Source organism: Flavobacterium gelidicaeli (assembly GCF_013294005.1).
Lineage (GTDB): Bacteria > Bacteroidota > Bacteroidia > Flavobacteriales > Flavobacteriaceae > Flavobacterium.
The window spans coordinates 1-57671 of the sequence record NZ_JABSNK010000009.1 but is presented as its reverse complement, the minus strand read 5'-3'; the positions used below and the strand labels follow the sequence as shown (position 1 = coordinate 57671).

The following is a 57671-nucleotide window of genomic DNA, read 5'->3' as shown; positions in this document are numbered from 1 at the left end:
AACATTCTAATAGCAGTTTCTGTTGCAGTACCTATAAGTCCCGCAAAATCATCTCTAGGAATGCTTATTCCAGTATGATTTTCATCCTTAATCATTCCCTTTTTGTCTAATTCTAAAAGCACTTTAGCAGTACGTTGTCGTACAGTTGCAAAAGCCATATCGACCAATTGCTCTTGGAGTTCGATAATATTATTAGAAATCATACCAAAAAATTTATTAGATACTTCTTTATTGCCATAGAGCAGTTGTGTAAAATCATGTTTCGGAATTGCCAGAACCTCCGCGTCTTCTAAAACACTAGCAGTTTCGGCGTAAGTACCTGCACTAGCAAGAAGAGATAGTTGCCCTATAAAATCTCCAGGGCCATACAATGCAATAACAAATTCCTTTCCTGATTCAGTTGTTCTATAGGTTTTTACATTACCACTTTGAATAAAGTACAATTGATGCGCAGCACTTCCTTCGGTAAAAATATTTTCTTTGTTTTTATATTTTTTAATGCTTCGATTTTTAGATAAATCTTCAAGATTTAAATATGTTGAAGCCTCATTAAGAAACTCATTAAAACCGTGAATACTTTTAGAATATTCTTTTTCTAAAAATTTCTTTTTCTTGATGCGACATGCTATTGCTCCTAATAAATCTTCCTCTTCAAATGGTTTGATTAGATAATCGTCTACACCTAAATTCATCCCTTTTCTGATGTCTGCTTGTCCAGATTTAGCGGTGAGAAATATAAACGGAATACTAGCGGTTATCGTATTGTTCGTTAAAGCATCATATACACCATACCCATCTATTTCAGGCATCATAATATCACATATAATAATATCAGGAATATGCTCTAGGGCTTTTTGAATACCAATTTTACCGTTTTCGGCGGTAATAACAACGTAGTTTTCTAGCTCAAGAATTTCAGCAGTATTTTCTCGTACGTCCTGATTGTCTTCAATTATAAGTATTTTACTCATTTTTTTTAGTATCTAATGGAAATTCAATATAAAAAGTAGCGCCTTCTTTTAATTCACTTTTAAAAGTAATAGTACCACCCATTAATTCAGTATACTGTTTCACAATATTGAGACCTAAACCAGTTCCTTGAATATTTGATGCGTTATTAGCGCGATAAAACCTTTGAAACATATTGTTTTGATCTTCGATAGGAATACCTATTCCTTCATCAATTATTTCAATGTTTACATGCTCATTATTACTTTTTATTTTGATAATTATTTCTTTATTTTCTTCTGAATATTTTATAGCATTAGAAACAAGATTATAAATGATATGCTTGATTAATTTTAAATCTAAAAAAGCTTCAATTATTGAATTTTCAGACTGTAGCCTTATAATTTGTCCCTTTTTTTTGATGTCCTCTAATTCTTCGAGTAATGATTTTGTGAATGCAACCAAATCGAATAATACAGGCTGAGCAATTATTTTTCCTTCTTGTAGTTTGCTCAGGGATAGAAAATCATTTAGAATTACGACCAAATTCTTTACATTCGATCTTATTTTAGACACATAATTTATTCTTTTAGCTTCTTTTCCAACACCATTTTGTTTTTCGATTAAAATAGCCGAAGATAAAATGGCGCTCAACGGAGTCCTAAATTCGTGGGAAGCCATAGAAATAAAACGCGATTTTAACTCGCTCAATTCTTGTTCTTTTTTTAAGGTATTAAACATTTCAAATTCAGCCTTCTTTTGTAAAGTGATATTATTATAAACTAATAAAACTTGTTCTATAGTATTATTATCATTGTACAATGGGGTGGTATTAACTAGGTAGTGATTGTCTCTAAATTCGATTTCATAGGAGAGATGTTCCCCTTCAAGCGTTTTTACTATTTTTTCTCTGGAGATTTTCTTTATTTCATCTGAGACACCAACAACATCGCCAAGTACGGTTTTGTTCTCTACCAAATTTTCAAAACCCAATGCTATAACCTCTTCCCCTTCGACAAATACAATCCTCAATTTAGAATCAACAACGGCAATAAATCCTTTAGGGAAATTATGAGAAACATTATCTAGCAATTGCTTGCTGTTTAAGGCTTTTCTTTCGGCCTCTTTGGTGACATGAATTTGGTTATTGAGATTTACATTTAATTTGGTCAATTTTTGAACTATCGCATTCAGCTCAGTAGTGCGTTCTGTTACTTTTTCTTTTAATTCTATGGTGTAATTCCGTAAATTTTCTTCACTATCTTTTAGCTGTTCTTCGGCTTTTTTTTGCTTAGTAATATCTTGAATAGTACCATACATTTCTTTTGTATTACTATTCGCATCAGATACAATTTTCCCTTTGGTTAAAACATTTCTTAAAGAACCATCGGGTCTAATAATTGTTTTCTCGTATTGATAATCTGTTTGATTTTCAATAGCAAGAGCTACTATTTTTAAAGTATTTTCTCTGTCATCTGGATGAATAAAATTACTTAAAGTGTCTTTGTTGAGTCGTACATCACCAGGTTCAAGACCGTAAATTCTATAGAACTCGTTTGACCAGCTTCGTTCATTTGTTTGTAAGTTCCAGTACCAGTTACCTACATGTGCAATTTGCTGTGCTTCAGCCATTCGGCTTTCACTAACGATTAAGGCATGTTTTGCAGCCATACGCTCTGTAACATCAATAATAAAAGCAATTACTACTTTTTTATTATCTATTTCTGTAGGGCTCAAGCTTATTTCTAATTGAAATTGAGAACCATCTTTTTTTAATCCCCATAAATCCAAATCATGTCCCATACGTCTTGCCTTGGGTTTTGAATTATAGTTAGCTCTATGAGAATGGTGGTTGTTTTTAAAGCGAGAAGGAATGAGATTCTCTACATCTTGATGAATTAATTCTTGTGAACTGTAACCAAACATTTGCTCACCAGCTGGATTTGCTTTAATTATTAATCCCTTGTCATCAATGACTAAAATTCCTTCCACAGAGGAGTGAAAAATATTTTTAAAAAGTAGGTTGTCTTTGGCACTATCACTCATTTTTACTTTTTTTAAATTCGTCTACTTGTCTTAATTTTGGTAAAGAATCAGGATAATTTTCTTGTATAAAACCTATGAGTTGTTCTCTCATTTGACAGCGTAAGGTCCAAACATCTGAGGCGTTTTTAGCACTAAACGTACAACGCAATTCCATTGCTCGATCATCGCTTTTAGTAACTAATAGTTCCCCAACTTTTTTATCCCATAGCAGGTTGTCATTTAAAAGTGCTATTAGTTTTGTTCTCAGTTTAGCAACAGGAAAAGTATAATCTACAGAAATAAAAACACTACCAATTAATTCTCTAGAACTAAAAGTCCAATTTACAAATGAGTTGTCACTAAAAAAATTAAGAGGAACAACGAGTCGCCTCCAATCCCAAGTTTTGATCACAACATAGGTAAGTGTGATATCTTCGACAGTACCAAACTCCCCTTGAATAACAACTTCATCATCAATTTTTATAGGCTGAGTAAAGGCTATTTGAAAACCCGTAATAAGATTGGCAATTGATTTTTGGGCGGCAACACCCGCAATGATACCAATTACACCTGCCGAAGTTAGTATGGTTGTACCTAATTTTCTTGCTGCAGGAATATTCCATAAAACAACAGCAATGGCAATAGTGATAATAATGATAATTGAAAAACTCTTCATGAAGCGCAGTTGCGTCAAGACTTTTCTTTCTTTGGCTTGATGGAAGCCATCAACAGTAAATTTTTGTTGTACAATTTCTTCGGCTGCATTCAATAATGCAATCAATATCCATGAGAAGTTGATAATGATTAAACTTTCAACGATTGTTTGCCAGTAAGATGCTAATCCAATAATACTAAAAGAGCTGTAGATAAATAGAAATGGTAACAGGAATTTAGCTGGTTTTTTTAAATGCTTGAGTAATTGTGCTTTTAAAACGGTTGGTTTCTTAGTGTTAGAAAATGTAAGAAGCCAAAATAACCCCCACCTTAGTAATAACCCCAATAAAATACAGCCTAAAATTACTATGCTATAAGTAATAATGGGCTTAAGAGAAAAAGAATTTATAATTTGGTTTAAATTCATAAAGCATAACAAAAATAAAGTAATGTTTAAACCTAAAAAATGACATTGGTCATCTTTTCTATTTATTTCAAAAAACCTCCAAAATCAATTGAGATTGGAGGTTTTTGTTTTTTTAATACTATTTTAAACTAGTATTTCTCTATTTTTTAAAATGATTTCTCACAAAAGCATCTTTTTCATTATCAGTCATTTTATCGGCTGGTTCTACATCGATTTGAATACCCTTAAAATGTAAATCTTTGTTCAAGAAATTATGTAGTTCTGTTTTTGCATTGGTAGGACCAAATAACAGGACCTGATTGTAATTTAAAATCGCTTTGGCAATTTCTTTGTAATAGGCCTCGTGCATTTGCTGACGCTTGTTGTGCATTCCTTTTTCGCTGTCACTTAAAGCTGCTTCTTTAGTCTCAAAAGTAAAGTTAGAAACGATCGTATGGGTGTTTTCTTTATCATGTAAATCAATTAAATATGCTTTTTCATGATCCATCCAAATGCCTAAGTTTTTATATAGTTCCATTTTATTTTTTATTAATTAATAATAGGGTAGTGGTACAGTTTGTTTTTTTATACTGTTATCAGGTTGATTGCTTGCTAAATGCTGATTTCATAAACAACTGTTTTTGGCTGTTGCCAAAGCATTTTTCTTAAAATTGAAAATTCAAGAATTACATTAGAGTATAAAACAAAGATTCTGTTTTGTACTGCTATGATGCATCCTCGATTATCAAGCTACAATGATGCTAAGGTCTACTAATGCTTTATTAAAGAACTGCACCTTCAAGAATGGGTTCGTTTTTCAGGATTTCTTTTTTTAACTCCTTTTTGACTTTCTTGACTTTTTTAGCACTCTTTTTTTTAATCTTGGTAATGGTTCCTTTAGTCTCCTTATTGATTTTTTTTGCTAATTTTTTAGCTGCCGAATCAATTTTCTTTATTATTTTCTTAGTGCCAGCCTTTGCTAGAATTGCATTAGTAAGAGCGGCAGAAATTTCGCCCGTCATTTTTTTAGATTTTGCTTTCATGATATTATTTTTAGTTTGTAATTATCAGGATTATTTTGAGATAAGACTTAATTGATAATAAAAGCTAATTTCCAACTTTATAACGAACAACGAAATGACCTAGATCAGTTATAAAATTGATTTAAAACAGCTTAGCTAGAAAATTGAAAACTATTGCTTAGCAGGTACATCAGGTAAGTTCATCTCGTTTATGTGGATATCTACCTTTTTCCATGTTGATTTATCTAAGGTAGTTGTATCTACAGCGGTTGTCCAATCTATAAGTGGTACGACTTTAAAGCGTTCTACTACGCGTTCTCTATACCCAAAAGCAAACCTACTGGCTTTCAGTTGAAATTCAATTGTTTTGTTTCCGTTTTGAATATTTTTATAAATAACTGTCTGTGTTTTCCAATCTCCTTCCCAAGTAAAAAAAGCCTTTCCTAAAGTGATGCCTCCAATAATTAAAAAAGTGATTAATATTGATTTATCAGTTCGTAATTTACCAAACAAGTGGCCTATAATTATTACAATTGTTGCTCCAGCTATAAAAAGCACAATAAAGTGTAAAATGGAACTATTAATATAGAGCGATGTATAACGGTTAAGCAATACTAATGCTGCTGTTACAATAAAAAGAATGTAAATTAGGATGTGTTTCATGTTGTTTTATTTTTAATAAAGAAGTTTTATTTATTTGATTTTGCGTCCTCAATTTTCTTTTTTTCTTTTTCTTGTTTTCTAAAAAAGCCTCTTAAAAGAAAATTATGCTTCGCTGCTTCTTCTAATTCGTTTAATTTTTTGGTACCAGTTTGTAAGTTAGTCATGGTAGAATCTAATGATTTTGCTAATTTTGTATCGGTTAATAATTTAGAAACAATTCCATTTCCGTTATTAAGTGTAGCAGTGAAAGTATTAATATCAGCGGTGCTTTTTTCTAAACCAGACAAGGATTTCTTGATGCTATTGGTATAGTACGGGTCGGTCATGAGCTTAGAAAATGTTCCGTTCTTGTCGTTCATTTTTTTTGTAAAAAGAACAAATTGATCTGATCCTTCTTCGAGATTGGTTACGGATTTTTCGACACTTTTTGCTAGTTGTGGATCTGTCAAAATCTTTGATAACATGCCTTCGCCATTATTGATTTTATAACTAAATTCAGATAACTCTTTTGTAATAACCTCAGCGTTATCAATACTTTTTTTAAGTCCTGACATCAAATCCTGTAGTTCAACTTCTTCTACTGACGCAATATAGCTATCGTTTTCAACCACTCTGTCTGACTTATTTCCTGGAGAAATAGTAACCACTTTGTCTCCCATCAACCCATCAGAACCAATACTCGCTAATGCATCCGTTTTAATATATTGTTGCACTTCATTTTTGATAACCATAACGACCACAACAGAAGAGTCAGATATAAATTCGATTTCCTTAATAGAACCTATATTTATACCTGAGAGTAGCACGTTGTTATCTACCTTAAGACCGCTTACATTTTTAAATTTTGTTTTCAAGTGAAATGTAGAACCAAAAAGGTTTTGGCTGCTGCCAATAAAATATAAAGTCGCAAAAAAGACTAGGAGTCCTATAATGACGAACATTCCTAATTTCCAGATATAGTTTGAATTTCTTTTCTTCATAGTGGTAATTTTATTACTGTTTTTTAATTAAAAAAGGAACGTACCCAGTCATCAGCACTGTTTTCTAATTCTTCATAGGAACCTTCAGTATGAATTACGCCATCTTTCAAAATCATAATGCGATTCCCTGTCATTTTTGCGCAAGCAATATCATGCGTAATGATGATGGAAGTAGTCTTGTATTTTTTTTGTACAGATAAGATTAATTCGTCAATTTCTCTTGCTGTTATTGTATCCAGTCCCGCAGTAGGCTCATCATATAAAATGATTTCAGGCTTTATAATGAGGGTTCTTGCTAGACCTATTCGTTTCACCATTCCGCCAGATAATTCAGATGGCATGCTATCAATAGCTTCTTCTAAGCCTACGTTTTCAAGTACTTCTAAAATTTGTGCATCTACTTCTTCATTTTTAAGATGAGGAGTGTGGTGTTTTAATGTAAAAGCCAAGTTATCTCTCACCGACATGGAGTCATATAAGGCGCCACTTTGAAAGAGGAATCCAATGCGTAACCGAATTGCATTTAGTTCTTTATAGTTCATTTTAGCAATATCATTCCCAAAAATGTTTAACTCTCCCTCATCAGCATCAATGAGTCCAACTAGGCATTTAATGGTAACTGATTTCCCAGAACCGGAGCGACCGAGTATCACTAGATCTTCTCCCTTATTTACGGTAAGATTAATGCCTCTCAAGACTTTGTTTTTACCAAATGACTTGTGGAGGTTTTTAATTACTATGACAGGTTCTTTTTGCATCTCTTAGAAAAATAAATCAGTTATTTGAACGGCAAGCATATCGATAATAAAAATGATAAGCGATGATAAAACCACGGCCGAATTTGCTGCCATACCTACGCTAGCAGTTCCTTTTTTAGCATTGAAACCTTTATAGCAACCTATTAGTCCAATAAAGAATCCAAAAAAGAATGTTTTTATCGTAGCCGGTAATAAATCCAAAAAATCAAGGTGTTCAATAACTTCAGAAAAGTAGCGGAACAGTCCCAAACTCCCGTGTACATTGTAACCAATGTAACCACCAAAAATCCCAATAAAATCAGCATAGAATACTAAAATTGGGATCATAATAGTTGTTGCAAGTATGCGTGTGTTGACTAAATATTTATAAGGGTTTATAGCCGAAACTTCCATAGCATCTATTTGTTCAGATACTTTCATAGAACCAAGTTCAGCACCAATTCCTGAAGCTATTTTCCCAGCACAAATAAGCGCTGTAATTACGGGTGCAATTTCTCTAATTAACGATAACGAAACCATACTGGGTAACCAAGATTCGGCTCCAAATTTGGTCATAGTAGGTCTAGACTGAATAGTAAGCACTAATCCCATTATAAATCCTGTAATGGAAACTAAAGGCAATGACTTAAAACCAATTGCATAGCACTGACGAATAAATTCATTACTATAAAACGGTCGTGTAAATATTTCCCGAAAGAACCTTCCAGCAAACATAGAGAGTTTGCCCGCTTCATAGAAATTTTTTTTGAGGTAGGCTATCATTATTTTAAGTATTGATTTTTATAAAATACAAAGCGGCTTTTTTTTTAGAATACTACGTTTTTTTATAAAAATGCATTCCAGTTAGGACCTTTAAAGCAGACTTAAAAGGTAAAATTTCTTCTCTTGACCGGATGCATTTATTTGTTATTTAGTATCAAGCTATTGCAGTATTATGTAGTAAAAGTACTTTACTGGTAGACGCTATAAAATGACTTAGGTCATGTCATTTTGTGATGGCAGTCACGTTTTAAAATCATATAATTTTGATTTTTACAATTAGATTTTAATACCGCTTTAATATTACTGTAAGTAATGTTATTTTACAGAAGAGGATGTGAATAACGGTGATAAATTAAATAGCGATTTTAGAATAAAAGTAAAAGAAACCTTTTAAAAAATTAGCTATTGAATTTTGCTACAAACCAATTTATAGGCAGTAGTAAGTATTATATTTTTTTGGTTTTGTTATTTATGCATTTCATTTACAGCACGCATGAAATCAGCAGTTGCTTTATCAGCAGTGGTTCCGTAACCATCTACTAAGGTTCCTTTTTCATTATCATCAGTTTCAATTGCATACATAATAGCACTATCGTCTTGACTTGACGCTCCTTCAAAGCGATAAAAATGTACTATTTTTATTTGCTTAGGCATATACTTTTTATTTGTTTTAAGCGAAGTTAATATTTCTCCATTTACTTCAAATTGAGATGTAAATCCTAACTTTTCTACATCGGCTAATACTGTTATTAAACTATCCATTTTTATTTTTCCCATGATTAATTAATTTTGCTAAGTGTGAAAAAGAGATCACAATTCTTGATTATTTTTTCAAAGTTGAGAAAATACTTTGAAATTGAAAATGACCTTCGTCATTTAATAACATGCTTTGGCATTAAACTGAAAGAAAGAAAGTATCCCTATTAAATTGTCCTAATTCAAATTGCCCATTCATATTCATGGCATTCTTAATGATTTTATTTAATTTAATAATATCGTTTGATTTTTTAATATAAATATTGGCTCCAGCCATAAAAATGTCTTCATCACAAAATGCTGCTGTTGAATCATAAACAACAATAGAAAGGTCTTTGTTTTTTAAATCTTTCCTTATCGTTATGATTTCGTTAATGCACTTACGGACATTTTCATTCAAGTAGAAAAATAGAATAGGAGTAACCATATTAGGAACCTCCTTTAAATGCTGAAGGCATAATTCTATATTTTGGTATAACGATATGGGGTTTTGTGACCCAAGATTACTTAAAGCTGACTGAAAAACATTTATTACTTTAGCATCGTCCTTTATAAGAAGCATGCATAATGGTAGAGACTTATATGACATCGAAATATATTTTGAATTATAGTAACAAAGAAGCAACAAAAGAAAGTAATTGTAAATGATGGTAAGCACTATAAAGTATGATTTACATCACTTTGTTATAGTTAAAAGCCGTATTTTAATTAATTTAAATGTTTCAAGTAAAGAATCCTTCATTGAATTGAAAGAAATTACTGCAATTATTTCTTTTTGTGTTAAAATAATGGCTATGTGTGAATTGTGTAACGGTAACGAGTTGCAAATTGATTTACTGTTTTTAAATAGTCGTTCTTTATCCAGATCATCCTAATTTGATCGATTTATTAGATGAATAACGCCGCACTTTTATATGCTCTTGTACAAAATGCTTTGGATGGGATCATCACTATTGACGAAAAAGGGATTATTGAATCGATTAATCCGGCTGGTTGTATTTTATTTAATTACCTCGAAGAAGAAGTTATAGGTCAGAATATCTCGATGCTAATGCCATCTGATGATAGTAAAAGACACGATAATTATTTAGAAACGTATAAAAACACTAGAAAACCAAGTATAATAGGCACAGGTAGGGAATTAATTGGGTTGCGTAAAGGCGGAGAACGATTTCCTATGAAGCTGGGAGTTAGTGAGGTACAATTTTCTGGAAAAACGATGTATGCTGGATTTATTCATGATCTCTCTAAACAGAAAATGGATGAAGAACGTTTTAAAAACTATGCCGCTGAACTTGAAGAATTGGTTGAAGTAAGAACAAAGTCACTTAATGATACGATTGATGCCTTAGAAAAGGCCAAAGAGAACGTGAGTATTTCTTTAGTAAAGGAAAAAGAACTTAGTAGATTGAAAAATAGATTTCTCTCGATGGCTTCTCATGAGTTTAGGACACCACTTAGTACGGTACAGTTATCTGCCTCATTAATTGAAAAATATGCCGAATCATTTCAAAGTGAGCCTATTAATAAACACGTGAATAAAATTAAAAATTCTGTGATGAATTTAACCGCTATATTGAATGACTTTCTTTATGTTGAAAAATTAGAGGTAGGGAAGATGGTGGTCAGTGTCACTAGTTTTGACTTAGTGAAGTTTAGTAAAGAATTAACCGAAGAAATGCAACTTTTGGCGAAAGCCAGTCAAAATATTAATTATAAGCATATAGGAGATCAAACGATGGTATCTCTAGATGCAAATTTATTAAAGAACTGTGCTATTAATTTGATTACAAATGCTATAAAATATTCGGGTGATATATGCTGTATTGATTTTACAACTGAGATTAATAATTCGGAATGTATTCTATCAGTACATGATAACGGAATAGGTATTCCCATAGAAGAACAAAAATATTTATTTCAAGCCTTTTTTAGAGCACACAATACGGGCAGTATTCCAGGAACTGGTCTTGGATTAAATATTGTTAGTAGGTATGTATCTTTGATGAATGGTAAAGCAGAGTTTACAAGCAATAAACAGGACGGAACATTATTCACATTAAAATTTCCTATATCATGAGCAAAGTATTAATTATAGAAGATCATAATGACATTAGGGAAAACATCGTAGAGATTCTTACCTTGAGTGGCTACACAGTTTTTCAAGCCAATAATGGTAAAGTAGGTGTGGAGGCTGCTATTTTAAACTTGCCTGATATTATTTTATGTGATATTATGATGCCCGAGCTTGATGGTTATGGTGTTTTGTACTTGCTTAACAAAAATCCTGAAACAAGCACAATTCCTTTTATTTTCATTACAGCTAAATCAGAACGACCAGATTTAAGAAAAGCCATGGAAATGGGGGCTGATGATTACTTGACAAAGCCATTTGACGATATGGAACTTTTACAAGCGATAGAAAGCAGATTAAACAAAAAAAAATCAGAACAAGATTTTTATAAAGATGCTCTAGCAAGCAATGAAAAGGTAAATGGTCCTAAACAAGGCATAGGGGAACTGAAAAAATTAATAGAAGAGCATGTTCACAGACCTTTTAAGAAAAACCAAACCATTCATTACGAAGGTGATCGTGCAGTAGGGATTTATTTAGTAATCTCAGGAAAGGTAAAAACAGTAAAGATGGCTGAAGATGGCCGGGAACTTATGACTGGAATTTATCATAGTAATGATTTTTTAGGAATAAATACCATCCTTTGCCATGAAACATTTACTGATACTGCAACAGCTCTAGAAGATAGTGAACTGTGTTTTTTTCCAAAAGAAGAACTTGAAGAGCTATTAAAACGCTATCCAGACGTAGCTGAAAAATTTATTAAAATTCTATCTAATGAAATTCGTTCTAAGGATACCCATTTGCTATTATTAGCCTATCAATCTGTTCGAAAAAGAATAGCAGAATCATTAATTAAACTTTTTGAGTTAGAAGATGAGGTTCAGGGCAATAGTATTAAGGTAACAAGAGATGATCTTGCAGCTATGTCAGGAACAGCATCAGAAACGGTAAGTAGAACCTTAACAGAGTTTAGAAACGAAGGTTTGATTGAAAAAAAAGGAAGCCTCATCAAAATTTTAGATTATAATAAAATATGTAAAATGAAAAATTGATAATGCAATTATTAACCATTGAGTTTTTTATAAAACTGAATAAATTAGAGTTGCAACCAGGGTAATAATAAGGAGAACTCCAAAAAAAGGAATATAATAACCAGTAAAATCTATTTGTAATTTTCGATGCTGTTCCAACTGGCAATTTGCACTAATTAATAAGTGGGATTTGAATTTTGCTTTTATAAATTAAGGTTCCTAGTTAGCTATCTTAAAGAATAAATTTCATGTTTGGGTTTTATGATGCCAAATAAAATAATGAAAGATTGTGTTGAAACCGCATAAAAAGCCAATCGAAAACTTAATAATTTACGATTTGGAATCGTGCAAAGTTTTACAATAATAACAATAACTATAGACCAATATAGTCCATAGTTATCGATTACTGTTTATTCAATTATAAATTTTGTAACCAGTCTGGATTAAATAAAAGGTAGACTAGTAAAATATTACTTCATGTCTTTTAAATTTTCAATAAAAGATTTAAAATTATGAAGGTCTTTTTTAACTAAACTTTTGAAGTACGGATTTAAAAATTGTGCAGCCTTTTCGCCTGCGCTGCCTAGTGGTGCATGATAGGAAATAATGATATCCACATCAGTAGTATTTCCTTTTGGTGTAAAGGAAACTTTACCAGTATTCTCTACCGTAGCATTTTCAATAGATTGCCAACTAATTACAGTATCAGTTACCTCTCTTACAATTTCAGCTTTCCAAGTTAATGAACCTAATCCAGCTGGGCCTTTAGCAGTCCATTCAGATAAATTATGATCGATAATCTTTACACTCTCCAAGTGATTCATAAATTTAGGGAGATTTTCAATATTTCTCCAGAAAGCATATACTTCACCCACAGGCTTATTAATAGTTTCTTTTAATCGAATAGTAATATTTGAAGAGGAATCTTCTTTAATATGCTCAATCGCACTGTAAACAGGGCAGTAGCCTGTTAGTCCTCTTAACAACATTCCGCTTGCCGCAGTTGTTTTAGTAATGTTCTTTTTCTTGTTAGATAAGGCTTTATATAATAGGTAACTTCCTGCAGCGACCATTAATATACGCTCTAATTTAGGAACGTTTGCTTTTATAAGAGATTCATTTTTGTCTAACTTGTTTTTACTTATTGCTTTACTCATGATGTTTGTTTTTGTTGAAGTTTTCTTTTATTAGATTAAATTTAATCAGCCAACACCTCTTTTTTACGAGAGATTTCAGTCATTTTATAGTACAAACCAATAGACAATACAGGAACTGAAAGTGCTTCTACAAACGAAGCCGCTTTAGCTTTTCCAGCATGTTTTAATCCGCTGGACAGTAACCATGCTACTGCACCTGCACCTAATAAATAATTTGCAGGAACTTCAGAAAGTGCCTTATCGAGATTTTCCTTTAAGTTTTCTAAACTTTCCATGTTGATTAAATTTTCCATTTTTTATAATTTATGTTTGTAATAGTATCATTTTTAGGATCAATTTTTTATTTGGCGTAGTAAAAGCCAATTAATTATTGATAACCCAAAAATACAACTGTCTTACTATAGAATATTTATACAATTATAGTTCTGTTTTATAAAATTATATCCTTAGTATGATAATCTTTGAGAATAAAGTGATTGAATTTTGAGAGACATTAACGTAACATTATTGACTTATTATACTATTTTTTTAAACAAATAAATAGGTTTAAAACTTATTTTAGGTTCTTTAATTTGATGTTTTATGTAGCTTATGTCTGTAAAATAATTAGTAACAAACAGCTAGCATTCCTTACGAAATATCAAATTCAAAAGTACAATTTTTTAAAGAGGGATACTATTGTAATATAATACGGTAAGTATTGACAGTCATAAGGTTAAATATTATAATAAATACCAAAAATAGTATAAATATAAGTGTCGATTTTAGGCTTAAATTTGGATTAAACAAACAAATATAAATCGACAAACAAATAATAGGGATGAAAACTTTAACAACTAAATCAAAAATAGTATTTCTTTCGACTTATCCACCTACACAATGTGGCATTGCAACTTTTACGGAAGATACAGTTAACGCAATTAATAAAGCGTATGGAAAAAGCATCAATTGCGAAATTTGCGAAGTAACTTTTAAAGGAGAAGCCGCTCCTGATTCTGCTTACCATTTACCATCAAAAGACAAAGCTGCATATACTACTGTAGCTAAAGAAATTAATAAAGACCCTGCCGTTAAACTCGTGCACATTCAGCACGAATTTGGATTATTTGGTGGTCAATATGGAGATTATCTTTTAGACTTTTTAGATACAATTAAAAAGCCAATTGCTTATACTTTTCACAGTGTGATTCCCAATCCTGATGAAAAACTAAAAGCAATTGTACAATTGTTATGCAGTTATTCTCAAGCTATTTTTGTCATGACTAACAAGTCTAAAAAAATCTTGATGGAAGATTATGGAATTCCGCTAGAGCATATCGCCTTTGTCCCACACGGCACCCACTTAGTTAGTTACGAAAATACGGATAAAGCAAAGAAGAAGCTAGATTTACAAGACAGATTAATTCTTTCCACTTTTGGATTATTAGGAGAAGGGAAAAGTATAGAAACAGGATTAAAAGCCTTGCCTAAAATTGTCGAGAAATTTCCGAATGTATTGTATTTAGTACTAGGAAAAACACATCCCAATACCATTGTTGATAATTTAGACGTTTATAGAAACTCATTAGAAGCAATTGTTACGGAGCTAAATTTAGAAAATAATGTGCGCTTTGTAAATGAATATTTAGAGGTAGACCAACTCCTAGATTACTTAAAGGCCACGGATGTATATTTATTTACTTCTAAAGACCCCAATCAAGCGGTCAGTGGTACTTTCTCCTATGCAATGAGTTGTTCTTGTCCTATTGTTGCGAGTAAGATTCCGCATACTTTAGAGAGCTTAACAGCTGACATAGGCATTTTAGCAGATATTCAAAACGAAGATCAATTTGCAATAGCAACATTAAAATTATTAGGTGATGCTAATTTAAGAGCGCACATGGCATTGAATGCTTACGCAAAAACGACGCAAACTTCTTGGGAAAATACGGCTATAAAACACATAAAAACCTATCAAAAGATTGCTAAAGATTTGGTAAAAACTAAAATCACCTATCCTGAAATTAAAATGGATCATCTAAAAGCGATGACTACAAATAGAGGTATGATTCAATTTTGTAAAATATCTGAACCAGACTTGGATTCAGGTTATACGCTAGATGATAACGCTAGAGCATTAATTACAATGTGTAAACATTACCAATTAACTGAAGATCAATCAGACATTAGCTATATGAAAACGTATGTTGATTTTATCCAAAGATGCCAACTTTCGGATGGAAATTTCATTAACTATGTAGACCAACACAATCAAATCGAAGCAAGAAACAAAAATGAAAATTTAGAGGATTCTAACGGAAGAGCCATTTGGTCCTTAGGATATTTATTATCATTGAATGAAACAATACTTCCAGCTTCACTTAGGGATAAAGCAAATGGATGTATCGATAAAGCATTGTCTTGTGCAAAAAATCTTCATTCGCCTCGAGCTATTGGCTTTACAATAAAAGGATTGTCTTATCTTTATAGTGTGATGCCTTCCTCTATAGTTGCTCAAATAATTGATGATTTGGCACAAAAAATTAAAGTAATTTATACAGGCTCATATTCTAAAAATTGGAATTGGTTTGAGGATAAACTTACCTATGCTAACAGTATTTTGCCTGAAGCATTATTACTATCTTATTTGGTAACAGGAAAAGAGACTACTAAAACAATTGCATTAGATTCTATGAATTTTTTAATTTCTAAAATGTTTGTTGATGGACAATTTAAAATAATCAGCAATAAAGGCTGGCATAAAAAAGGAGTTGTACCACATCAATATGGAGAACAACCTATTGAGGCATGTTACATGATGCACGCTTTGGATTTATTCTACAAGACTTTTGGTGATGAAGTCTATAAAAAAAACATGAAAATGGCATTTGACTGGTTTTTAGGAAACAATCATTTAAATCACATTATGTACAACCCAATTACAGGAGGTTGTTATGATGGTCTTGAAGAAGAAAATGTCAATTTAAATCAAGGTGCTGAGTCTACGGTTTGTTACTTATCTGCACGTCTTTTAATAGAAACTTATACGTCAAGAGGCAAGATCATACAGCTTCCAAAAATTAAGGAACATACAACTGAAAAATCTTCTTATCTATTATTAAGTGACCATACAGTTACAGCAAATAGGGCAGAGGAACATTCGATAAAAAGCAAAAGTTATATTTTGAACACTAATAAAATGATGCGCTCTAATAAAGTAAAGAAAGCTTAAATCAATTGGTTTTTTTGGTTTAAAAAAATAGATTCGTTTTAATTATACTAAATAGCAAGTAAAATGATTACAGTTAAAAAAGAAGGCGTTATTCTCAAGGAAACCAAATTAGAGTTTGAAAATGATGGTGTACTGAATCCTGCAATTTTACAGGATGGAAATACGGTTCATATTTTTTATCGCGCGGTAAGACGAGGCAATTATTCCACTATTGGTTATGCCAAACTAGAGGGGCCACTTAATGTTATTGATCGAAAGCAAGAACCCTTAATTATACCTTCTACCGAAGATGAAGTTCACGGTATTGAAGATCCAAGAATTGTTGAGATAGAAAATACGTTTTACATGACCTACACGGCTTATGATGGCGTAAATGCGCTAGGTTGTTATGCTACTTCTATTGATTTAATTAAATTTGAAAAACACGGAATTATGGTACCGCAATTAAATTACCATGAATTTAACCGATTAACACAATGCAATGGCCATCTAAACGATAAATACAACCGATTTAATGTTCACGATGATGATAAAAATGAACGCGATAGAAAAACGTTTCTTTCAGATAAAAACGTTGTTTTTTTTCCAAGATTAATCAATGGTAAATTCACTTTTTTACACCGTATTAGACCCGATATTCAAATAGCTTCCGTAGCAAATTTAAAAGACTTGAATAAAGATTTCTGGACACAATATTTGCTACACTTCAAAGAGCATATTTTAATGACATCTGTATACGATCATGAAATAAGTTATATTGGTGGTGGTTGCCCACCAATAGAAACAAAAGCAGGTTGGCTTTTAATTTATCACGGTGTACATGATTCGGCGCAAGGTTATGTCTATGCTGCATGTGCCGCTTTACTTGATCTTAATGATCCTACAAAAGAAATTGCTAGACTGCCTTATCCTTTATTTAAACCTGATTTAAAATGGGAATTATCAGGATATGTGAGCAATGTAGTTTTTCCAACAGGTACTTCATTGTTTGATGGTAGATTGTACATTTATTACGGAGCCGCTGATAAGCGTATAGCAGTTGCTTCAGTAGATTTTGAAGAATTAATTACAGAGTTATTACAATATAAAATTTAATGCACCTATTTTAACCGCAAAACTACTTTTAAAAAATAGTTTTGCGTTTTTTTAATTTTGTAATCAACATATTTTAATGTTTTCTATTCACTATTATGAATCCAATAGTGTTTTTATTGGTGGGGCTTCTACATCTTTAATATGGTCGATTACTGATAAACTACCATCTGTTTCTAGAACAATTGCAGCAGTCTCTTCTAATGCGCTATATCCTTTTTTTCTAATAATTGCCCATATTTCATCTTCATCAATTCTCTCGTCGAGCATATTTGTTTTTAGTAATTGCCCTTTATAAGCCATTAATGTAGGAGAAGATTTTACAAGCTTGCTTATTTTTTTATTCCGTGAAGAGAAATAGGTAATTAAATATTGAAAAAAAACCAACATTGCAAAAGCAAGTATTCCCTCTGAAAGGCTTACATCTTTACTTAGAATTACAGTGGCAAATATGGAACCTATGGCTATTGTAATAATCAAGTCAAAAGCATTCATTTTAGATAAAGTACGTTTTCCTGATATTCTTAATATTAAAATTAATGCTGGGTAAGCAATAATGGTAATAATTATAACACGGATAATGCTATACCAATTGCTGAAAAATATTTTATCCATTTCGTTACGTTTTAGTAGTATTTATAAAATAGTGTACGACTCTTTTAAAAAATTATTACTCTTATAAATTTATTTTATTAGCGCATATCGCAATGCTAATTTAATAAAAGGAATAATACTATACAATTAAGGAGCTGTAGGTTTGTGAATTTTGCTAAAATTCAGCTATTGTAGAGCACTAGTTATTGGGAATTTCTTTATGGTTTAAATTTTAATTAACAACATTATTTTGTTTTAATACTAATGAGAATTCTATAATAAGTAGTGAGAATAATGTAAAATGAATAATACTTTCTGTATTAATTTTAATATCAATAAAACACAGATAGATAAGGAGTTAAAAACGACTCTTTTGGTGTTTTTAAATTATTGAATGCTATATTTAACTAGAAAATTACTCATATATGTTTAAAATAGGACAAAATGTACGACAAGAGTTTGGTGTTCAAATTATGGTGATCATTGGTTTTGAACCGGAACTCATTGAAAATGTAATTACACAATGGATAGACAATTTAGGAACCGTTATTACGGGTAAATTTAGTGAAAGCCAACTTATATTATCAGAAAGCAATACCGTACAAAAGCCTTGAAATAATTTAATTGAATAGTAATAAAATTAGACTGATTCAAAAAATCAAAAAGATAAAATAAAAAAATTCCGTGATGAATAAAACAGTAATAGTTTCAAATAGGTTACCAGTAGATTTAAAATATGTTGATGATAATTTGGTTGCAAAATCAAGTTCGGGTGGTTTAGCTACCGGAATGAAATCAGTGCATTCAGAGGGCAACGGAATATGGATTGGTTGGTCTGGATTAGCTAACGAGGACATGAGCGATATTCAAAAGCTTGAAGTTGATGCGGCTTTAGCCAATGAAAAATGTGTGGCAGTTCCTTTAAGTCATATTGATATTGATAACTACTATTATGGTTTTAGTAATACAGCGTTATGGCCTTTATTTCATTATTTTCAAGCATATACTGAATTTGAATTAAGTCACTGGGAATCCTATGTTGAGGTAAATCAAAAATTTGCTGACGTGGTTTTAGAAAATGTGAATGATGGCGACACCGTTTGGGTACATGATTATCAATTGTTGCTACTCCCAGAATTACTTAGAAAAAAGAACCCTACATTGACAATAGGTTTTTTTCTACACATACCCTATCCATCTTACGAACTTTTTAGAACTTGTCCTTGGAGAAATGAATTATTACAAGGAATGCTTGGTGCTGATTTAATAGGTTTTCATACTTATGACTATGCACGCCACTTTATAAGCTCAGTAGGACGTATAAAAGATGTAGAGATAAACTTTAACGAAATTTCATACGGTAACCGAATCATAAAAGTAGATTCTTTCCCTATGGGAATTGATTATAATCGCTATCATAATGCAGCACTGGAACACGATAAATATCCCGAAGATTCAAAGTCGGAATTAATGAAAAGCATCGATTTTCATAATAGATCGAATGATGAAAGTAAGTTGATTTTGTCTATTGATAGAATGGATTATACCAAGGGAATACCTAATAGAATAAAATCATTTGAATATTTTTTAAACAAATATCCTGAATACAAAGGCAAGGTTAGGTTAGTTATGCTAGCCGTACCTTCGAGAGAAAATGTTGCCCAATACCAATTGCTAAAACGAGAAACCGATGAATTAGTAGGACGAATTAACGGAGATTTATCTACGATTAGCTGGACACCTATTTGGTATTTTTATAGATCATTGCCTTTTGATGAGTTGATTGATTTATATGTCTCTTCTGATGTGGCAATGGTTACACCAGTCAGGGACGGAATGAATTTAGTTGCAAAGGAATATGTAGCTACTCGTACAAAAGAAAACGGTGTATTGATATTGAGCGAAATGGCGGGAGCAGCTAAGGAGATGCATGAGGCTATAATTGTAAACCCAAATAATTTTGATCAAATTGCGGATAGCATCAAAATGGCTTTAGAAATGCCAGCTGAAGAACAAAAAACGCGATTAGAAGCATTACAGAAAAGAATTTCTAGATATGATGTAGAACGATGGGCTGGAGAATTCTTGAAAGCACTCAAAGTAGCCAAAGAAGCGGTTCCTGTTCAAGTTGCCAAAAAGCTTACGCCAAATAAGATTGAAGAAATTGCACAACATTATAAAACAGCTACTAAAAAGTTGCTTTTACTAGACTATGACGGAACTTTAGTCGGTTTTAAAAACAACCCTAGCGAAGCGCGACCTACACAAGAACTATATGATTTACTCGATAAGATCAATAGTGATGAAAATACAGAAGTAGCCATAATTAGCGGAAGAGACCGTAAAACACTCGAGAGTTGGTTTGGACATAAAAACTACACATTGGTTACTGATCATGGTGCTTGGTTGCGAAAAATAGGGGAGGAGTGGGTTGCTCTTGATCATTTAAAATCAAGCTGGAAAGAAAACATTAGACCAGTATTAGAAGCTTTTACAGATAGTACACCTGGAGCGTTAATAGAAGAAAAAGAATATTCCTTAGCGTGGCATTATCGAAAAGCAGATGCTGAGATGGCTGCTTTGAGAACAATGGAGTTAAAACATGTTCTTAAAAGTTTGCTGTTCAACAACAGTCTTTCAGTGCTTGATGGGAATAAAGTATTAGAAGTAAAAAATAGTAATATTAATAAAGGTCGTGCCGCGACTGGAATTATTTCGAATACGAAATATGATTTTATATTTGCAATAGGCGATGATTGGACTGATGAATTTATGTTCGAAGAACTTCCTGAAACTGCTTATACAGTAAAAGTAGGGAATGCAAAAACGGTAGCAAATTATTTTATAAAAGACAATACAGAGGTTCTAGGTCTTTTACAACGTATCACTACGTTGTAATGTTTTTTGGCATTAGCTTATAACAAGCTGCTATAATAATTTATACGATTAAATTATGAGAAGCGTTTTTTAAATCACTTTAATTAGGGAATTTAAAGACGCTTTTTAGATTAAAATAATTACTTAAAAACATAGTAGTTTATTATAATGCTATAATTCCTAAATGAAATTGTATAAGGATTTTTACAATTAACGGAGCTAAATTTACTCTTATTGTTTAAAGTCACTCAACATGCACAGATTAGAAAGTAAACTATCAAAAATTGATAAAAATCCGCAACTTACTGCTAAATTAGTAGGACTACGTTATTTTACAAATTCCTCAAGAGGTTTTTACCGATTTAGAAAAGGAAAAGGATTTTCATATAAAGATGAAAATGACGACTTGATTACCGATCGAGAATTATTAACCCGATTTAAAACATTAGTGCTTCCGCCAGCTTGGGAAAAAGTATGGATTTCTCCTTATGAAAATTCACACCTACAAGCAACTGGTATCGACACAAAAGGGAGAAAACAATACCGATATCACGGCAACTGGAATAAAATTAGAAATCAATCTAAATTTTATCGCTTACGCCAATTTGCGAAGGCGTTACCTAAAATTAGAGCTCAAGTAGAAAAGGATTTGAATAAAAAAGGAATGCCTTATGAAAAGGTAATTGCTTTAGTAATTAAATTAATCGAAGTAACCAACATCCGAATAGGAAATGAAGCGTATAAAAAATTATACGGTTCCTTTGGACTGACTACTTTAATGGATAAACATGCAAAAATTAGTAAAGGATTAATTTCCTTTGAATTTAAAGGTAAAAAAGGAGTAAAACATAAAATTACTTTAAAAGACAAACGATTAATGCGCTTGGTAAAAAGATGTAGAGATATTCCAGGTCAAGAACTTTTTCAATATTATGATGACGATGGCAGCCACCATACCGTAGGTTCGGGTGATATTAATAATTATTTAAAAGAATGTACATCATTAGATTTTACAGCTAAAGATTTTAGATGTTGGTCTGGTAGTTTGAATGCGTTAAGCAGTTTTTTACAACAAGAAAAACCATTATCAGTAACAGATTGTAAGAAAAAAATTGTTGCAGTTCTTGATTTGGTTTCAGCCAAATTAGGAAATACTCGTACAGTTTGTAAAAAATATTATGTGCACCCCACAGTAATAGCGTCTTTTGAAAACGGGAAAATTTGGAACTACCAACCCCGTAAAACTACTTCAAACGGAAAATTAAATGCCGAAGAAAAAGCCTTAATAAAATTATTAGCGACAGAGAAAATTGCTGAGGTTTTAGTATAATGCTAAAAACTGGTAGAATCCGAGCTAATTTTTATCAGTTAAAGCGCAGCCGAAAGGCAATAATGGTTTTCGACTACGCTCAAACTAGCAATTAGACTGTTTTATAAATTGGTGTAATACGCAAGTTTTCTTTTTTTTATAAATCACAAGCTAGTTGATTTATTTTAAAATATAAAAAAACCGCAATTAGAGATTAATTGCGGTTGAGTCTATTTTTTAATTTGAAATATTAATTCTTTATCGCTTCTAAAACTTCTTCATCATCAGTGATTTTAGAAAGATTAATGGCCGTTTCAATAAGAGCTAGATGGGAATAAGCTTGGGGGAAATTCCCTAATAAACGTTTGGTTTCAAAATCAATGTCTTCGCTAAACAATCCTAAATGATTGCTATATGAAAGCAGTTTCTTAAATAGTTTTTCGGCTTTTTTAGTTTCTCCAATTTTGTACAGACTATTGATAAACCAAAAAGTACATATTGTAAAGGAAGAAGAGGGAAGTCCAAAATCATCTTTGTTTTTATAGCGGTATAAAAGACCGTCATTACTCAAATCACGTCCAATTGCATTTACCGTTGCAACATATTTAGGATCTTTAGCAGCAATAAACCCATAATTCTCCATTAAAAGTACAGATGCATCTAAATCAGTAGAGCCATAGGATTGTGTAAACGCTTGCACAGATTCGTTCCAAGCGTGTTCTAAGATATCATTCTTTATCGATTTGGCTAAAGGTTCCCATTTTACAGCATTCGATTTTTTACCTAAAATTTTCGCTACCTTAATTGCTCTATCAATCGCGGTCCAACATAGTATTTTAGAAAAGGTAAAATGCCTTTCTTCTGTTCGAAACTCCCATATTCCTTTATCAGGTTCTTGCCAATGTTTTTCAACCACCCAAACAATTCCTTTAGTGATATTCCATAATTCTTCACCATTTTCAGTGTCGTTACTAAAGGTGCTCAGTTGTTGATGAATCACATCCATCAAAATTCCGTAGATGTCGTTTTGACGTTGTGAGTAAGCGGCATTTCCAATTCTTACGGGTTTACTATCCATATAACCACTTAAGTGATCAAGTGTTTCTTCAGTTAATTTTTTCTCTTTATTAATCCCGTACATAATTTGTAATTTTTCATCCTTATCTGGAATTAAATCAACAATAAATTGCAAGTAGTTTTTGGCCATTTTTTTATGCCCTAATTCGGACACTACTTTAACAACCATAGAAGCATCTCTAATCCAACAGAAACGGTAATCCCAATTTCTAACTTCACCAATTGTCTCCGGTAGGGAAGTGGTGGCAGCGGCAAGCACAGCTCCCGTTTTTTCATAACTAAGCAATTTCAAAGTAATTGCACTTCTAATAATTTCCTTGTTGAACTTTTTATATTCGGTTGTTTTATCTGCCCATCCCAACCAATAGGATTTTGTTCTCTCGAACTCTAAATTTATTTTGGTTAACGTAGGTTTTAATATTTTTTCATTGTACGCTAGTAAAACATAACCATCCTCTTCAAGTTGAATTGTTTTACCTTCCTTAATTGCAGTTAGGTTAAAGTTACTGTATAGAAATAAGGAATCAAACTTTGTCGATTCACTCAAACTTATAATATGATCTTCTTTAACAAAATTGTTCGTTTGTCCTAATCCGTATTCTAATCTCGGGTTGTATTCAATTGTGAATTTTGGGGCACCGTTTATTTTTCTAAAATAACGAATAATTTCTGGAGGAATCATGTAGCCCGTTTTTTCTTTGCGATAGCGAGGCATAAAATCATTAATTTCAAAAGCATCAGTGCCGTTATCAAATGTAGTGACGAGTATACTGGTACTTTCAAGGTATTTTTGGCTAATTGAATAATCATCGGTACAGTGAATTTCAAAACTTCCACCAATTGCTGTATCTAAAATTTTTGCGAAAATAGAAGAGGAGTCAAATTCAGGTAGACAGCACCATTCTATAGCTCCTTTATCAGAAATTAATGCAGCACTTCGACAATTACCTATTATACCATAGTTCAAGTTTTTCATAAATAGTCTTTTTTTCGTAGCTGATTATTAGTGATTTAAAATTAATAAAAGAATCTTAACTAACCTAGGCAGTTTTAGTCAAATAAATATTAATTATAACATTTTACGTTATAAAAATAGATTTGAGTTTAGCGATTGATGTAAGGATATATTAAATTAATAAGACGTAAAAGTAACCTCAACGTTGGTATTGTCTATCAGTTACTATATTCAATTTTAATAAATAGTTTTTGATTTTTTTAGTAATTATAAAAGACAAGATTTTATATAAAACGGACACTATACTACTTGTTTAATTTCATTCTAAAATTTGTATCAATTAAATAAGTTAAATAATATAATTGATATTTTTCCAACTGAATATTTATGATATAAATTTTTTGTTGAAACTTTTAGTCCTTTATTGATTTTACCTAAACCCAGTAAACTTATTTAATAGTTAAATTTTTTTATAGCATAAATTTCCTCTCTTTTTTTTGATGTTATTATTTATTATCGTTTGTTAAAAAAAGATAACATTATCAGTTTAAATATTTTTTATTTTAGTTAAAAAAAACAGAAATAACTTATAAAAAAGAAATGTAAAAGGAATTAAAATATGGGTTTTAATTTACAAATTAAGAATTTTTTTATGAGATTAACTTGAATTGTAAAGCAAATTTTAGTTAGGGAAAAAATTGCAACTTTTTATTATTTTTTTACTTGGTAAAAAGTCTAATAAAAGGGCTTTTTAATTTAAAGTAAATTAATGTTAGTGTTTTTTTTCAGACTCTTATTATGGAATAGTTACTTATTCATATTATCACTAAGACTAAGCTTTCCAGTGTTATCATTTGAAATTTCATTTCTTAAATTTCCTTCTATTTCTTTAAAAAAAAATGTTTAAAGAATATTTTTTTAAGTTAAAATTTTAATCAAATTAATAAAAATTGACTAAACACTGTTTTATGAATTATTTGTAAGAATTAATTTCTTTTTATTGTTAAAATGGTCATTTAATCGATTTTATTACCGTTTAAACTTCAGTATATGAAACTTAATTTATCTTTGTTAAAGTTTTATTGTAAGCTGTTTCTTGTTATGTTTTACTTTTAATGTTTATTTTTTTTATAAAAAACATCGACAAATGTTAAATTACTAACGATTTTTTTTAATGTTTATAAGAGTTATTTTACTAGCTAATAGTCCATGAAACGCCCACTGGTTAACCAATTGTTGGTTTTTTTAACCAATTTTATAGTTCATTTTTTTTGATTTTTATAAAGAATTTTCAAGATAAAAAGGATTGAAAAATAAAATTTATAAACTGATTTTGAAGTTGGATTTTAACTGTAAAATATAGTACTAATATTACTTAATTTAAACAAAAAATATGAATGTTTTAAATGTGAATTTTAGAATAAAAAGATAAACCCTTTACTATTACGGGTTATTTATATAAAAAGTAAATTATTTTTTTTAAGCAATATGAAAAATACGTTTTTACTAATAAGTTTTGATAATAATTTTACTCAAAAACAGCTACAAAGTCATTTAAATAAAAAAGAATTTTCGCTTGTTTTTTTATTGAAGTGCGTTTTAAGAATTTTTATTAATCTCTTTTTTCGTAATAAGAATTTTTTAAGTTTTTCTAAAAAAAGGAATTCTCTCCTTCTTGAAAATTTAAATAAAAACAAAGCTAAAATTAGAATTAGAGGTAGTCCCAAATAAATGAATTTGGATTTTTTTTATCCAAGTAAAAAAAAGGGAACATACAATACCAAAATATCACAAAATAACAAACAAAGTATGAAAACAATTAGAAAATTAAAATTAGCATTGCTATTTCTTATAATTATTGGGAATTTTAATAGTAAAGCTTATTCTCAGGATAATTATAATTATTCCGAAGCCCTACAAAAATCTTTATTCTTTTATGAAGCACAACAATCCGGTAAACTATCAAGCACAAATAGAGTATCCTGGAGAGCAGCATCTGGAATGACAGACGGAAGTGATGTAGGCAAAGATTTGACAGGGGGCTGGTATGATGCCGGTGATCATGTAAAATTTGGTTTCCCTATGGCTTATACAGCAACAATGCTGGGTTGGGGAGCTATTGACTTTAAAGCTGGTTATGAAAAATCAGGACAATTAACAGCTGTAAAAAACAATTTAAGATATGTTTATGATTATCTTATAAAGTGTCATACAGCACCTAATGAACTTTACGGTCAGGTAGGTAATGGATCTGCAGATCATTCTTTTTGGGGAGCACCAGAAATTATGAAAATGGCAAGACCATCTTACAAAATTGATGCTGCTCATCCTGGAACTGATTTAGCAATGGAAACTGCTGCTGCACTTGCTGCAGGAAGTATTATATTTGCTACAGAGGATCCTGCTTACAGTGCTATTTTATTATCACATGCTAAACAATTGTATACTTTTGGTAATACTTACAGAGGAAAATATTCTGAATCTATCACTGATGCTACAGCATTTTACAATTCATGGAGTGGGTATAATGACGAACTAGTTTGGGGAGCGATATGGTTATACCGCGCAACAAATGATGCAACATATTTAACAAATGCAGAAACGGCTTACAATTCTTTATCTAATGAAGGCCAATCATCAACTATTAAGTCGTACAAATGGACAATTAACTGGGATGATAAAGCTTATGGATGTTATGCCTTGTTAGCTAAATTGACTGGTAATTCAAAATACTATCAAGACATTGAAAGAAATCTTGACTTTTGGACAACAGGATACAATGGTGATAGAATAACTTATACACCTGGTGGATTAGCTTATTTGCAACAATGGGGATCACTTAGATACTCGTCTAATGCTTCATTTTTAGCACTTTATTACGGAGATTTACCTCTTGCAAACACTACAAAGAAAACTACTTATAAAGATTTTGCCAAAACACAGATTAATTATGCTCTAGGATCTAATCCTAATAACAGAAGCTATGTTTGTGGTTTTGGTACAAATCCTCCAGTAAACCCTCACCATCGTGGTGCGCATGGAACTTGGACAAACAATCTTTCAGGACCACCAACAACTAGTAGACATACTTTATATGGTGCTCTAGTGGGTGGACCAGATGCAGCGGATGATTATACTGATAGCAGATCAGATTATATTAAAAATGAAGTTGCTACTGATTATAATTCAGGATTTAGTGGTGCGTTAGCTCGTATTATTGCTGATGGATCAGCAGTTACTTTACCTCCTGTTCCGACAGAAGCTGTAGGCGAAGAATATTTAACTTCTATTAAGTCTAACAGTACTGGTTCTAGCTTTTTTGAGCCTGCAATAAAAATTCAAAATCATACAGCTTGGCCTGCAAGACAGCCAGCAAAACTATCATTTAGATATTTTATTGATATTACTGAGGGAGTTACTGCTGGATATACTATTAGTGATTACTCAGTTGTATTAGGTGGTTATGCACCAAACGCAACTTTACTTCCTGGTTTTAAGTTATGGACTGGAAACATCTATTATGCTGAAGTAGAGTATAATAATGCTGCAATATATCCAGGGGGACAAAGTGAAAGTTACAGAGAATGTCAATTTAGAATGACTGGACCTGCAAATACATGGAGTTCTGCTAATGACTTTTCTTATACTGGAGTTACCGCTGCAGAAGCACAAACTTTGTACGTTCCAGTTTATGAAAATGGAGTACTTGTTTATGGTAAAGAGCCATCTAGAACAACTGTAAATTATACCATTACGGCATCAGCTGGTACAAATGGATCTGTTGCTCCAACAGGAGTTTCAACAGTATCTGGTGGATCTAGTAAAATTTATACTATAACTCCTAGTACAGGATACCAAGTTGACACAGTAACTGTAAATGGTGTTTCAGTTGGTGCAGTGACTGCTTATACGTTTACTAACGTGTCTGCAAATCAAACAATTGCAGCAACTTTTAAAGTAACTCCATCGTATACCATTACTGCAAGTGCTGGTACTAACGGAACTATTTCTCCCGTAGGAGCTGCAACAGTTAGCAGTGGATCTAGTAAGGTATATACAATTACCCCTAATACAGGTTATCAAATTGATGCTGTAACCGTAAACGGAGTTTCAGTAGGGGCAGTAGGTACTTATACGTTTGCTAATGTTACTGCAAATCAAACTATTGCTGCTACTTTTAAATTGATAGTTGTAAATCCAACTTACACTATTACAGCTACAACGGGAGCTAACGGAACAATTTCTCCATTAGGAGCTTCATCTATCACTAGTGGTTCAGGTAAAACGTATACTATTACACCTAATGCGGGCTATCAAATTGATGCAGTTACCGTAAACGGAGTTTCTGTAGGTGCTGTAGCTAGTTACGCTTTTGCAAATGTTACTGCAAATCAAACTATTGCTGCTACTTTTAAATTAATTGTGGTAAGTACTAATTATAGTATTACAGCTACATCAGGAGCAAATGGAGCTATTGCGCCATCAGGGATTACAACTGTTACTAGTGGATCTAGTAAAACATATACTATTACACCAAGTGCAGGATATCAGGTTGATGCTGTAACTGTAAATGGAGTTTCGGTAGGAGCTGTTACTAATTATGCTTTTACAAATGTTACTGCAAATCAAACAATTTCGGCTACTTTCAAAGTATTACCAACTGGTTCAAGTTGCTTGTTAACTACTTTTGGTGTTCCTAGAAGTTCTGCTTTACCAACTAAAAATGGTACTTTCAAAAACATTTATGTTTTAGGAACAAACGGACCTAATTTAACATCTGCTACAATGGGAACTTTCAATTGGAACCTAGAGAACAATGGTCTTTATGACTTCTCATTCAATTTTAATGCAAGTCCATGGTATTCAGGTTTTACAACAACAACAACAATTAAAAGTTTGAATGCTGCAGCACCATCAGTAACGATTAAAGGTTCTGGTATAACAAATTTTGATAACAATCAATACTATGTTAATCTAATAGGTGATGATGTTGTTTTTGTAGAAGTAAGTGGTTCTCATGCTATATACTTTTCTAATTCAGCTACTTCTCCTGTTGATTGTAATGCTACTACAGTTAATGCCATTGCAGCTACAACTCAAAAAGTAACTAATAACATGGTTGCATATCCAATACCAGTTACTGATATCTTGAATGTTAATGTTTCAGGTACTGCAAAATCAAAAACGATTGCGCTATATGATTTATCTGGAAATGTAATGTTTCAGAAAAATGTCAATAGAAATACTGAATTAGAACAAATCGATATGAATAAATTTCCAGCAGGAGTTTATGTATTTGTATTTAAATCAGATAATAAAGTGATTACTAAAAATATTATTAAAAAGTAACACGATAAAATAAGCATTGTAATTATGACTGTCCAAAATATTTTTTTTAGACAGTCATTTTTACTTGAAAAATTATAACAAGTTTTAAAAAATATAAAATGATACATAAATTAAAAATTTATATTTTATTTTTCGTTTTAGTCTTAGGTAATAATCTAAATGCTCAAACTACAAATAAAAATTTCTTGAGTACCTCAGGAAATACATTAATTGATGCCTCTGGAAAAGAAGTTAGATTAACAGGTATTAACTGGTTTGGTTTTGAAACTGCAATGTACAAACCTCACGGTTTATGGACTAGAGATATGAAGAGTGTCTTGCAACAAATCAAAGATTTAAAATTTAACTGTGTTAGAATTCCATGGACAGATGCTATGCTAGAGCCGGGTGTTACCATTCAAATCGATTCTTATGGAACTGATTCCTATTCTGGAGTTTCACCAATGAATGCTGATATTAAGAATGTTACTACACCAATACAATTACTAGATCAATTAGTTAAATATTGCCAAGAACTTAACTTAAAAGTTATTTTAGACAATCATGCTAGAATTGCTGATGGGTATTTATCTGAAACAATTTGGTATTCTGCAAAAGTTCCAGAAACTAAATGGATCGAAAACTGGGTATTAATGGCTAATCGTTACAAAGACTATGATGCCGTTGTTGGTTTTGATTTAGATAATGAACCACACGGAAAAGTTATAGGTTCTCCTGAAACAGCTACTTGGGGAAATTCTAACCCAGCAACTGATTGGAACAAAGCTGTAGAAAGATGTGGAAACGCTATCTTAGCTGTAAACCCTAATGTATTAATTATTGCGGAAGGAATTGAATCTTACGGTGGTGATAATTACTGGTGGGGAGGAAATTTAATTGGAGCAAAAACATATCCTATTGTACTTTCTAAAGCAAATAAATTACTTTATTCACCACATGAATACGGCCCTACAGTTTTTGAACAATCTTGGTTTAGTGACAGTACATTCCCAGATAATATGTCAGCAATTTGGGATAAAAACTTTGGTTATTTATACAATAATAACACTTCACCATTACTTGTAGGTGAGTTTGGTATCAAAACTGCTGGAGGTAAAGATGAAATTTGGATGAAAAGCTTTCTTAAATACATGGGATCTAAATACTCATGGACTTTTTGGTGTTTCAATCCTAATTCAGGTGATACTGGAGGAATTGTTGGTGACGACTGGTCAACACTGGTTCAATGGAAGTATGACTTATTAAAACCTTACTTGGCTCCAGAAATTTTAAATGGTTCAGTAACAGCCACAACTTCATCTACTATTGCAGCTACTGCAGGAGCAAATGGGGTCATTTCGCCAGTTGGATCTGTTACTGTGGTAAATGGAACAAGTAAAACATTTACAATTACTCCAAACACTGGTTATGTAGTAGATGCTGTGCTTGTTAATGGTGTTTCTGTTGGAGCAGTTACTTCGTATACTTTCACAAATGTTGTTGCAAATCAAACTATAGCAGCTACATTCAAAACTACTGCTACAACATCATACACAATTACTGCTTCTGCAGCTAGCAATGGTACTATTTCACCTAGCGGAGCTTCAACGGTAACTAGTGGATCTAATAAAACATTTACAATAACAGCCAATGCTGGTTATGTGGTAGATGCTGTAACCGTAAACGGAGTTTCAGTGGGTGCAGTTACAACTTATGCATTTACTAATGTTACTGCAAACCAAACTATAGCGGCAACTTTTAAAACAAATGTTATTTCAAGTTACACTATTTCCGCAACTGCTAGTGCTAATGGATCTATTACACCATCAGGTACTACTACAGTTACAAGTGGAGCTAGTAAAACTTATGCGATAACACCAAGTGCAGGCTACCAAGTTGATGGTGTTACTGTGAATGGGGTTTCAGTAGGTGCTGTGACAAGTTATGTGTTTGCAAATGTTACTGCAAATCAAACAATAGCAGCAATATTCAAAGCATTAGCGACAGGATCAACTTGTTTACTAACAACTTTTAGTGTTCCTAGAAGCACCGCTTTACCAACTAAAAATGGTACGTTTAAAAATATCTATGTATTAGGAACAAATGGACCTAATCTTGCTACAGTTTCTATGGGAACTTTTAATTGGAATCTTGAAAATAATGGTCTATATGATTTCTCATTTAATTATAATGCAAGTCCATGGTATTCAGGTTTTTCATCTACTACAGTTAAAAATTTAAACGCAGCTGCTCCAACTGTAACAATTAAAGGATCTGGAATAACAAATTTTGATAACAATCAATATTATGTTAATCTAATAGGGAATGATGTTGTTTTTGTTGAGGTAAGTGGATCTCATGCTATTTATTTTTCAAATACTGCTACTTCACCTGTAGATTGTAATGCAACAGTGAATACAGTTGCAACTACAACTCAAAAGGTAACTAACAATATGCTTGTATATCCAAATCCAGTTACTGATATATTGAAAGTAAATGTTTCAGGAGATGCTAAAACAAAAAAGATCACATTGCATGATTTATTTGGTGTAGTTATTTATCAAAAAGTAATTAAAACAGGTGTACAAGAAGAACAAATTGATATGAATAGACTTCCATCAGGAGTGTATTTATTGATTTTTGAGGCGGATAATAAAGTAGTTTCAAAAAAAATAATGAAAGAGTAATTCATTAAATTAATTTCAATATTAATTATGGCTGTCAAGAGTGTAACACTTATTTGACAGCCATTTTTTATTGTTTTAGAAGTAGCGTTATCTAAGTTTGGATCTTATTATACTAATACAAATAAATATAGCTTAATTCGTTTTTTTATCATATCGAGCGGAGTAAAGATGTAATAGTAGTTTTAGATTGGATGGTTTATGATTTATTCCATTCATATAAAATGGAGATACTTTTACTAGTCATTTCTCAATAATAGAAAGCTGTTATTATCTAATTCTAAATTGAAAATAAGAACTCAATTCTGATAATTAAGGATAGCAAAAAAAAAAAAGATCTAACAGACTATATTCTTGAAGAAATAACCAAATTTGTTTAATATTTTATAGTTGTTGTTTACAAAGTAAATTTTTATAAAATATAAAAATATATTTGTTGACTTAAAATTGCATATAATATGATGAAGGAGTTTCAATACAATCTTGCAATTATTCACATATAATTTGAATAATTTCCCGATCACTTCTAATACATTTACTTGAACAATAATTCTTTTATAAAAAAATGAAACATGGCAAATGAAAATAAATTGAAAGAAGTAGCTAAACTTTTTTTTAAACTGGGAAGTATTTCTTTTGGTGGTCCTGCTGCTCATATTGCAATGATGGAAGATGAAGTTGTAAAAAAAAGAGGATGGATGACTCAGGAACATTTTCTTGATATAGTAGGCGCAACAAACTTAATTCCGGGTCCTAATTCTACTGAAATGACCATGCATTGTGGTTACCATAAAGCCGGGTGGAAAGGATTGATTATAGCAGGGGTAAGCTTTGTATTACCGGCTGTTGTCATCACGATGATTTTTGCTTGGCTTTACGAACAGTACGGGCAGTTACCAAACGTTACACCTTTTCTTTATGGTATTAAATCAGCTGTAATTGCCATTATTATTGGAGCTGTTTATCGTCTTGGAAAAAAAGCTTTAAAAAACGTAACTCTTGGTGTTTTAGGTTTGTTGACACTTATAGCGTGTCTACTTGGTTTAAACCAAATTATCGCTTTATTTGCTTGTGGTTTTTTAGGATTGATATGGTCTTTTATCCAGAATCCAACAAAGAATATAATGAGTTTCACTCCACTTGTATTACTCCAACTTACTTCGGTTAGTAGCCTAAAAATTTTCTGGACTTTCGTAAAAGTTGGAGCTATCCTTTACGGTAGCGGTTATGTTTTGTTTGCCTTTTTGGATGTAGAGTTAGTTACTGCAGGTTTGCTTACAAGGCAACAATTAATAGATGCTGTTGCCGTTGGGCAGTTTACTCCTGGACCTGTTTTATCAACTGCAACGTTTGTAGGTTGGCAATTAGGGGGATTTTGGGGTGCAATAGCAGCCACTATTGGGATATTTCTTCCTTCTTTTATTTTTGTGTCAATATTAATTCCGTTTATTCCAAAAATGCGGAAATCTAAAACTATTGCAGCATTTCTAGATGCTGTAAACATTGCTGCAGTTGCATTAATTGCAGTAGTTTGTATAGAGATGGGTAAAGATACTTTAACCGATTGGCGAACAATTTTAATTTCTATATTAAGTATTATAATTGTTTTTATATTTGAGAAAATGAATAGTGCTTTTATAGTTATTGGCGGAGCATTAATAGGATATATATTGACTTTGGTATAAAATCAATTCATCTCAAAAGTTATTTCAAGAAAAGTCAGATGTAAGCTGATGGTTTTTTAAAATGAGCTTTACTTACCTAATAAAACTAAAATTATATTCCATAAATAATTTATAATACCTAATTAAAAGTTTCTTTAATTCTTTTAAAAAGAGTAATCTAAGAATTAGTCTCTACTACGTATGACTTGAATATGTTTTCTTATTTTCGAAAATTAAATTTAGACTAATAAAAACTACTTAATTCTAGCGGTAGACTGCCTTTGTATTAAACTCGTTTTTATAATTTTAGTCGAAAATTCCAATTCTGTTTTGCTTTCGAGTCTGTCCACAAGCATGTTAGTAGCCGTTTCTCCTATAAACTTTCCGTGTTGGCTGATTGTGGTTATGGTAGGAGTAACATGCTGAGGTAGTTTTCCATTAGTAAAGCAAATCATTGCCATTTCTTCTGGTATTTTATATTGCATCTTCTTTATTAGGTCTAAGGATAGCATGGCAGAACTTTCCTCAAGACAAAGCAAACCATCGATTGTTTTATCAGCAAGGACAATTTTCATGGCTGTTTCTAAGTCTTCGTTTCTCGCCAGACGAACAATTATTTTATCATTAATAGGAAAATTGTTATCGGTCAATGCTTGCTTATAGCCTTCGACTCTCAATTTCCCCACACTCAAATTATCAATTACCGAGACCACTGCAATTTTTTTACAGCCCGTTTCGATTAAATGATTTGTAGCATGACGCGCGCCTTCAAAATCATTTACTATTACTTTGTCACATATAATCTCATCGGCCACACGGTCAAAAAGTACAATGGGAACTCCTTGATTTATAGCGTCTATTAAATGTTTGAAATCCTGATTGATTTGTGTTTCTTCTGCAATCGAAATGATGAAACCATCTATAGTTCCACTTTTTAATAATTCTACGGTATTAACCTCCTTTTCGTAAGATTCATTGGAGATACACGAAATCAGGCTGTAACCAAGTGCAGATGCTTTTTCTTCGATACCTACAAATACTTCGGTAAAAAAGCTATTCATAATATTAGGAATAATAACGCCTAATGTTTTTGTTTTTTTATTTAAAAGGCTCAACGCTACTTTATTGGGTTTGTAGTGATGGGCTTTTGCAAATTCTTGTATTTTTTCCTTTGTTTTTAAACTGATGTCATGACTATCATTTAAAGCTTTAGAAACTGTTGCAATGGATACATTAAATTCAGCTGCGATTTGTTTTAATGTAATTTTTGGTATCATTTCGGTTGATTGTGGGTTTTAAAAGCTGTGCTAATTTAAGGTAAATAATACTCATTTTCAATTTTAATAAAATGTATTTAATGCTAGTATTCTTGGTTTCTTTAATTAAAATAAAAAAGTTACTTAAACCTTTACGTAAGCTTTTTTAACGCATTTTTTCAGTGGTAAATAGCTTGTATTTGTAATGAAATCAACGGTTTACAGATTTATAGTTCGTAATTTGATTTTATCATACAAAAAGCCTTTAAATTGATGATATACTATTTTTAAGCTTAAATAATAGTGAATAACATATTTTTGATAACCTAAAAGATCTAATTAAATAATCTAACAACAAATAATATGTATTACATAGGATTTGACATAGGAAGCTCGTCAGTAAAAGCAGCCATTGTAGAAATAGCCACCGGAAAAAGCATTGGCGTTGTCCAAGAACCAGAAACAGAAATGGAAATGCTTGCTTTAAAAAACGGTTGGGCAGAGCAGAAACCAGAAGAATGGTGGATGCATTGTTGTAATGCTGTAGCCAAATTAAAAAAGAAATACGCTATTTCGAGAACCCAAATCAAAGGAATTGGGATTTCGTACCAAATGCACGGTTTGGTTTTGGTGGATAAAAATGGTGCGCCTTTGCGTAAATCGATTATTTGGTGCGACAGTAGAGCGGTTGAAATTGGAAATGAAGCTTTCAACACCATTGGTGAAGATAAATGTGTGGCTCACCTACTAAATTCTCCAGCAAATTTTACTGCTTCAAAATTGAAATGGGTAAAAGAAAATGAGCCAGATATTTACAGTCAGGTTTATAAATTCATGCTTCCAGGAGATTATATAGCATACAAATTTTCGAATGTAATCAATACGACGATCTCAGGATTGTCTGAAGGGATTATGTGGGATTTTAAGAAGGATACTGTTGCTGATTTCTTATTAGAGTATTACGGTATTGATCCGTCATTGGTGCCAGATATTGTAGACACTTTTGGTTTGCAATCTACTGTGGATGATAAAGGAGAATTAGAAAGTGGTTTAGCTGCGGGAACACCTATTTTTTACAGAGCAGGCGACCAACCTAATAATGCTCTATCGTTAAATGTATTTAATCCAGGTGAAGTAGCAGCTACGGGTGGAACTTCGGGGGTTGTTTATGCTGTTACTGATAATTTATCTGGGAAAGAAAGCACTCGTGTTAATAATTTTGCACACGTAAATTATACCAAAAATAACCCTAGAATTGGGAAACTACTGAACATCAATGGTGCGGGAATACAATACCGCTGGTTGTTAAACAATTTGGCTGTTAGTTCTTATGAAGAGATGAATACGTTAGCTTCAGAAGTCGCAGTGGGGTCAGATGGGGTTTGTATGTTGCCTTTTGGGAATGGTGCCGAAAGAATGTTGAATAACAAAGATATAGGAACTAGGCTAGTAAATATCAACTTAAATAATCATAACAAAGCACATGTGTGTAGAGCAGCCTTAGAAGGAATTGCATTCTCATTTGTGTACGGAATGGATATTTTAAAGGCAGATGGTAGCGAAGTAAATGTAATGCGAGCAGGGAATGATAATTTATTCCGTTCTGAGATTTTCTCGAATACTGTAGCGACTTTAATCGGACACGAAATTGAAATATATAATACTACCGGAGCGATTGGAGCAGCAAGAGCTTCAGGACTTCACGAAGGTAATTTTGAGAAATATGGTAAGTTGATCATGGAGAATGACCATGTAATGACTTACATGCCGTTTAAGGACAAAGCACCTTACTTAACTGCATACGAACTTTGGAAAAAAGAATTAGAATTAATAATCAATAAATAAAATATAAAAATGGCAACTTTAGGAAATAAAGAATACTTCAAAGGAATTGGAGATATTAAATTTGAAGGAAAAGAATCTGACAACCCGTTAGCATTCAAATACTACAACCCAGACCAAGTGGTAGCTGGAAAAACAATGCGTGATCACTTTAAGTTTTCTATCGCATATTGGCATACCTTCTGTGGGCAAGGTTCAGATCCTTTTGGACCTGGAACACAAAATTTCCCTTGGGACCAACCTACAGATGCGCTTACAGCTGCAAAAGAAAAAGCAGATGCTGCATTTGAATTTACTACAAAAATGGGATTTGGTTACTACTGTTTCCATGATTATGATTTGATTCAAGAGGGTGCTACTTTCAAAGAATCAGAAAGTAGATTGGCAGCAATCACAGAGTATTTGAAAGAGAAACAAGCAGCTTCAGGAGTAAAATTACTTTGGGGTACTGCAAATGCTTTTTCTAATCCTCGTTACATGAATGGTGCAGCAACTAATCCTGACTTTAATGTATTGGCTAGAGCTGGTGGTCAAATTAAATTGGCTATGGATGCAACAATTGCTTTAGGTGGTGAGAACTACGTATTCTGGGGTGGACGTGAAGGTTATATGTCTTTACTAAATACAGATATGGGTAGAGAATTAGACCACATGGGACAATTCTTGAGAACGGCTCGTGATTATGGTCGTGCTCAAGGTTTCAAAGGGAATTTCTTAATTGAACCAAAGCCTATGGAGCCAACAAAACATCAATATGATTTTGATACTGCAACTGCAATTGGGTTCTTACGCGCACAAGGATTAGAGAAAGATTTCAAAATCAATATCGAAGTAAATCATGCCACATTAGCACAACATACTTTCCAACACGAAATTGATGTTGCTGCTCAAGCAGGAATGTTAGGAAGCTTAGATGCTAACCGTGGTGATTACCAAAACGGATGGGATACTGACCAGTTTCCAAATAACATTCAAGAGACTACCGAAGCTATGTTGGTTTTCTTAAAAGCAGGTGGTCTTCAAGGTGGTGGGGTTAATTTTGATGCAAAAATCAGAAGAAACTCAACTGATATGGATGATGCTTTCCATGCACACATTGGTGGAGCAGATACGTTTGCAAGAGCATTATTGACTGCAGATAAAATTATCACATCATCGGCTTATGATAAGTTAAGAGCAGACCGCTACAGTTCATTCGATACTGGAAACGGAAAAGCATTTGAAGATGGAAAACTATCAATGCAAGATTTATACAAAATTGCACATGAAAATGGCGAGCTTAACTTGCAAAGTGGTAAGCAAGAATTATTTGAAAATATAATTAACCAATATATTTAATCAACCATTTTATTTTTTTGATTTGTGTTTAGCAGTAGAGAGAAGTAGTTTGTTGACTACTTCTCGTTGCTGTTTTAATACTTTTCGAATATAAATTTTACTACTACTACTACTACTACTATTAGTACACTTATATTCAACTACAATAAATTTTATAGCTAACCATTAATTAAAATAAATATATGTCAACAGCATCAAATTCTGCCTATCTATGGAGACTTACTTTAGTGGCAACACTTGGAGGACTTCTTTTTGGATATGATACAGCAGTTATTTCAGGAACAGTAAGTTCTTTAGAGAAATTCTTTGTACTCCCTTTCGGACTTTCAGAGGTGGCGTCTAATGCTCGACTTGGATTTTTAGTCTCTAGTGCATTAATAGGTTGTATCATAGGTGGTGTTTTTGGAGGAGTGATAAGCAAGAAATATGGCCGTAAAAACGGACTAATATTGGCTGCAGTTTTATTTCTAATTTCAGCTTTAGGTTCTGCAATGCCTGAGATGTTTGTAAAACCTATAGGTCAAGGTGACCATACTTTTTACAGTCTTTTCATAGTCTATAGAATCATTGGTGGAATAGGAGTGGGCTTAGCGTCGATGTTATCGCCTCTTTACATATCTGAAATTGCACCTGCACGTAATCGCGGGAAGTTAGTTTCAATGAATCAATTTGCTATTGTTTTTGGTATGCTAGTAGTTTATTTTGTTAACTATTTTATAGCACGTCAAGGTGATGCTACTTGGTTAAATGCAATTGGGTGGAGATGGATGTTTGCTTCAGAGGTGGTGCCAGCTGTTCTCTTTTTAGTATTCTTATTTTCGGTTCCAGATACGCCTAGATCTTTAGTACTACAATCTAAACCTGAAAAAGCTTTGGATGTACTTATTAAAGTAAACGGTCCTGAAGAGGCTAACATGATATTAAATGACATTCAAAATACAGTCACTAAGCATTCAGGTAAGTTGTTTTCTTATGGATTATCGGTGATTGTTATTGGTATTTTTCTTTCCGTTTTTCAACAATTTGTGGGCATCAATGTAGTATTATACTATGCGCCAGAAATTTTTAAAAGCATGGGGTCAGGAACAGATACGGCTTTGCTACAAACTATAATAGTAGGAGCAATAAATCTAATATTCACTGTTCTAGCAATTCAAACAGTTGATAAAATTGGTCGTAAGCCTTTAATGATTATTGGAGCACTAGGAATGGCCTTAGCAATGTTTGCGCTAGGTACAGCATTTTTTACACACTCTATGGGTGTCTTTGCATTGATTTGTATGCTTGTTTATGTTGCAGGATTTGCCATGAGTTGGGGTCCAGTAACTTGGGTTTTACTAGCAGAAATTTTCCCGAATAATATTAGAGGTAAAGCATTAGCCGTGGCCGTAGCAGTGCAATGGGTAGCAAACTATCTTGTGTCTTGGTCTTTTCCTATAATGGATAAAAATAGCGAATTGATCGCATTGTTTAATCATGGTTTTGCCTACTGGGTTTATGGAGTTATGGGAATCTTAGCGATGCTGTTTGTTTGGAAATTTGTACCAGAGACTAAGGGGAAAACTCTAGAGGAAATGAACCAATTATGGGATAATAAATAAAAAAAAATTAAACTAAAAACTAACTAAAATAACTAAAAATGAAATTTTTTATAGATACAGCAAATTTAGCTGAAATTGCAGAAGCACAAGCCTTAGGAGTATTAGATGGAGTAACTACAAATCCATCGTTAATGGCTAAAGAAGGTATCACAGGTGCAGATAATATCTTGAAGCATTATGTGAAAATTTGCGAAATAGTGGACGGTGACGTATCTGCAGAAGTTATTGCAACAGACTATGAAGGAATGATTAGCCAAGGAGAAGAATTAGCTGCTTTGCACCCACAAATCGTGGTAAAATTACCAATGATTGCTGCAGGAATTAAAGCATGTAAATATTTCTCTGATAAAGGAATTAGAACGAATGTAACTCTTGTGTTTTCAGTAGGTCAAGCATTATTAGCGGCTAAAGCAGGTGCTACTTATGTATCGCCTTTCTTAGGAAGATTAGATGATATTTGTACCGATGGAATGGCTTTAATTGCCGAAATCAGACAAGTATATGATAATTACGATTTTGGAACGCAAATTCTTTCTGCTTCTGTTCGTAACACAATGCATGTAATCAATTGCGCTAAAGTTGGTTCAGATGTTATGACAGGTCCATTATCTTCAATCACAGGATTATTAAAACACCCATTGACAGATAGCGGATTAGCACAATTTTTAGCAGATTACCAAAAAGGAAACTAATTATGGAAATTTCACAATTACAAGATAATGTATCTCAAACAAGAAGAGATATTTTAAGAATGGTACACAAAGTAAACTCGGGACATCCTGGGGCTTCTTTGGGTTGTACGGAGTTTTTAGTAGCATTGTATAATGAACTAATGGTATTGAAGCCAGAATTTGAAATGGTAGGTCAAGATGAAGACTTATTCTTTCTTTCTAATGGTCATATCTCACCAGTTTTTTATAGTGTTCTAGCACGACGTGGTTATTTTCCTGTTTCGGAATTAAGTACTTTTAGATTATTAAATTCAAGATTGCAAGGGCACCCAACAACGCACGATGGTTTACCTGGCGTACGTATTGCTTCAGGATCTTTGGGTCAAGGATTGTCTGTGGGGATTGGTGCAGCACAAGCAAAAAAACTAAATAAAGACACTAATTTAGTCTATACACTTCACGGTGACGGAGAATTGCAAGAAGGCCAAAACTGGGAAGCAATCATGTATGCTTCTGCAAAGAAAGTGGATAATCTTATTGCTACAATCGACTTTAACGGGCAACAAATCGATGGTTCTACAGACACTGTTTTGTGCATGGGAAGTTTGAAAGATAAATTTCTAGCTTTTGATTGGGATGTGATCGAAATCAAAGAAGGAAATAATATTGAAGCAGTTATCGCTGGAATGAAAGAAGCCAAATCAAGAACTGGAAAAGGAAAACCAGTTTGTGTTTTGTTGCATACAATGATGGGGAATGGTGTTGATTTTATGATGCATACACATGCATGGCACGGAAAAGCACCTAGTGATGAGCAATTAGCAAACGCATTAGGACAAAATCCAGAAACTTTGGGGGATTATTAGAAAGTTTTCAGTCTCAGTATTCAGTCTCAATAGTAGTTTTCAGTTTCTTTGATTGCTGGTTAAACACTGGGATTAGTGATCAGTTTTCAGATTGTCGCTAAAATCTTTCTATTATTCTTTTTTTAATCTTTGAATTTACAACAATGAAAAAATATACATTTACCGAACAAAAAGACACACGCTCTGGTTTTGGAGCAGGTCTTGCCGAATTAGGAAGAACAAATCCTAATGTTGTTGCACTTTGTGCGGATCTTATTGGTTCGCTTAAAATGGAAAAATTTATTGAAGAAAACCCAGAACGTTTTTTTCAAATTGGTATTGCCGAAGCAAATATGATTTGTATTGCAGCAGGACTTTCTATCGGTGGCAAGATTCCGTTTACAGGAACATTCGCCAACTTTTCAACAGGAAGAGTGTACGATCAAATTCGTCAATCTGTTGCGTATTCTGATAAAAATGTAAAAATTTGTGCTTCTCACGCAGGATTAACTTTGGGTGAAGATGGAGCAACGCATCAGATATTAGAAGATATCGGAATGATGAAAATGTTGCCGGGGATGACCGTTATTAATACCTGTGATTACAACCAAACAGAAGCAGCTACTATTGCAATTGCTGAACACCACGGCCCAGTATATTTACGTTTTGGACGTCCAGTGGTGCCAATATTTATGCCTAAATATACCGATGTTGCAAACGAAAATAAATTTGTAATTGGAAAAGCTATTCAATTAACTGAAGGTACAGATGTAACTATTGTTGCTACAGGACATTTGGTTTGGGAAGCTTTACAAGCATCTGAGCAATTAGAAGCTATGGGTATTAGTGCCGAAGTAATTAACATTCACACGATAAAACCATTAGATGATGCAGCAATTTTAAAATCGGTTGCAAAAACAGGCTGTATTGTAACTTGTGAAGAGCACAATTATTTAGGAGGTTTAGGTGAAAGTGTCGCGGGATTATTATCCTTAAATACGCCTACACCACAAGAGTATGTGGCTACCAAAGATACTTTTGGCGAAAGCGGAACTCCAGCACAATTAATGGCAAAATATGGTTTGAATAGTGAAGCTATTTTAAAAGCCGTTGAAAAAGTAATGAGTCGTAAATAAATTACCGTTGACTATCATCAGTGATTCTGGTGAAGTCTGGCATCAATAGACGTTGACTTTAATCAACGGTTCTTATTAAATTGCAATAGGGCTTTAGCCAAAACATTTATGTTCCTTTGGCTAAATCCTTACACATTTCAACTTTTAAAAATTATCAAGATGAGCGAAAATAAAATCAAATGGGGAATTATAGGTTTGGGGAATATCGCTGAGCAATTTGCACGTGATTTAGCTTTGGTTGAAAATGCACAGTTGTATGCTGTAGCGTCTCGATCACTAGAAAAAGCAACCGAATTTGGCACTACGTTTAGTGCTGTAAAAAGCTACGGAGATTACGATTCGCTCATTAACGATGATCAAGTTGATATCATTTATATTGCTACGCCACATGATTCGCATGCTAGTTTGAGCATACAGGCACTAAATGCTAAAAAGCATGTGCTTTGCGAAAAACCAATTGCGATCAACTTTGTACAAGCTTCGAAGATGATTGCAGCTTCTAGAAAAAACAATCGTTTTTTTATGGAGGCTTTCTGGACCCGATTCAATCCTACTTTTACAGCTGTTTTATCAAAAATAAGAACGGGTGAATTAGGGAAAATACAATACATAAATGCTGATTTTGGTTTTATAATGAACAATGGTCAAAACCGCCTAGAAGATGTGAATCTGGGCGGTGGATCATTATTAGACATGGGTGTTTATCCCTTGTTTTTATCCTATATGATTTTGGGAAAACCCGAAAACATTGCGGCATCTTCACTCTTTTACGAAGGCGGAGCCGACAAACAAACCACCATGCTTTTGAATTATCCAAATGCACAAGCGGTTTTACATAGTAGTTTTATCGCTAGAACCAATATGCATGCTACGATAAGCGGTGAAAAAGGGCGTATTGTAATTGATCCTATGTGGCATGAAGCTCAGAGTTTTTCTATATTTAATGATGATGAGGAAACAAAAATTCTTCTACCTACAAAAGGAAAAGGTTTTACCTATGAAATTGAAGAATGTCATAAATGCATCGCTGCAAATAAAATTGAAAGCAAAATGTGGTCACATCAAAATAGTATAGACCTCATTACGATTGCAGACCAAGTACGAAAAGAGGCAGGAATTGTTTACCCTGCTGATACTATTTAATTTATTAAAGCATTCACAGCAACGATGTAATTTTTGAAATTAGGATTACTATTTCTATCAAAATAACTTACTATTAAAACACATTAAATGAACACTCTGGCATTATATACTCTAAAGAATAAAAACGGAATGGAACTTGAAGTTTCTAATTTTGGCGTGACAATTATTAGTTTAAAAGTTCCTAATAATTCAGGCACTGTAACTAATGTAGTCGTAGGTTTAGAAGATGCTCAAGAGTATATCAAAGCACCTTATACTGATGTTACTCTGTTTTTAGGAAGTACAGTAGGTCGTTATGCTGGAAGAATATCTAAAGGGAAATTTGAAGTTGACGGCAAAGTATATCCATTAGAACATAATGATGGTGTTCACTTGCACGGAGGGGAAGGATTTGATAAAAAGTATTGGAGCTTAAAATCACAAACTGATACTACAGTTGTTTTGACGTATGTGAGTCCGCATTTAGAGAATGGATATCCTGGAGAATTAAAAGTAGAAGCTTCATTTGAAATTACGGATTCTAATAGTTTAAAGATTAGTTATTCGGCGAGTACTGATCAGGCTACACCAGTTAATTTAACGATTCATCCTTATATAAATGTTAACGGTTCAGGTACTGTTTTAGATCAAGAATTGTATATTAATAGCACGCAACATCTAGAAGTTGATGCGCAATTAATTCCGTCAGGACGTATTTTGGAATCAGTAAATACGGCTTTTGATTATACTATTTCTTCAAAAATTAACAAACCTACATTTAAAGGATTTGATGATACGTTTGTGATGGGCGAGGGTCACTTGAAGGCAAGTTTGTATTCGTCTCAATCTGGAATTAAAATGAATGTCTACCATAATCAACCAGCAATGGTTATTTATACTCCCAAACAATTTCCTAATTTGCAATTCAAAAATAATTTGGGTGAAGGTCCTTTTCCAGCAATTTGTTTTGAACCTCAAAACTTTCCTGATGCACCTAATAATAGCCATTTTCCAAATTCAATTTTGAAACCAAATGAAACCTATCATAACGACATCGTATTAGAGTTTCAAGTAATACAATAAAAAGAGGAGCACTATCCCTAGGTTGCTTGACCAGTTTATCATTGGAAACGAGATTATGGAGATGAAATTTCTTATTTGATCAAAATTAAGGACTTAACTTTCGATAAAAAAAAATTAAAGAGGAGCTACAAGCTTTTTTAAAATGTTAAAATTAACTTAAAATAAGATTGCACTATTGTTGCTTATTCGAATCAGTTATTTGATATTTACCATCTCATGCATTTTCTCTAGAACATATTTATTTAATTAAAATCGATACTATAATTTTTAACCATCACTTATTTTGAAAATGATTAAAACGTTCCCATTTTTTAAGATAGTCATCTTGTTTATCATGTTGAGTGTAGTTACTAATGTGGCACATTCACAAAAATTGTATGAAGGTTATCAATTTATAAATATAAATGAGGGAATTTCTAAAAGAGGAGTTTCTTGTATTACTCAGGATCAATATGGGTATATGTGGATTGGTACTTTTGGTGCTGGTTTGTATAAATATGATGGAATAAGTTATACTGTTTTCGAAAATGATTGGCAAAAAGATAGTTCTATTATAAGCAACATAATCTACTGTACTTATGTTGATTCAAACAATAAATTATGGGTTGGTACTGATCAGGGATTGTGTTTTTACAATCGAGAACTCAATAAATTTGAAACTATTGATCTTAAAATAAAGCAATTAAAGGGCGGTAAAAGTGATGTTCCTGTAAAAAGTATCATTCAAGACAATTCAGGCAATTTGATTATTGGGACTTTCGGGAGAGGTATTTTGAAATTCAATTTAAAAACATCAATTATATCCTTTATAGATTCAGAAGTGGTCACTTATACTAATTATCAGGTAAATTGCTTTACTAAGGCTGCAGATGGTACAATTTACGTGGGAACTAGTTTTGGATTAAAGTCTTTGCAAGCTGGTTCTAAAATCATGAAAAATGTCCGCAATGCAACCGGAGAAACCTTGGTCAATGAACATATAGAATCCATTGTTTTAGATCGAAAGCAAAATATATGGTTAGGAACTTTTTATAATGGATTAGTTAAAGTATCCAAAGATGCGGCTGGATTTTCTCAAAAATCATTTCCAATAACCAAGAAAAGAGTCATGGCACTACTGCAAGGAGAAGGCAATTCCATCTTGTGCGCAACAGAAAATGATGGCTTATTTCTGGTAGATGAGCAAGGAGTGATTCTTAAAAAGTACATCAACAACAAAGCGGAGAACAATAGTTTAAAATCAAATTCGGTTTGGTCCCTATTTGCCGATAAAGAAAATAGAGTTTGGTTGGGCTACTACAATCAAGGAGTTGATGTTTTTGATAAATTATACAGTAAGTTTAATGCTATAGGTAGCACTACTTACAATAAAGAAAATGCGCTTCAAGCGAAGTCAGTAACAAGTATTGCAAAGGACAAATCGGGTAAATTATGGATCAGTCTTGAAGGTGGAGGCGTTGATTATTATGATCCAATTACGAATAATAATAAACATATTAACAGTAAAAACGCATCTTTTTTATCGGGTTTAAAAAGTGATGATATCCAAACCGTTTTTATAGATAGTAAAGAAAATGTTTGGTTAGGTAGCTGGAATGATGGGATTTATTTTTTAAAAAAAGGGACAAATAGTTTTGTGAATTTCAATACTAATAATACTTCAGGTATAATCTCAAACAGAATGCTAAGCTTCTCTGAAGATTCTAATGGAGTCATCTGGATTGGTACGTATTTACGAGGTTTACACTATTATGTTCCTTCTGAGAATAAATTTTATCATTGTGATACAGCTCCATTTTCATTAAATGGACTAACAAATGGAGATGTTCGAAAAATTTTAGTGGATTCGAATGATAGGATTTGGGTAGGATCGACCTTGGGATTATTTCGGGTTTCGCATGATGAAAATTTTAATTTTTCGGTAGTGGCCTTGAAAAATCAAATGATGACGGACATAAAAATGCAAAAAAACCAGTCAGTTTTATCCTTGTATGAGTCTCAAAACAAACATATTTGGATTGGTACTGATGGTGCAGGATTATTTAGTTACAATCCTGCAGCTAATAAGTTTGATTACTATTATAATTTTAAGGGCTTAGTCGAGAAGTCAGTTGCTGCAATCGTTGAGGATCAAGAGGGTGCTATCTGGATTAGTGGAAAAGCGGGAATCACCAAAGTGGATTTAAAGAAAAAAAACGCGATAAACTTTACAAAAGATGATGGACTTTTAGACAATGATTTCAATAATAATTCAGTTTTAAAAGACAAAAATGGTGATTTGTACTTTGGTAGTTACGAAGGAATCAATTATTTCAACCCAAAACAAATAGTAAAAAGTACCAAGCAACCTTTGTTATATTTTAGTGATTTAAAATTATTCAATAAGTCAGTGGGTCCTAATGATGCTGATTCACCACTTACAAAGGTAATATCAGAGACTGAATACCTAGTTTTGACAAATGATCAATCGGTTTTTACTATCGAATATGTAGGTTTGAATTATGCGCATCCTGGTAAAAATGAGTATGCTTATTATTTAGAAGGATTTGAAAAAGAATGGAATTTTGTAGGTGGTAAACGTGCAGCTACTTATACTAATTTACCTGCAGGAAAATATATTTTTAATGTAAAATCAGCCAAAAGAGGCGGAGTCTGGAGTGCAAAACCATTGCAATTGCACATTGAGGTGCTACCACCATTCTGGCGTACAAATTTTGCTTATTTTTTATATGTATTGGCTTTTATCTTGGTATCTATTTACATGAAGAAATTTTTACAAAGGAGATTTGAGGAAAAACAAGCTATTCAATTTGAAAGAGATAAAGCCGTTCAAATCGAAAAATTAAATGCTAAGAAATTACAGTTTTTCACAAATATTTCTCATGAGTTTAGAACGCCACTTACTTTGATTATTAATCCATTAGAAGATATTTTAAAAAATAAAAGTTTTGGTTTACCTCCTGAAGTCCTAAATAAACTGTTTGTTATTCATAAAAGTTCAGATCGTTTATCACGCTTGATTAATGAATTAATGGACTTCAATAAATTACAGTTTAATAAAATGGCGTTGCATGTGCAACTAATAGAAGTGGTGAGTTTTACTCAAAATATTGTTAGTTATTTTGAAGAGGAAGCCGCTAGTAGATCCATCAATTTACAGTTTGAATCTACCGTTGATTCTCTTCAAGATTGGTTAGATCCTAAGATGTTTGAAAAAATTATTTTCAATATTATTTCTAATGCATTCAAAGTAACTGCTGACAATGGGAAAATAAAAGTGAGTATCAACGCATCACAAAAAATGATTTTTTTACCATTGGCTAATACTCAAAACAAAGTAGAAACATTTGAAATAGCCATTGAAGATACGGGTGCGGGATTGAACAAGAAAGAAATTAAACGCATTTTTGATCGTTTTTACCAAGTTAACAATCTTAATAAAACCTACTATGGTAGCACAGGAATAGGGCTTGAGGTAGTGCGTGGTTTTGTCGAATTGCACAAAGGTAAGATTGAAGTAAATAGTACATTGGGGGTGGGAACCACGTTTACTGTGGTATTTCCGTTAGGTAATGAATATTTTACCGAAGCTGAAATTCTAGATGAGGAACATCAAGTAGTATTGAGAGAGTCAATTAAAAAAGTAGTGGTCGATGAAAAAGCAGCAAGCAATACAGTAGCCATTACAAACGAAATTACGCATACTATATTAATCGTCGAAGATAATACCGAATTGCGAAATTACTTGAAAGACGAATTGAAAAAAAGTTATAAAGTAATTGTTGCCGAAAATGGTCAAAAAGGGTTTGAATTAGCTAAACAAAAATTGCCCGATTTGATTTTGACAGATGTGATTATGCCTGTAATGAATGGTCTTGAATTATGTAAAGCGGTAAAAGCCGATTTAAAAACGAGTCACATTCCATTGTTGATGCTTTCTGCAAAAGCTTTGGTTCAGGACAAGTTAGAAGGAATCGATTCTGGAGCAGACATGTACATGAGTAAACCCTTTGATATGGATGTTTTAAAATCCAGTTTAGGGCAGTTAATCAACAGTAGGCAAATCATGTTTGATAAATTTTATAAAGGAATTACCAAGAACACGAAAGAAAAAACAACTACTCTTGATAATGATTTTATACAAAAGACATTAACTTTTATTCATGAAAATATTAGTGACTCTGATTTGAGTGTGGAGGTTTTAGCTTCAAAAGTTTTTCTAAGTAGGAGTCAGTTGTATCGAAAAATTAAAACGTTAACTGGAGTTTCAGTAAATGAATTTATCCGAAATGTCCGATTGGAGAAAGCAAAAGAACTTATACAATTAGGAGATAGCAATATCAACGAAATAAGTTATATAGTGGGCTTTGCATCGCCGTCATATTTTACTAAATGTTATAAAGCAAAATATGGACACTTGCCTACAAAAATGGATAATGATGCAACAGATTCAGAATAAAAAATTGTTGTTAAGTACCAAAAGAGTTCAAATTGAACTCTTTTTTTTTGGTTTATAATTCAAAAAATTCAGTTTGAAAATAATGTAAGAATACAAATGTTTGGTTTCATATTTCTTTGTTTATTTGGAGATAAAGTCGGTGTAACTTGCTAATTTATATTTTTTATGATAATTATGAAGTGTGTAATAAAAAGGTGTTTTTTTTTTTACTTAATTAAAAATAAAATAAAACGATTGCTAATTACTTAAAAAATAGATTTTTCATTGTAATATTCTTAATGTCCCGAAATCATTGAGATGGAAAGAGGGTAATGCATCAAATGAACTAGATTTTGCATCATTTGTACTATATAATAGGTCCACTCTTACTCTATTTTTGACTCTGTAAACTAATTATAAAGACAAACTGATTTTTTAATTAAACCATTAACACACAAACCATGCGGGGAAAATTAAATTTTATTATTTCAAATGAACGGCTGTCAAAAAGAGGCTAAAAAAAACGACAAGGTTCGTTTTGAAAATGAGATATATTAACAATGATTTTAGAATTATAAAAATTAAATATTTTGATAATAAGTAAAAACAATTAACTAACGAATAAAAACCAATTTAATATGATGATCAAGCTAAAATTCGCACTAATAGCGTTGGCAATGATTTGCACACAGACAGTGCTGTCGCAAACCAAGACCATTAAAGGGGTCGTAACAGATCAGGCTCGATTGCCTTTGCCTGGTGTAAATGTTTCAGTAAAAGGGACGGCTACAGGAGTTGTAACAAACTCAGACGGTTCTTTTGCTCTAGATAAAGTTCCTGCAAACTCTAGGATTATTTTTAGTTTTATAGGGTTTGCCTCTAAAGAAGTTGCAGCAGATAATAAAAGTACTATCAATGTCACTCTAACTGAAGATACAAATAACCTAGACGAGGTTGTAGTGATTGGTTATGGTTCTGTAAAGAAAAAAGATGTAACAGGAGCTGTTTCTACCGTTAGTGCAAAATCAATCAAGGACCAACCCTTTACAGGGATAGATCAAGCATTGCAAGGAAAAGTTTCTGGGGTAACGATAACTCAAAATTCAGGAACTCCCGGAGGTGGTGTTTCCATTAGAATACGTGGAATCGCTTCGTTATCAGGAAATGAGCCTTTATATGTTGTAGATGGTGTACCTATTAATGGAGGAGACAATAATGACTCTTTTAATTACAACTCTTTGGGAGGTGCAAACGGACAAACTAAGTCAAGTGCTTTAACAGCGATAAATCCATCAGATATTGAATCAATGGATATTCTTAAAGATGCTTCGGCAACTGCGATTTATGGTTCTAGAGGATCTAACGGAGTTGTTTTGATTACAACTAAAAAAGGAAAAAAAGGAAAATCGGTAATCTCTTATGAAACCTACACAGGTGTACAGCAGGTTACTAAATTCTTAGATGTTCTTAATTTACAAGATTTTGCAAAATACAGAGCAAGTGTAAGTACAGAATTAGGACAACAAATTCCATATGAGTTTCAAAATCCTGAAATACTAGGAAAAGGAACAGACTGGCAAAAAGAAATTTTTAGAAATGCTCAGATGCAAAATCATCAGATCACTATTTCAGGCGGAAAAGACAATACAAGATATTATACGTCATTAAATTATTTTGAACAAGATGGTATTGTAATTAATACTGGTTTCAAAAGGTATTCTATGCGATTGAATATTGATACTAAAGTTAACGATTGGTTCAAAATAGGAAACAATGTTACTTTATCAAATACACAACAAAAAATTGCCTTTAACGATACTGAAGATGGTGTGATTAGTACTGCCGTATCGCAATCTCCTAATATTCCTGTACGCTATTCTGATGGGACTTTTGGTGGACCAATAGAAGGTTTTGGTAATACATCGGCTTCAAATCCTGTAGCTACAGCTTTGACTAAAGGAAACAATCTTGCAAAATATAAAATTGTTGGAAGTCTTTTTGGCGAAATTTCATTTTCTAAAGATTTGGCTTTTAAATCTGTTTTAGGATATGACTTTAATACAACTAATGGTTCTGTTTTTTACCCAGATATTACAATAGGTACAACAAGTACAAGTAGTGTGTCTGTTAAGCAACAAAATCAAAGTATGTTCTGGACATTACAAAATTACTTTACGTATTCTAAAACTTTTGGTAGACACAATGTTGTTGCTTTATTAGGTCAAGAAGCGCAAGAGTCTAAATATGAAGGGATTTCTGGTACAAGAACTGGGTTTTTATCAAATGATATTACTACGCTAGGTCTTGGAGATGCTAAAACGGCTACAAATGGTAATTATAAAGGGACAAATAGTTTAAACTCTTATTTTGCTCGTTTAAATTATTCCTTTAATGATAAATATTTGCTAACAGCTACAGTACGTTCAGATTCCTCTTCTAACTTTGGAGATGGTTATAAAACAGGTTATTTTCCTTCTTTTGCTGCGGGTTGGGTAATTAGTAATGAGCCTTTTTTCGAAGGACTTAAAGATGTGGTTAATCACGCAAAATTTAGAGCGGGTTATGGAGAAGTTGGGAATCAAAATATAGGAAGTTACAAATACGGTTCATCAATTGTAAGTTTTCCTACGGGTTTTGGAACTGGTTTTGCACAAGAAAATATTCAAAACCCAACGGTACAATGGGAAACAACCAAAGCATCTAACTTTGGTGTAGAAGTAGGATTCTTTAAAGATGCCTTACGTTTAGAAGTTGATTATTATAAAAAAGTGTCAAGTGATTTCTTATTCAGTGAGCCAGTACCTGCTTATTTAGGTACAAATCCACAACAAGGAAATTTAGGTCTAGGAGCGAAAGTAATTAACCTTGGTGATATCGAAAATAAAGGATGGGATGTTACCTTAAACACAAGAAATATTTCAAATGATAACTTTAACTGGAATTCATCTTTTATATTTTCGACATTTAAAAATAAGCTAACGTCTTTTGGAGATAATAATTCAGCTATATATAGAAATTTCCAATTTAATAATACAATAACAAAAACAGGAGTAGGATCACCTGTAGGTCAGTTTTTTGGGTATCAAGTTGATGGAATTTACAAATCTGAAAAAGATATAGCAGATAGCCCTACGCCGGATAATGAAGTTGGTGCAAATGGTAAAGTATGGGTTGGTGATATAAAATTTAAAGATATCAATGGTAATGGGAAAATTGATGCTGGTGACAGAACTAATATAGGAAATCCAATTCCGGATTTTACGTATAGTGTAATCAATAATATCACGTACAAAAATCTTGATCTATCTATTGTTTTTCTAGGAACTCAAGGAAATAAAATTTACAACTGGACTAGAAAACTTACTGAAAGTTTGGGAGGAACAGGTGGACCGTATTCAAACCAAAGTGCTGATGTAAACAATCGTTTCATAGCTGGTGTGAACGAAAACACAAACATACCAAGATATGTAAATGGAGATCCTAATGGAAACAGTAGAGTATCTGACCGTTTTGTAGAGGATGGTTCTTATTTAAGGTTACAAAATGTAACTTTTGGGTATACCATGCCTGAGGAATTCATTAGTAAAACTAAATTTTTCAGTAAATTAAGAATATACATGACAGGACAAAACTTGTTCACAATCACAAATTATTCTGGATTAGATCCTGCTGTAGGTTCATTTAGTCAAGATGCCTTATTATCAGGTGTTGATAATGGACGTTATCCAGTAGCTAGAGTATTTACATTAGGTTTAAACTTAGATTTTTAAAAAAAATAACAACATGAAAAATTCAACTAAATATTTCGTGCTTTTGATAGCTGTATTTTTTACAGTATCGTGCTCAACAGAATTTTTAGACAATCCGCCAGAGGATAAATTAGTTTTAGATAATTTTTATACTTCAGATGGACAAGTATTAGGATCTGGTAGCGGACTTTATGGTCGTCCTTGGTTCTATTTTAATGAAAAGTTCGTTTACGGATTAGATACCTATGCTGGTAATTCTGTAGGTGCTTATTCTGATTTAGCTCAATTTGAGAACTTCTCTGTAAATTCAACTAATCAGTTTGTTTTTGAAGGATGGCAATCATTGTTTAATGTTGTAGCGCAGTCCAATACACTATTAAACAACTTAGAAAAAAATGTAGGACCAGCAACAACTCCTGAAGTGGTTGAAAGAGTAAAAGGAGAGGCTTATTTTATGAGAGCCACTGCTTACTTTTATTTGGTTAGAATCTTTGGTGCCGTGCCTATTTTAAATAAAATAGAGCAATACACAGACAAAGTTCCTACGTATAGAAATAATGTAGAGGATGTATACAAATTTATTATCAACGATTATAATGAGGCATACAAACGTTTACCATTAGTAACGGGGAATAGTTCTCTTGAAAGAGGTAGAGTCATAAAAAGTGCTTGTGACGGAATGTTGGCTAAAGTGTACATTACGCTAAAAGATTATCCAAATGCTAAAATTCATTCTGAAAATGTTATAAGAAGCGGTGATTACTCCCTTATTGATGATTATGGGTTGATGTTCAATAGTCCAGCAAATAATAACAGTAGAGAGTCAATATTCTCTTTGCAATGGGTAGGTTGTGTAGGATACGGATACGGTAATGCAGCGCAATCTTATATTACTCCAACATCAGAAATTACAGGAGATTATACAGGATGGAAAACTTTTGTACCTAGTATCGATTTGCGTAATGCGTATGAAGAGAATGATAAAAGAAGAAAATCTACTATTATGTTGCCTGGGGATTTTTATCCCGAATTAGTAACTAAAAAAGGAGGTTACACAGTAAGTCCTGGTGGTTTTGGTGGATCAATGGGTTTTAGAAAATATGTTATTGGTTCAACAGCTGAATTCGTAGGTGCTTGTCCACAACAAACCAATCAAAATACGACGATGTTGCGTTATGCTGAAGTATTATTAATTCACGCTGAGGCTATATTAGGTAATTCTTCTTCTACTGCATCAGCAGACGCTTTAGGATCATTTAATAAAGTGAGAACTAGAGCAGGATTGCCTGCAAAAACAAGTATTACGAAGAGTGATATTTTTAAAGAAAGAAGACTTGAATTGGTATTAGAAGGAGATTATTGGTTTGATTTAGTGAGAAGAGACAGAGCGGAAGCGATAAATATTATTTCAAATCAGGAAAGAGGAGCATACAGTAATATTGCTTTATTAGAAGTAAATTCTAAAAAAGTAGTACCAACTGAAAATTCTTTCTTGATTCCAATTCCTGCTTCTGAATTAGATGCTAACCCACTTCTTAGAGAGACTCCAGTTCCTTTTCAATTTTAATAATTAAAATATAAAACAATGAGTAAAATAATAAAAAATAGTAGACATTTTCTAGGATTCCTGATTGTTTGCTTAGCGCTATCATCATGCTCAAATGATAATGATTCTGGTGCTGCAGCAATGTTGGAAGGGGTGTATAGTTTAGACAATACAACCTCTCCACCAACTGAAAATAAGGATAAAGGCTATCCTGGGGATTTAGTAAAAATAGAAGGATCAGGATTAAGTAATGTTAAAACAGTTGAATTTGACAATACAGTTAATGTAATTTTTAATCCACAATTGAGCTCTGATTTATCGTTGTTTTTTAATGTTCCTTTTGATGATAAAAAAGGAAGCCGATTTGGAGTTCAAGAATTAAAAATTACAAAAGGAAATGGTGAAGTAGTTGTTTCTAGTTTCGAAATTCTACAGCCAAAAGCAATAATTTCTGAAAAATTTGAACCTTTAGTTCCAAAAGTTGGAACTGTGGTAACGGTAAATGGGGGTTGGTTTTTCAACATTTCCTCTGTTAAGTTCGCAGGCGAAGCAGTTAGTTTTACTCGTATCAATTCTACTTCACTAACTTTTATGGTACCAACAAGTGCAATTGCAGGTGGTGATGTAGAAATTACAACGCCTGGAGGAACTACAAAAAGATTTTTAGACATAGATCAAGGATTTGATTTATATAAAGTGGCTGATTTTGATGGTGGTGGTTTGCGTCCCAACAATAATTGGGTAAAATATGGTGATGCAAATACACTTTCTTATTCAGACGTAGGAGGTACATCTGGAAAATATGCAGAATTTACTTGGGCAGGCGCCACTGCAAACGGATATAATGGAAGCCAATCTGATGCTGGAAATGCTTTATTGAGTGAAACGGCTACAGATGCTGATAAAGCATTCTATCTTATCGATGTAAATAGTGGAGGAGCGATAGGAACTAAAATTGATTTACTTCTTGTAGACAGTGATGGCGGAAACTGGGCGTATTCTTATACAATTGCAACTGCAGGATGGCAAACTATAGAGGTTAAAACTTCAGATTTCGGAGCTAATTATGATTCATCAGAGCAAGGTCAGGGAGATGTAAATCCTTCTAAAATAAACCAAGTTAAGATGACGATTAATCAAAATGGAGGAACACCAAATCCTTCTAAAGTTCAATTTGATAATATTAGATTTAAGGTTTTACGCTAGTTCGGTTTAGTGTAAATAATGTTAATTGTTAGAAAGGTTGCTGCATATAAGCAGCAACCTTTAAAAAAAAAAATATAGATGAAAAAAATGAAAATAAAACAAGCTTTGTTGTTAATCTGCTTAAGCTTATTTGTATTAAGCTGTTCTAAAAGTGATGAAGAAGTAGCAGTGATTGCTGGGGTACCTTCTGCATATGCTGCAGTGAATCTGACTGATTCTGGATTTACCGCTAACTGGACAAGAGTGTATCGTGCCGATAATTATTTGTTAGATGTATCTACAACGGCTGATTTCTCAACTCTTTTACCAAATTATAATGAATTATCAGTAAATGCTTTAACGATAGACATTGAAGGTTTAGATTCTGGTACTACTTATTATTATAGAGTAAGAGCGGTACGAGGGGAGTCAATTTCTGCATTTTCAAATGTGATCGTAACAGAAATAATCAGTACAGGTCCAGAACCCACAACGGCGCTAAAAGAAGCAGCTAATTTTAATGTAGGTATGATAGTAAGATCTAATCGACTAACGGGAATAACATCGGACATTATCTTAAGAGAATATGATAACATTACGTCTGAGTACGAAATGAAAATGGATCAAATGTATCCAAGTAAGGGGACGTATGACTTTACAGCTGTTGATAAAATTGTGAAGTATGCTACAGATAATAACTTAAATCTTCATGGACATGCTTTGATATGGCACAATTCAGTCCCAAGTTGGGTAACTAATTTTGTAGGTACAGATGCTGAGTTTGAGACCATGATTAAAGAGTATATTACTACCGTAGTAACACGTTACAAAGGAAAAGTAAAATCTTGGGACGTTGTTAACGAAGCTGTTGATGATGGTAGTGGAAACCCGTTAAGAAATTCAATTTTCAAACAAAAATTGGGAGACGATTATATTAAAAAATGTTACCAATGGGCTAGAGCTGCTGATCCTGCATGTAAATTGTTTTACAATGATTATAATTTCGCATCTTCTGCTACTAAAAGAGCTGCAATCTTTAAAATTGCTGATGATTTGAAAAAAGACAACCTTATTGATGGTTTAGGTGCACAAATGCATATTAGTTATAAAGGGCCTGCTGCTTCAGAAATTCAAGCTGTGGTTGATGGGACTGTTTCTAGAAATTTATTAATGCATTTTGCAGAATTAGATATTCAAGCTAACCCTGACAATAATTTAACTTCATTAACACCTGAAAGAGCTATTGAACAAAAAAACAAGTACAAAGAAGTAGTGAAGATTTTTAACGCTATTCCTGCAGCTAATCAGTATGCACTTACGGTTTGGGGAATGAGAGATAGTGAATCTTGGTTGCTAGATTTTTGGGGACATATTGATTGGCCTTTGATGTACAATGAAGATTACAGTGTAAAAAAATCACATACTGGTTTTCTTGAAGGATTAAAATAGTCATAAGCACTATATAGATTACGGACTCAGACCTCCAAATCACTTTTTTACTGACGAATTAGCAGCGAAATTGTGACTTGTAGGTAGGAGTCCGTTTTTTTGTGTCTTATCCTAAAGTAATATTAAAAGCGCATATTTGAGTGTTTTTTAGTCATGTTCAGATGAGCTATTTTAAAATAGGTATCTCTATTTAAAAGTCATTTTTTTTACGATTATCTAAATAATAATGAAGTTTTTTAAGGCTATTTATAATTTTTTAATAGTTATCAAAATTTACATTTTTATTCATTGTTGTCCGATAAAAAAAGAAGCCAAATTAATGGCTTCTTAAAATAATCGTAATTTAGAGTTGCAAAATTCAAATAACGATGGGTAAAAAT

Annotated in this window: 39 protein-coding genes (1 of these 39 running past the window's edge); 23 read left to right on the top strand and 16 right to left on the bottom strand. The window is 32.5% G+C overall.

What is annotated here, in order from left to right; genetic code table 11:
• The 11 genes from HNP99_RS13395 to HNP99_RS13345 all read right to left on the bottom strand — a co-directional run.
• Window positions 1–971 carry the 5' portion of a response regulator gene (locus tag HNP99_RS13395; RefSeq protein WP_173853888.1) on the bottom strand. 100 nt of this gene lie to the left of the window's left edge, so only the first 971 of its 1071 coding nucleotides appear in the window; the start codon lies at window positions 969–971; its stop codon lies off the left edge, out of view.
• Window positions 964–2994, bottom strand: coding sequence for a PAS domain-containing sensor histidine kinase (locus HNP99_RS13390; RefSeq protein ID WP_173853887.1), 2031 nt, complete (start codon window positions 2992–2994; stop codon window positions 964–966). Before HNP99_RS13390 ends, HNP99_RS13395 begins: the two co-directional genes overlap by 8 nt.
• The gene (locus HNP99_RS13385) at window positions 2987–3973 is read right to left on the bottom strand and encodes a mechanosensitive ion channel family protein (RefSeq protein ID WP_173853886.1); all 987 of its coding nucleotides are present in this window, start codon (window positions 3971–3973) and stop codon (window positions 2987–2989) included. The genes HNP99_RS13390 and HNP99_RS13385 overlap by 8 nt, the downstream gene beginning before the upstream one ends.
• A 220-nt stretch (window positions 3974–4193) precedes the next feature.
• Window positions 4194–4571 carry a hypothetical protein gene (locus HNP99_RS13380; RefSeq protein WP_173853885.1) on the bottom strand — a complete coding sequence of 126 codons (378 nt, stop codon included), beginning with the start codon at window positions 4569–4571 and terminating at the stop codon, window positions 4194–4196.
• Between the two features lie 244 nt (window positions 4572–4815).
• Window positions 4816–5076, bottom strand: a complete 261-nt coding sequence (locus HNP99_RS13375) for a hypothetical protein (RefSeq protein ID WP_051224306.1) — start codon at window positions 5074–5076, stop codon at window positions 4816–4818.
• A 150-nt stretch (window positions 5077–5226) separates the two neighbouring features.
• Window positions 5227–5718: a hypothetical protein gene (locus HNP99_RS13370; RefSeq protein ID WP_173853884.1), complete on the bottom strand. Its 492-nt coding sequence runs from the start codon at window positions 5716–5718 to the stop codon at window positions 5227–5229.
• Window positions 5719–5744: 26 nt separating this feature from the next.
• Window positions 5745–6698: an MlaD family protein gene (locus HNP99_RS13365; RefSeq protein ID WP_173853883.1), complete on the bottom strand. Its 954-nt coding sequence runs from the start codon at window positions 6696–6698 to the stop codon at window positions 5745–5747.
• 23 nt (window positions 6699–6721) lie between these two features.
• A complete protein-coding gene (locus HNP99_RS13360; RefSeq protein ID WP_026977625.1) occupies window positions 6722–7456 on the bottom strand; it encodes an ABC transporter ATP-binding protein in 735 nt (244 codons plus the stop codon).
• 3 nt (window positions 7457–7459) lie between these two features.
• Window positions 7460–8218, bottom strand: coding sequence for an MlaE family ABC transporter permease (locus HNP99_RS13355; RefSeq protein WP_173853882.1), 759 nt, complete (start codon window positions 8216–8218; stop codon window positions 7460–7462).
• Between the two features lie 465 nt (window positions 8219–8683).
• The gene (locus tag HNP99_RS13350; RefSeq protein WP_173853881.1) at window positions 8684–8995 is read right to left on the bottom strand and encodes a hypothetical protein; all 312 of its coding nucleotides are present in this window, start codon (window positions 8993–8995) and stop codon (window positions 8684–8686) included.
• A 118-nt stretch (window positions 8996–9113) separates the two neighbouring features.
• Window positions 9114–9563: a hypothetical protein gene (locus tag HNP99_RS13345; protein ID WP_173853880.1), complete on the bottom strand. Its 450-nt coding sequence runs from the start codon at window positions 9561–9563 to the stop codon at window positions 9114–9116.
• Between the two features lie 303 nt (window positions 9564–9866).
• On the opposite strand from HNP99_RS13345, the gene HNP99_RS13340 reads away from it, so the two are divergent.
• Together HNP99_RS13340 and HNP99_RS13335 are read left to right on the top strand one after the other, a co-directional pair.
• Complete coding sequence (locus tag HNP99_RS13340; protein ID WP_173853879.1) at window positions 9867–11054, top strand: PAS domain-containing sensor histidine kinase; 1188 nt, start codon at window positions 9867–9869, stop codon at window positions 11052–11054.
• Window positions 11051–12103: a response regulator gene (locus HNP99_RS13335; RefSeq protein WP_173853878.1), complete on the top strand. Its 1053-nt coding sequence runs from the start codon at window positions 11051–11053 to the stop codon at window positions 12101–12103. Before HNP99_RS13340 ends, HNP99_RS13335 begins: the two co-directional genes overlap by 4 nt.
• Window positions 12104–12552: 449 nt before the next feature.
• Here HNP99_RS13335 and HNP99_RS13330 read toward each other — a convergent pair whose 3' ends face one another.
• Window positions 12553–13239, bottom strand: coding sequence for an SRPBCC family protein (locus HNP99_RS13330; protein ID WP_173853877.1), 687 nt, complete (start codon window positions 13237–13239; stop codon window positions 12553–12555).
• A gap of 41 nt (window positions 13240–13280) precedes the next feature.
• Window positions 13281–13532, bottom strand: coding sequence for a hypothetical protein (locus tag HNP99_RS13325; protein ID WP_173853876.1), 252 nt, complete (start codon window positions 13530–13532; stop codon window positions 13281–13283).
• Window positions 13533–14059: 527 nt separating this feature from the next.
• Between HNP99_RS13325 and HNP99_RS13320 the strand changes: the two genes are divergently transcribed.
• Both HNP99_RS13320 and HNP99_RS13315 read left to right on the top strand, forming a co-directional pair.
• Entirely contained in the window at window positions 14060–16450 is a 2391-nt protein-coding gene (locus tag HNP99_RS13320; protein WP_173853875.1) for a glycosyltransferase, read from the top strand.
• A 63-nt stretch (window positions 16451–16513) separates the two neighbouring features.
• Window positions 16514–17545: a glycoside hydrolase family 130 protein gene (locus tag HNP99_RS13315; RefSeq protein ID WP_173853874.1), complete on the top strand. Its 1032-nt coding sequence runs from the start codon at window positions 16514–16516 to the stop codon at window positions 17543–17545.
• 93 nt (window positions 17546–17638) lie between these two features.
• Here the strand turns inward: HNP99_RS13315 and HNP99_RS13310 are convergent, their stop codons facing one another.
• Window positions 17639–18157 (bottom strand): DUF421 domain-containing protein, encoded by a 519-nt coding sequence (locus HNP99_RS13310; RefSeq protein ID WP_173853873.1) that lies wholly within the window; start codon window positions 18155–18157, stop codon window positions 17639–17641.
• A gap of 404 nt (window positions 18158–18561) precedes the next feature.
• Here HNP99_RS13310 and HNP99_RS13305 point away from each other — a divergent pair, with 404 nt between their 5' ends.
• From HNP99_RS13305 to HNP99_RS13295, 3 genes are all read left to right on the top strand, one after another.
• A complete protein-coding gene (locus tag HNP99_RS13305) occupies window positions 18562–18750 on the top strand; it encodes a hypothetical protein (protein ID WP_173853872.1) in 189 nt (62 codons plus the stop codon).
• 73 nt (window positions 18751–18823) lie between these two features.
• On the top strand, window positions 18824–21034 hold the full coding sequence (locus tag HNP99_RS13300) for a bifunctional alpha,alpha-trehalose-phosphate synthase (UDP-forming)/trehalose-phosphatase (protein WP_173853871.1): 2211 nt from the start codon (window positions 18824–18826) through the stop codon (window positions 21032–21034).
• A 232-nt stretch (window positions 21035–21266) separates the two neighbouring features.
• Window positions 21267–22343, top strand: coding sequence for a DNA topoisomerase IB (locus HNP99_RS13295; protein ID WP_173853870.1), 1077 nt, complete (start codon window positions 21267–21269; stop codon window positions 22341–22343).
• Window positions 22344–22572: 229 nt separating this feature from the next.
• Here HNP99_RS13295 and HNP99_RS13290 read toward each other — a convergent pair whose 3' ends face one another.
• Window positions 22573–24375, bottom strand: a complete 1803-nt coding sequence (locus HNP99_RS13290; RefSeq protein WP_173853869.1) for a glycoside hydrolase family 15 protein — start codon at window positions 24373–24375, stop codon at window positions 22573–22575.
• A gap of 1788 nt (window positions 24376–26163) precedes the next feature.
• Between HNP99_RS13290 and HNP99_RS13285 the strand changes: the two genes are divergently transcribed.
• From HNP99_RS13285 to chrA, 3 genes are all read left to right on the top strand, one after another.
• On the top strand, window positions 26164–29703 hold the full coding sequence (locus HNP99_RS13285; protein ID WP_173853868.1) for a glycoside hydrolase family 9 protein: 3540 nt from the start codon (window positions 26164–26166) through the stop codon (window positions 29701–29703).
• 98 nt (window positions 29704–29801) lie between these two features.
• A complete protein-coding gene (locus HNP99_RS13280) occupies window positions 29802–32369 on the top strand; it encodes a cellulase family glycosylhydrolase (protein ID WP_173853867.1) in 2568 nt (855 codons plus the stop codon).
• 569 nt (window positions 32370–32938) lie between these two features.
• Entirely contained in the window at window positions 32939–34051 is a 1113-nt protein-coding gene (gene chrA / locus HNP99_RS13275) for a chromate efflux transporter (protein WP_173853866.1), read from the top strand.
• 233 nt (window positions 34052–34284) lie between these two features.
• Here chrA and HNP99_RS13270 read toward each other — a convergent pair whose 3' ends face one another.
• Window positions 34285–35307, bottom strand: coding sequence for a LacI family DNA-binding transcriptional regulator (locus HNP99_RS13270; RefSeq protein WP_173853865.1), 1023 nt, complete (start codon window positions 35305–35307; stop codon window positions 34285–34287).
• Window positions 35308–35649: 342 nt separating this feature from the next.
• Between HNP99_RS13270 and HNP99_RS13265 the strand changes: the two genes are divergently transcribed.
• The 13 genes from HNP99_RS13265 to HNP99_RS13205 all read left to right on the top strand — a co-directional run bounded on the left by HNP99_RS13265 (window position 35650) and on the right by HNP99_RS13205 (window position 57291).
• A complete protein-coding gene (locus HNP99_RS13265) occupies window positions 35650–37131 on the top strand; it encodes a xylulokinase (protein WP_173853864.1) in 1482 nt (493 codons plus the stop codon).
• A gap of 9 nt (window positions 37132–37140) precedes the next feature.
• Window positions 37141–38466 (top strand): xylose isomerase, encoded by a 1326-nt coding sequence (xylA, locus tag HNP99_RS13260; RefSeq protein WP_173835973.1) that lies wholly within the window; start codon window positions 37141–37143, stop codon window positions 38464–38466.
• A 182-nt stretch (window positions 38467–38648) separates the two neighbouring features.
• The gene (xylE, locus tag HNP99_RS13255; RefSeq protein WP_173853863.1) at window positions 38649–40067 is read left to right on the top strand and encodes a D-xylose transporter XylE; all 1419 of its coding nucleotides are present in this window, start codon (window positions 38649–38651) and stop codon (window positions 40065–40067) included.
• Window positions 40068–40105: 38 nt separating this feature from the next.
• Window positions 40106–40759 carry a fructose-6-phosphate aldolase gene (gene fsa / locus HNP99_RS13250; RefSeq protein WP_173853862.1) on the top strand — a complete coding sequence of 218 codons (654 nt, stop codon included), beginning with the start codon at window positions 40106–40108 and terminating at the stop codon, window positions 40757–40759.
• 2 nt (window positions 40760–40761) lie between these two features.
• Window positions 40762–41604, top strand: coding sequence for a transketolase (locus HNP99_RS13245; protein ID WP_173853861.1), 843 nt, complete (start codon window positions 40762–40764; stop codon window positions 41602–41604).
• Between the two features lie 143 nt (window positions 41605–41747).
• Entirely contained in the window at window positions 41748–42719 is a 972-nt protein-coding gene (locus tag HNP99_RS13240) for a transketolase family protein (RefSeq protein ID WP_173853860.1), read from the top strand.
• 159 nt (window positions 42720–42878) lie between these two features.
• A complete protein-coding gene (locus tag HNP99_RS13235; protein WP_173853859.1) occupies window positions 42879–43862 on the top strand; it encodes a Gfo/Idh/MocA family protein in 984 nt (327 codons plus the stop codon).
• A gap of 87 nt (window positions 43863–43949) precedes the next feature.
• Window positions 43950–44924, top strand: coding sequence for an aldose epimerase family protein (locus tag HNP99_RS13230; protein WP_173853858.1), 975 nt, complete (start codon window positions 43950–43952; stop codon window positions 44922–44924).
• A 289-nt stretch (window positions 44925–45213) separates the two neighbouring features.
• Complete coding sequence (locus tag HNP99_RS13225) at window positions 45214–49383, top strand: hybrid sensor histidine kinase/response regulator transcription factor (RefSeq protein WP_254596864.1); 4170 nt, start codon at window positions 45214–45216, stop codon at window positions 49381–49383.
• Window positions 49384–50000: 617 nt separating this feature from the next.
• Window positions 50001–53132 (top strand): SusC/RagA family TonB-linked outer membrane protein, encoded by a 3132-nt coding sequence (locus HNP99_RS13220; RefSeq protein ID WP_173853857.1) that lies wholly within the window; start codon window positions 50001–50003, stop codon window positions 53130–53132.
• A gap of 13 nt (window positions 53133–53145) precedes the next feature.
• Window positions 53146–54678, top strand: coding sequence for a RagB/SusD family nutrient uptake outer membrane protein (locus tag HNP99_RS13215; protein ID WP_173853856.1), 1533 nt, complete (start codon window positions 53146–53148; stop codon window positions 54676–54678).
• An 18-nt stretch (window positions 54679–54696) separates the two neighbouring features.
• A complete protein-coding gene (locus HNP99_RS13210) occupies window positions 54697–55863 on the top strand; it encodes an IPT/TIG domain-containing protein (RefSeq protein ID WP_173853855.1) in 1167 nt (388 codons plus the stop codon).
• Window positions 55864–55941: 78 nt separating this feature from the next.
• Complete coding sequence (locus HNP99_RS13205; protein ID WP_254596863.1) at window positions 55942–57291, top strand: endo-1,4-beta-xylanase; 1350 nt, start codon at window positions 55942–55944, stop codon at window positions 57289–57291.
• Window positions 57292–57671 lie beyond the last annotated feature (380 nt).

Bases quoted from the DNA above. Each gene is read 5' to 3' on its own strand.
- HNP99_RS13390 (WP_173853887.1), bottom strand. From the start codon at position 2,994: ATGAGTGATAGTGCCAAAGACAACCTACTTTTTAAAAATATTTTTCAC.
- HNP99_RS13380 (WP_173853885.1), bottom strand. From the start codon at position 4,571: ATGGAACTATATAAAAACTTAGGCATTTGGATGGATCATGAAAAAGCA.
- HNP99_RS13375 (WP_051224306.1), bottom strand. From the start codon at position 5,076: ATGAAAGCAAAATCTAAAAAAATGACGGGCGAAATTTCTGCCGCTCTT.
- HNP99_RS13370 (WP_173853884.1), bottom strand. From the start codon at position 5,718: ATGAAACACATCCTAATTTACATTCTTTTTATTGTAACAGCAGCATTA.
- HNP99_RS13365 (WP_173853883.1), bottom strand. From the start codon at position 6,698: ATGAAGAAAAGAAATTCAAACTATATCTGGAAATTAGGAATGTTCGTC.
- HNP99_RS13360 (WP_026977625.1), bottom strand. From the start codon at position 7,456: ATGCAAAAAGAACCTGTCATAGTAATTAAAAACCTCCACAAGTCATTT.
- HNP99_RS13355 (WP_173853882.1), bottom strand. From the start codon at position 8,218: ATGATAGCCTACCTCAAAAAAAATTTCTATGAAGCGGGCAAACTCTCT.
- HNP99_RS13350 (WP_173853881.1), bottom strand. From the start codon at position 8,995: ATGGGAAAAATAAAAATGGATAGTTTAATAACAGTATTAGCCGATGTA.
- HNP99_RS13345 (WP_173853880.1), bottom strand. From the start codon at position 9,563: ATGTCATATAAGTCTCTACCATTATGCATGCTTCTTATAAAGGACGAT.
- HNP99_RS13340 (WP_173853879.1), top strand. From the start codon at position 9,867: ATGAATAACGCCGCACTTTTATATGCTCTTGTACAAAATGCTTTGGAT.
- HNP99_RS13335 (WP_173853878.1), top strand. From the start codon at position 11,051: ATGAGCAAAGTATTAATTATAGAAGATCATAATGACATTAGGGAAAAC.
- HNP99_RS13330 (WP_173853877.1), bottom strand. From the start codon at position 13,239: ATGAGTAAAGCAATAAGTAAAAACAAGTTAGACAAAAATGAATCTCTT.
- HNP99_RS13325 (WP_173853876.1), bottom strand. From the start codon at position 13,532: ATGGAAAATTTAATCAACATGGAAAGTTTAGAAAACTTAAAGGAAAAT.
- HNP99_RS13320 (WP_173853875.1), top strand. From the start codon at position 14,060: ATGAAAACTTTAACAACTAAATCAAAAATAGTATTTCTTTCGACTTAT.
- HNP99_RS13315 (WP_173853874.1), top strand. From the start codon at position 16,514: ATGATTACAGTTAAAAAAGAAGGCGTTATTCTCAAGGAAACCAAATTA.
- HNP99_RS13310 (WP_173853873.1), bottom strand. From the start codon at position 18,157: ATGGATAAAATATTTTTCAGCAATTGGTATAGCATTATCCGTGTTATA.
- HNP99_RS13305 (WP_173853872.1), top strand. From the start codon at position 18,562: ATGTTTAAAATAGGACAAAATGTACGACAAGAGTTTGGTGTTCAAATT.
- HNP99_RS13300 (WP_173853871.1), top strand. From the start codon at position 18,824: ATGAATAAAACAGTAATAGTTTCAAATAGGTTACCAGTAGATTTAAAA.
- HNP99_RS13295 (WP_173853870.1), top strand. From the start codon at position 21,267: ATGCACAGATTAGAAAGTAAACTATCAAAAATTGATAAAAATCCGCAA.
- HNP99_RS13290 (WP_173853869.1), bottom strand. From the start codon at position 24,375: ATGAAAAACTTGAACTATGGTATAATAGGTAATTGTCGAAGTGCTGCA.
- HNP99_RS13285 (WP_173853868.1), top strand. From the start codon at position 26,164: ATGAAAACAATTAGAAAATTAAAATTAGCATTGCTATTTCTTATAATT.
- HNP99_RS13280 (WP_173853867.1), top strand. From the start codon at position 29,802: ATGATACATAAATTAAAAATTTATATTTTATTTTTCGTTTTAGTCTTA.
- chrA (WP_173853866.1), top strand. From the start codon at position 32,939: ATGGCAAATGAAAATAAATTGAAAGAAGTAGCTAAACTTTTTTTTAAA.
- HNP99_RS13270 (WP_173853865.1), bottom strand. From the start codon at position 35,307: ATGATACCAAAAATTACATTAAAACAAATCGCAGCTGAATTTAATGTA.
- HNP99_RS13265 (WP_173853864.1), top strand. From the start codon at position 35,650: ATGTATTACATAGGATTTGACATAGGAAGCTCGTCAGTAAAAGCAGCC.
- xylA (WP_173835973.1), top strand. From the start codon at position 37,141: ATGGCAACTTTAGGAAATAAAGAATACTTCAAAGGAATTGGAGATATT.
- xylE (WP_173853863.1), top strand. From the start codon at position 38,649: ATGTCAACAGCATCAAATTCTGCCTATCTATGGAGACTTACTTTAGTG.
- fsa (WP_173853862.1), top strand. From the start codon at position 40,106: ATGAAATTTTTTATAGATACAGCAAATTTAGCTGAAATTGCAGAAGCA.
- HNP99_RS13245 (WP_173853861.1), top strand. From the start codon at position 40,762: ATGGAAATTTCACAATTACAAGATAATGTATCTCAAACAAGAAGAGAT.
- HNP99_RS13240 (WP_173853860.1), top strand. From the start codon at position 41,748: ATGAAAAAATATACATTTACCGAACAAAAAGACACACGCTCTGGTTTT.
- HNP99_RS13235 (WP_173853859.1), top strand. From the start codon at position 42,879: ATGAGCGAAAATAAAATCAAATGGGGAATTATAGGTTTGGGGAATATC.
- HNP99_RS13230 (WP_173853858.1), top strand. From the start codon at position 43,950: ATGAACACTCTGGCATTATATACTCTAAAGAATAAAAACGGAATGGAA.
- HNP99_RS13225 (WP_254596864.1), top strand. From the start codon at position 45,214: ATGATTAAAACGTTCCCATTTTTTAAGATAGTCATCTTGTTTATCATG.
- HNP99_RS13220 (WP_173853857.1), top strand. From the start codon at position 50,001: ATGATGATCAAGCTAAAATTCGCACTAATAGCGTTGGCAATGATTTGC.
- HNP99_RS13215 (WP_173853856.1), top strand. From the start codon at position 53,146: ATGAAAAATTCAACTAAATATTTCGTGCTTTTGATAGCTGTATTTTTT.
- HNP99_RS13210 (WP_173853855.1), top strand. From the start codon at position 54,697: ATGAGTAAAATAATAAAAAATAGTAGACATTTTCTAGGATTCCTGATT.
- HNP99_RS13205 (WP_254596863.1), top strand. From the start codon at position 55,942: ATGAAAAAAATGAAAATAAAACAAGCTTTGTTGTTAATCTGCTTAAGC.